The sequence below is a fragment of the Shimia abyssi genome (genome assembly GCF_003014475.1).
In the GTDB taxonomy this organism is placed as follows: domain Bacteria; phylum Pseudomonadota; class Alphaproteobacteria; order Rhodobacterales; family Rhodobacteraceae; genus Shimia; species Shimia abyssi.
In genome coordinates this window covers 57672-112420 of sequence record NZ_PYGJ01000011.1, presented here as the reverse complement: position 1 = coordinate 112420, position 54749 = coordinate 57672, and the positions used below count along the sequence as shown (strand labels likewise).

Genomic DNA, 54749 nt, shown 5'->3' with positions numbered 1-54749 from the left:
GGTCAATGACGGCCATATGAACCGCGTGGTGCGCCACGCCATTGCCTGTGGCTGTGATCCGGTGATTGCCCTGCAAATGGCAACCATCAACACGGCCACGCATTTTGGTTTGGAACGGGATCTTGGTTCTATCACGCCCGGTCGTCGCGCCGACGTGATACTGACAAGCGACCTTTCTACGTTACCGATCGAACATGTCATCGCTCGTGGCAAAACCGTTGCCCTGAATGGCGCCATCACCGTCGAATGCCCACATTACTATTGGCCCGATCAATCGCGCCAAACTGTCAATCTGGGTCGCGCGCGCACTGCGAACGATTTTGCGATCCAGGCCCCCACAGGCGCGCAATCTGTCTCTGCCAGCGTCATCGGTGTAGTCGAAAATCAGGCCCCAACCAAGGCACTGACCTGTCAGTTGCCGGTGCGAGAAGGGCTCGTAGAGACCGACGAGCTGCCCTCCGAAACCGATGTCTGCCAAATCGCGTTGGTGGAACGACACCGCGCCACAGGCGCGACAACCAACGGGTTTGTCTCGGGCTTTGGCTACTCCGGCAAAATGGCCATGGCCTCCACCGTAGCCCATGACAGCCACCACATGATCGTGGTCGGCACCTGTCGCGAAAACATGGCACTGGCCGCAAACCGCCTCGGCGAGGTTGGAGGTGGCGTCACCGTATTTCAGGACAGTCAGGAAATCGCCCTTGTCGAGCTGCCCATTGCCGGCCTCATGTCCGACAGTCCCGCCACCGAGGTCGCTGCCAAGGCCCAAGCCATGGTTGACGCCATGGAACGCTGTGGATGCACACTCAACAATGCTTATATGCAGCATTCCCTTCTGGCGCTTGTCGTCATCCCGGAACTGCGCATCTCAGACCTCGGCCTTGTCGATGTCACCACATTCGAACTCACTGACGTGATCAAAGGACAGTCATGACTCCCGCTCAAATCGCAGTCCAGACCCCAGACATCCCCGCCGCAGAATTCTTTACCGACGCCACCGCCGCCGTGGATCGGCTCGAAGATCTCTATCGGATCGCAACCAACTACCTGTGCCACCACTTCTCTGAAGCACTTGGCAAAGGCCCGTCTGACCACCGTATCCGCGCCTTTTACCCGGAAATCCGACTGACAACGACCAGCTTTGCCAAGGTAGACTCGCGCCTTTCTTTTGGTCATATCGCAGAGCCGGGCGCGCATACCGCGACCATCACCCGGCCCGATTTGTTCCGCAACTACCTGATCCAGCAAATCGACCTGTTGCTGACCAATCATGGTGTGCCTGTTCAGATCGGCGCATCGCGCACGCCGATTCCGGTGCATTTTGCGGTCGCCAATGATTCCAGCATCACCGTGCCTCAGGACGGCGCCGCAGACTTTACCCTTCGCGACATCTTTGATGTGCCGGACCTGTCGACCACCAATGACGACATCGTCAACGGAACAGCCACCGAAGACGACACCGGCACCGGCCCGCTTGCACCCTTTACGGCCCAGCGCGTCGACTACTCCCTCGCGCGGCTCAGCCATTACACCGCCACCGATGCCGAGCACTTCCAGAACCATGTGCTGTTTACCAACTACCAGTTCTACGTCACCGAATTCGAAGCATATGCCCGCAAGATGTTGGCCGACCCGACATCGGGGTATATCTCGTTTGTCAGCACCGGCAATGTCGAGATCTCGGACGCCAATGCAGAGATTCCACCCGTCGACAAACAACCTCAAATGCCAACCTATCACCTCAAGCGCGCCGACGGTTCCGGCATCACGCTGGTCAATATTGGCGTGGGCCCCTCAAATGCCAAGACAGCAACCGATCACATCGCCGTCCTGCGCCCTCACGCCTGGGTCATGGTCGGTCACTGTGCGGGGCTGCGCAACTCACAGTCCTTAGGAGACTTTGTCCTTGCCCATGCTTACCTGCGAGAAGACCACGTGCTCGATGACGACTTGCCGGTCTGGGTGCCTATTCCCGCGCTGGCCGAAGTTCAGATCGCATTGGAAAACGCCGTTGCCGACGTGACCGACCTCACAGGGTATGACCTTAAACGTGTGATGCGAACCGGCACCGTGGCCACCATTGATAACCGCAACTGGGAGTTGCGCGAGCACACCGGACCGGTTCAGCGACTTAGCCAATCCCGCGCCATCGCCCTTGATATGGAAAGCGCAACAATCGCGGCCAACGGTTATCGTTTCCGCGTCCCCTATGGCACCCTGCTTTGTGTCTCCGACAAACCACTTCACGGCGAACTCAAACTTCCCGGCATGGCGTCGGATTTCTACAAAACACAGGTTGCACGCCATCTGATGATCGGGATACGAGCCATGGAAGCACTGCGTGAAATGCCTCTTGAGCGCCTGCATTCCCGTAAATTGCGCTCATTTGACGAGACCGCGTTCTTGTGACGCTGGGTAAACAGCTCGCGTTCTCAGCGAAAACCAGCCAAAAACCGCTAAAAAACGTAGTTTTTTGCAACACAACAGATTGTGTTGACATACTATATCCCGTTAAATGCCGGGCACGAGGCCCAATAAATTCGGGCAGACCCAAGGAGACCTGAAAATGGCGAAACCGATGACCAAGACCCAACTCGTTGCCGCGCTGGCCGAGGAAATGGGCTCTGACAAAAAATCTGCAGGCGCAGCTCTGGAAGCAGTTTGTGCACTGATCACCCGCGAAGTATCGGGCGGCGGCGCTGTAACTCTGCCAGGCGTCGGCAAAATCTATTGCCGCGAACGCCCCGAGCGCATGGTGCGTAACCCTGCCACTGGCGAGCAGATCAAGAAAGAAGCCGACAAGGTAGTCAAGATGACTATCGCCAAAGCGTTGAAAGACAGCGTTAACGGCTAAGCTTTCGCTTAACGAGTTTTCCAAAGGGTCGCCCACCGGGCGGCCCTTTTTCGTTTGTCACGAGGTCGACAAGCACGGTCAGGTTATGACGAAACAAGTGCGGCAAGGCGTATTAGTGCAACAGCACCATTCGCGGCATCCTCGTGGGCTTAAGCATGCATTCCTCTTGGCAACACTTTGCGGACCATTTCGATCCTGACAACCATCGCCAAGACTGTAACACCGCACACAAAACTTGATTTGTCTAAACTCTGGCTCCGCCACATAGGATAGACGATGACCCAGCGCCAAAGTTCCAAATTAGCATTACTCTTCACAATGGAGATCTTTTCGGGACTTTCTCGAGGCAGCTTTCTTGTCTGTATAGGCTGGACCACTCTAATAGTGACCAACGATGTAGGCCGTGTTGGTCAGGCTTTTATTGTCTCAATGTTAACCATGTTCTTGCTTGGTCCCTTCATCGGTACAATTGTCGACCGCCATTCCCATAAATGGCTGGTGATCCTCGCTCACCTCTCCATCGCAATGATGCTCGGTTGGCTGGGTTTCGCATGGGTTGCAACTGCCATGCCTGCCATCTGGCCATTGTTTTTAATCATCGCCGCCACCAGTGCCTTACGGCTGATGCACAACTCCGCCCATGATGGCTTGATTCAGGCCGCCACGTCACCGTCCCGCGTCATGACCACAGTTGCCCGGTTCCGTGCGGTGCATCTGATCGCCACCGCCATTGGCACTGTCCTTTCTGGGCTTGTGATCGAACATATTTCCCCCGCCTCTGGCTTTCTCTTTTCTGCGGCCTGCTCGCTGGTGCTCTGCCTGCCGATGTTGTTCATCCACGCGCCCAAAACCGCGCCCGCCACCAAAACCAAGCCCACCTTTTTTGCCGACATGCGGGCCAGCTTTGCCATCTTCACCGAAAATCGGGCCCTCCGCCTTCTCGCCCTCCTTGCCGCCGTCAGCCTCCCTGTCGGCCAACTCTCTAACGCAGCACTGTCTTCACTCGTGCGCAACGACCTTGGTAAAGGCAGCGACGCCTTTGGCTTTGTCGAAGGGGCGTGGCCTGTCGGCGGAATGCTCGCGGCCGCCCTGCTCAGCCTCGGTCTTGCCGGGATGACCAAACGCAATATGGAATACATCTTTGCGACACTCGCCGGGCTGGCCACCCTTGGCCTCTCGCTCGCCCCGTCGATACCCACACTTGCCCTACTGCACGCCGCGATGGGCATGTTCGTTTGGCTTTGCCGAATTGTGATCGACGGGCGAATTCTCCAGCTCACCACTTCAGAAAATGTTGGGCGCACAAAGGTCGGCGTTGAAATGGCCTTTAGCCTCGCCGCACTGATCATGTGCCTCTCGCCCACTTTGGCGCCCCTGCCCAGCGCTGCGCCCTATTTCATGTTTTGGGGCGGCCTTGTGACCCTTGTCGCACTGCTCATCTGGGCCTTTGACCGCAAGAACCCGTAGCTGACCAAACAGGTCAACCTCAGTCCAGAAACGTCTGCACCTCGATGACATAGCCGTTTGGATCTTCGCAAAAAAAGCTGTAAATCCCGAAACGCTCCAGCACTTCAGGCGCCCCCCTGACCTTAGCACCGGTGGCATGTACGCGCTCAAACCACACATCCACCGCGTCCCGATCCTCTACCAACAATGTGATCATGCCGCCTTTGGGTTCTACGACACGACCTGCAAACGCCTCGCACACTCCGATTTGCGCAGCCTTACCAGACTCGAAAATCATCGCACAGCCAGCATCCCGGACGACCGACAGGCCCAGCACATCGCGGTAAAACGGAACCACTTCCGCCAACCGCTCGCAATAAACCCACGTTATCTGTCCCGTGATGCTCACTTCAACCGACCAACACTGCGCCCAATAAAGATCGCAACAAACATCGTGCCCGCGACAGCCTGCAAACCTGTCAATGTACGTGGCAAATCGGCCGCTGGCGTGATCTCGCCGTAGCCCACGGTCGTCATGGTGATCATGCTGAAATACATGAACGCACCGCGTGGTGACTCGCTGACATCATCTGGCAGGTTGAAACTACCGGGATGCATCGCCTCGATTCGCCAATAGATCAGCCCCCAGATCACGGCCATCAACAGATAACTGAACACCCCGCTCGCCAGCCGTTCGTATTCGCTCTCGACCGGGGCAAACAACTGCCGAAACCCGATAATCATGCAGCCAAACAGCAAAATGCCTGAATCGAGAAACAGACAAATATCCAGCAACGGGCTGGGCGACATTTCGTTCAGCAAGACCAGCACAAACCAAATCGCCACCGGAACAACCATCACGGCCCTTAGCCACGTGCGCCGCTCGGTCGCCCCCACAACCCCCAGAAACAAGATGCTCATCGCGATCAGCGTTATCTGATCCAACCCGCTCACCTGGCGCTGGAATCCGTCCATCAAAATCAGAAATGTCACCACACACAGCAGCACTGTCCACCGCTGATGCGCGATCAAAGACCTCAATCCATTGCTTTTTTGCGTTTCGGCCAATTTTTCTATCCTCGAAAACTCTTGCATATGCCACACTGGCCGCAAGGGCCGGAAAATTCAACAACCAGCCTACTCAAAGCGGATATTCCGAGGGAAGCCATAGAAATGAACGAATTTGATGAACGACGTGTAATTGACCTTGGGATCAGGCTCTTGTTCTTGGCCTTATTCCTGTATGCCGCCCTTCTGATCGTCGCGCCTCTGGCCGGGATCGTGCTCTGGGCGGTGATTCTGGCTGTGGCCATTTATCCGCTGTTTGACTGGCTTGCGCAAAAACTCGGCGGGCGGCGCGGTTGGGCGTCTACAATCATCGTCCTGATCGGCCTCGCTGTGACGATCGGGCCCATCGCGGCCTCTGTTGCAACTCTTGCCGAATATGGCGCTGGATTGACGGATCGTCTCTCAAGCGGCGATCTCAAACTGCCACCCCCTCCTGAGCGCATCAACGAATGGGAGGTACTTGGCCCAAAGATCCAAGAGGTATGGTCCCTGTTTGACAACAACCTCGCCACCGCAATCGACCAGTACGGAGAGGTTATTCTCCACTTTGGTACCACCGTGTTGGGCAAGCTGGCCGGTGTCGGCGTTGGCCTTCTGGCCATGGCCCTCTCGATCATCGTGATGGGGATGATGCTGTCACCCGGACCGAAGCTAGGTGAAATGCTGCAAAATTTCGGCAACCGCGTTTTCGCGCCAAAGGGCGGCGAATTTGTCGACCTCGCCGCCGCCACCGTACGCAATGTCTCGCGTGGCGTGCTGGGTGTCGCGGCCATTCAGGCTTTTCTCGCAGGCGTCGTTATGCTCGTCTTCGGGATCGATGCCGCGGGACCGCTCGCAATTCTATGCTTGATCCTTGGCATTATTCAGGTTGGCCCTGCGCCCGTGATCATTCCGGTAATCATCTGGGCATGGTCCGCCATGACACCGGGCATTGCGCTTGTTTTCACCATCATCATGGTACCTGTCATGATCATGGACAACTTCCTGCGCCCGATCTTCATCGCACGTGGCCTTGAAACCCCGATCCTCGTCATACTCGTTGGCGTAATCGGCGGTGTCCTTTCGGGCGGCATTGTTGGTATTTTCATCGGCCCTGTCATCCTCTCGGTGTTCTACGAACTTGTCATGGCTTGGATGAACGCAGACGCCCCCTCCGAAGAAGACGCCGAAAGCGAGGAGGCCCCTTCATGAAGCGCGCATTCTGGATAACCCTTGCCTGTCTGGTCGTGATCCTCGGCTGGTACCTTGCCGCCGACCGGATCACACCGTTCACCAGCAACGCGCGCGTCAAGGCGATCATCACTCCGATCACGCCACAAGTGTCCGGTACAATTGTCGAGGTGCGCGCCAGCAATGGCTCCATCGTTGAAGCGGGCGATGTTCTCGCCATCATCGACCCACGCAGTTATGAAATTCAGCGTGATCGCGCCAAGGCAGATCTCGCCCGCGCCACACAAGACGTCGGCGCGGATTCTGCAGATGTCGAAAGCGCGCAAGCCACCTTGTCTCGTGCAGAAGCTGACCTTGAAACCGAAAAGCTGCAATCCAGCCGCGTCTTCGAGCTCGAAGCCAAGGGCCTAGTCGCTGTCGCCAAGGCGGACGAAGCCCGCCGCCGCATGTCTGAGGCTGAGGCGGATGTCGAACGCGCCCGCGCTGATCTTGAGAGTGAAAAGACTGCGCTTGGTTCCACCGGAGAGGATAACCCACGCATTCAAAAGGCTCTTGCCGAATTGGCTGATGCAGAACTCAAGCTCAGCTGGACCACCTTGTCCGCCCCTGCGCGCGGCGTGGTCTCAGACCTTGATCTCGCCTCAGGCAGCTATGCCCGCTCTGGCCAGGACATCATGACATTTTTGGATGCCACCAATGTCTGGGTCGAAGCTTATCTGACCGAGAACAATATGGGGCGCATCAGGATTGGCGCACCTGTCGACGTTGTGTTGGACATGCACCCCGGCCGCGTCATCAAAGGCGAAATCGCCAGTTTTAGCGGCGCCAGCTCAGATGGCACAAACTCCAAACCCGGTGAACTTGCCTCAATCCCACGCGCTGCCGGATGGCTGCGTGATCCTCAACGTTTCCCGGTCCGCATTATTCTGCCGGGTTACACTGCCGGCGATGAAACTGACGATGTGCGCTACAATGTGAATGGTCAGGCCGACGTGATCGTTTACACCAGCGAAAGCACTTTGCTGAACTTGATTGGGCGCGCTTATATACGTGTCGTATCATGGTTCTCCTATGCCTACTGACGCGGCCAGCCCCCCAGAGGCACGCACCGCCACCACCGGCGATGCCCCGGACCTAATCAAAGAAATGGCGCCGCCTAAACTTTCGCGGGCGGCGCAGAAACGTGGCCTGCGCCTTGCTCTTGGCGCCAGCGCCAGCTTTTCCGTGGCTATTCTTGCTGGATGGCCACTCGCTACGTTTTCGACGGTCTTTGTTGTTCTGTTCCTGCAAGGCCCCGCACCGATGCCGGGCCGCGCGATGTGGAAACTGTTTCAAACGGCCTTCGTGTTCCTTGCCTTCTCTTGGATGCTGTCTTCGGCCCTGCTCGCCTATCCGGTGCCATATCTGATGGCCATCGCCACCGCTGTGGCCTTGTCTTTCTATTGGTCCACCACCGGCGCGGGCACGCTCGGTGTTGTATTGGCGCTGATGTCTGCCCTCATGATCCCCAATCTGGTGATCACTTCACGGGAACTGTCACTGATCCTTGTTGCTTGGATTCCTTTAAACTTGTTCGTGGCTTGGCTGTGGACGGTTCTGATGTTCACCCTCATCCCCCCTATTCCCTTACCCAGTGCATCGGCCAAATCCGCTGGTCCGCCCCCCGACCCCGCCCGACTGGTTCTGCGCATGTCGCTGGTGACAATTCCCTTTGCCATGCTGTTCTTCCTGTCAGGCAGTGGCATGATCGTGACTCTCCTGTTCGTCGCCCTCCTCTCTATGCAACTCGCCGCTGCCACTGGGGCAGGACCTAAAGTTGCCAAGGGGATGCTTATGGCAAATGTCATTGGTGGTATTGCCGCCATCATCGCCTACGAGCTCACCGTCATCGCACCCTTGATGCTCACCGCAATGCTCGCCTTTACGGTCGCGTCTATCGCACTTGCCCGCTGGTTTGTCTCGGAACGCGCGGACGCCTCTCTTGCGGGAACATCCATGAGCACCCTGGTCATTCTGTTTGGCGGCTCCATTGCCCCGTTTGGCGATGATGCCGATGTCAAAATGTTCGACCGCCTTTACCAGATCGGATTTGCGCTTGCCTTTGTTCTACTCGCATACCTCGTTGTGAACGCATTCCTGCCGACCATCCGCGCGGCGCGGCAAGACGCCCAAAAGAGCAACCTCAAAGAGTTAACGCGCAAGAAAGCCTCGACGCAACGCGCGGGCTCTTAACCGCCGGATTTATCCAAAACCGCACCGACGCAATACCGACGTTATACCGACGCATTGCCGACGTGCCATATCCCCGCTTTTCGACCCATTAACCACGTGTCGCACCTTACGACTTTCGGCGACGTTGTTGACGCTATGCAAAGCTGATAAAGCGACACTTGTTAACAAATGAGGCAACCTACAATGGACTTCCGCGCAATTGCCATGGGGTTGCTGTTCGCCTTCCTCTGGTCCTCTGCTTTCACCTCTGCGCGCATCATTGTCGCTGACGCACCGCCTTTTGCCATTTCCGCCATCCGCTTCACCATTGCCGGCGCCATCGGAGTCATAATCGCCCGCGCCATGGGGCAATCCTGGCATCTGACGCCCGCCCAATGGCGTGCCACACTGATCTTTGGTCTCTGTCAAAACGCCTTGTATTTAGGGCTAAATTTCCTCGCCATGACCACGGTCGAGGCATCTCTGGCCTCAATCATCGCCTCAGCCATGCCGCTCATCGTTGCACTGCTCGGCTGGGTCGTACTACGCGAGAAACTCCCGAGATTGGCCGCCTTCGGCCTTGTGGTCGGTTTTGCCGGCGTGATCCTGATCATGGGTGGTCGCATCAACGAAGGCGTTGATATGTTTGGTGTTTCTCTCTGCCTCATTGCCGCATTGGCGCTCGCCGTGGCCACGCTCATGATGCGTGGCGCCTCCTCGGGCGGAAACCTTATGATGATCGTCGGCCTTCAGATGTTTGTGGGCGCAGGCGTGCTCTTCATCGCCTCCCTGATCTTTGAAACATGGGAGTTCAACTGGAACTGGCGCATGGGCGCCGCCTTCACATACACCATCCTTGGGCCTGGGCTCTTGGCAACATTCCTCTGGTTCTCGCTGGTCGCCCGCATCGGCGCGGTTAAGGCGGCGACGTTTCACTTCCTCAACCCGTTCTTCGGCGTCGCTGTCGCAGCGGTGATCCTTGGGGAAAGTCTTGAAATCACAGATATTATTGGCGTATTCATCATCGCCGCTGGCATCCTCGCCGTACAGCTTTCGAAACATTCGACCACGCGCATGTGATCAAACGTCAGTGCAATTTGGGCTGACTCAGCGCACCCAAATTGGCACAAGGGTCCCATGGAATTCCTGTTTGCATATGGCGCGGGCCTGCTGACTTTGATCAACCCTTGCGTGGTTCCCGTCTTGCCCATCGTGCTGGCCACTGCATTGCAGGCCAGCCGCTATGGCCCCGTCGCTTTGGCCGCAGGCATGAGTCTGTCTTTTGTTGTGTTGGGCGTCGCAATCACCGCCTTTGGCTATGCGCTTGGACTGACCTCAGACACAATTGCCAAAGCTGGCGCCGTTCTGATGGTCTTCTTTGGTGTGGTCCTACTCATCCCTCGGTTTTCCTTGGCTTTTTCCACTGCGACCGCTGGCGTTGCCGCCCGTGCAGACACCGGCATGGACCACCTCGACCGCGCGTCCCTGAATGGCCAGTTTCTTGGCGGCCTGCTCCTCGGCGCAGTATGGAGCCCCTGTGTTGGCCCGACTCTGGGTGGGGCAATTTCACTTGCCAGCCAAGGCGAAAGCCTCGGCAAAGCGGCGTTCATCATGATCTTTTTCGCCCTCGGTGTTTCCACTTTGATCCTCGGACTGGGCTATGGCGCTCGATCCGCCCTGCAATCGCGTCAGGCCCTGATGCGTAGTCTCGCCGCCAAGTCCCGCCCGGTCATGGGGGCGATCTTCCTCGTCACCGGCCTCGCCCTGTTTTTTAACATTCACCACTATGTCGAAGGCTGGTTGCTCTCTGTTATGCCCGCATGGCTGGTCGACCTGTCCGTCACTCTCTGACCTCAAAGGAGTAATTGCTATGAATCGTCGCGACTTCCTGATCACTACCGCCGTCTTTGCCGCATTGCCGATCGCCGCATATGCGGTGGGAACCGACTATGCACCTGGCCTTGTAAAAAAGCATCTTGAGGCAGGCGACACCGTATTCCTTGATTTCAGTGCCACATGGTGCGGTACTTGCGCGTCGCAGGCACGCACAATCAATGCCTTGAACGCCGCTAACCCCGCGTATAGGGAAAACATCGTTTTCATTCGCGTCGACTGGGATCAATACGGCCGCTCTGACCTCGCCAAATCCCTACGCATCCCCCGCCGCTCTACACTGGTGGTTCTTAAGGGCGACCAAGAACTTGGTCGCATTGTCGCCGGTACCAGCAAAAAGCAAATTCAAGGGCTCATGGACACGGCGCTGGACGCAGCCACAGCCTGATCGCAAAAAGGGCGGCCCAAAACCGCCCCCTTCACTTAACTGACAAATGCACGCCTAGTTAGCTGCGCACCAGCTTTTCATAGTCTTCCGCGATCTCGCGGGTGATGTCACCCACCTCGAACGTATAGTCGCCAATCTGACCCACTGGCGTGACCTCGGCAGCTGTCCCCGTCAGCCAGCACTGTTCAAAATCGGTCATTTCTTCTGGCAGGATATGACGTTCGTGTACCGTGATCCCCTTGTCTTTCAGCATCTGCACCACCGTTTGCCGCGTGATCCCGTTCAAAAAACAATCGGGCAGCGGCGTGTGCACTTCACCGTCTTTAACAAAGAAGATATTCGCCCCGGTCGCCTCGGCCACATAGCCGCGATAATCCATGAACAAGGCATCAGAACAGCCCTTGGCCTCGGCCTTGTGCTTGGAAATCGTGCAGATCATGTAAAGACCCGCCGCCTTGGCATGTACCGGAATGGTTTCAGGGGATGGGCGTTTGTATTCCGCAATATCGAGCTTTGCGCCCTGCATCTTTGCTTCACCATAATAAGCGCCCCAGCCCCAGACGGCCACCGCCATACGCACCGGGTTCTTAGCTGACGCCACCCCCATATCCTCGCCTGATCCACGCCAGACAACCGCTCGCACGTAAGCATCCTGCAACCCGCTGGCCCTTAGCGCTTCGTCCTTGGCCGCTTCGATCTGATCAATCGAATAGGGCAATGGCATGTCCAATGCGTCAGCCGAAGCAATCAGGCGTTCCGAATGTTCACGACTTTTGAAAATATTGCCGTTATAAGCTCTTTCACCTTCGAAAACCGAACTTGCATAATGCATGGCGTGGGTCAGGATGTGAACTTTGGCATCCCGCCAGTTAACCATTTCGCCGTCCATCCAGATTACGCCGTCGCGATCATCATAAGCTGCGCCCGCCATGGTCGCTCCTCTCCCAAAGGTCAGTTTACATAAGTTGCGCAAAATATGGCCGAAACGGACATAAAGTTGCGCAAAATCTGAGCGTCGCTAACAGTTCCCACTTGGAGTGTCAATAAAGCTGACGTATTGTTGGTAGCAGCAATAGCCATTTAGCCCCGGAGACACTATGGGAGAGGCAATCAGCAGCGAGAGCCTGTTGTATCTGACAGATGAACAGTTGCGCCAAGGCATTGAGGCCATGTATTTTGCGTATCGCGGTTTTACTGCTGATCCCGACCGCATTCTGGCAACCATGGCATACGGTCGCGCGCATCACCGCGCCGTTCACTTTATCAACCGAGCACCAGGAACAACCGTGACTAACCTCTTGGTGATCCTTGGAGTCACTAAGCAATCTCTGAACCGTGTCCTGCGCACACTGATAGAAGACGGGTTGGTCGAAAGCCGCGTCGGCAATGCGGATCGGCGCGAACGCAACCTGTATCTTACTGAGGCTGGCAAGGCATTGGAAAACCGCCTGTCAGACGCCCAGCGCGCCCGAATGCGGGCTGCCTTTCGTGATACCGGCCCAGAGGACGTTGCCGGTTTCCGCCGGGTGCTCGAAGCCATGATGGACACAGAGCTCAAGCGCCAGTATCTCAGCTTACGTGAAACGGGCCACTAGGGAATAAATTGAATGAATGACATGGCCCCGCATCTGCTGATCGTTGACGATGATGAACGCATCCGCTCTCTCTTGCACAAGTTCCTGATGCGAAATGGGTTTCTCGTCACAGCGGCCCGCGATGCTGCCCATGCGCGTCGTATCCTGTCGGGTCTGTCCTTTGATCTGCTAGTCCTCGACGTGATGATGCCGGGCGAAGATGGCATGTCCTTGACCCGCGCCATTCGCGAAACATCGATGACACCTATCTTGCTTCTGACCGCCAAAGGCGAAACAGAAGATCGCATAGCTGGGTTAGAGGCGGGCGCGGATGATTATCTGGCCAAACCGTTTGAGCCCAAAGAACTGCTGCTGCGCATCAACGCGATCCTGCGTCGTATGCCTGAAACGGACGAGGGGGAAACCGTACCAAAGGTGCTGCACCTTGGTCATGTCCGTTACGATATCGACCGGGGTGAAATGTGGCAGGGCGAAACACCCGTGCGCCTGACCGCGACCGAGGCTCAGCTCATGCGGATCTTTTCAGCCAACCCGTCCGAACCAATCACCCGTGCAAAGCTGGTCGAAGAATTGGGCCGCGACAAGGGACAAGCCCAGGAACGCGCTGTCGATGTTCAGATTACGCGCCTTCGCCGCAAACTCGAAGAAGATCCGAAACAGCCGCGTTATCTTCAAACCGTACGCGGTGCCGGATACATGCTCGCGCCAGATTGATCGCTTCAGATTAAAAAATCGCAGATCTCTGTGCATGGAGGCTACAAATGATCCGTGCTTGAGTAAGCTGAAACTAAGACGTTTCTCAGGGAGTCTAAACTAGCATGGCCACCGCGCTTTATACGCATCCTGATTGCCAAAAACACGTGACGCCCCCCGGCCATCCGGAACAGGTGGCGCGCCTTGACTACATCGAACATGCCCTCTCGCGGCCAGCGTTTGCACCGCTAGATCGACGCGAAGCACCAGTTTGCTCTGACGCTGATATCCTGCTGTGTCACCCACAATCTCACCTAGACCGGATCACTTCGGCTGAGCCCGCCTCTGGCTCAATTGCGCTTGATGGCGACACCCATATGTCCCCTGGTTCTACTCTTGCAGCGCGCCGCGCCGTCGGAGCCTGCGTTGCCGCTGTGGACGCTGTCATGGCAGAGGACGTGCAAAACGCCTTTGTCGCCTGCCGCCCGCCCGGCCACCATGCGGAACAAGAAACACCTATGGGGTTTTGCCTCTTTGGCACTGCCGCCATCGCCGCCCGCCATGCCATGGAACGCCACGGGCTTAAACGGGTGGCCATTATTGACTTTGATGTGCACCACGGAAACGGCTCTCAAGCATTGCTCTGGGACGAAGCGCGCGCCCTTTTCATCTCGTCCCATCAAAACCCTCTCTGGCCCGGCACCGGCATGGCCCAAGATACCGGTGCCCATAACAACATCCAGAATCACCCCCTGCCGCCCCACAGCGACGGTCGCATCATGCGCGCCACTTACGAAGCCGAAGTGTTTCCCGCCGTCGCTCGCTTTAACCCAGAGCTGATCATCGTATCGGCCGGGTTCGATGCCCACGCCGCCGATCCACTGGCACAGCTCAACTGGAGCACCGATGATTTTGCTTGGCTCACCCGCCAAATATGTGACCTTGCAGATGCGCATTCCAATGGCCGAGTCGTCTCGACTTTGGAAGGCGGATATGATCTGAACGCCTTGGCAGAGTCTGTCTCTGCTCACGTAACCGTGCTGATGGAGAGAACCGAATGACCGACACACCCGTAAGCGAAATGAGCTTTGAACAAGCCATGGCCGAACTCGAACGGGTGGTTGGCCAACTGGAACGTGGCGATGTTGCGCTTGAGGCGTCCATCACCCTCTACGAACGCGGCGCAGAGCTGAAAAAACGCTGCGAAGACAAACTCAAGGAAGCCGAAGAAAAGGTTGCCGCGATCAAGCTGGATGGCGACGGCAACCCGACTGGCCTCACGCCAGTCGAAGGTCTCTGATCACCAAGGCAGGCAACCCGTGTTCCAAACCCGTCTCAACGAAGCCGCCCAAAGGGTTGAGGCCCACCTGAGCCACGTTATGGCCCCAATGGGTGATTTGCCCGTGGTGCAAGCCATGCGTTACGCCAGCGCTGGGGGTAAACGTTTACGCGCCTTTTTGGTGCTGGAAAGCGCGCGCCTGCACCACATTCCCGAGGCTCAGGCGATCTGGCCTGCCACTGCGATCGAGGCGATCCACGCCTACAGCCTCGTGCACGATGACCTGCCCTGTATGGACGATGATGACCTGCGCCGAGGCTTGCCAACCGTGCATGTAAAGTGGGACGAATGCACTGCTGTTCTGGCTGGTGATGCGCTGCACACACTTGGCTTTGAATGCGCCGCGCATCCGGAATGCCACCCAGACCCGAGCGTTCGCGCAGAACTAACTCTGACACTGGCGCGTGCCGCCGGGGGCCAAGGCATGGTGCTCGGCCAGGCACTCGACATCGCTGCCGAAACCGCCGCCAACCCGCTCACGCTTGACGAAATCACCCGGCTCCAAGCGGGCAAGACCGGCGCACTATTTGCATGGTCCGCCACCGCAGGCGCCGTAATGGCAATGGCGGATACGGCACCGCTCAAACGCTACGCCGCTGATCTCGGGCTTGCCTTTCAAATTGCCGACGACATCCTAGATATCGAAGGCGACGCCGCCAAAGTTGGTAAGGCCGTAGGCAAGGATGCAGACGCAGGCAAAGCGACTTTTGTCTCGCTCCTTGGACTTGAGGGCGCAAAAAACCGCGCAAGGGTGCTGATTGAAGATGCCTGCGACGCGCTGGCACCCTATGGTGGTGACGCCGAAACCTTGCGTGATGCCGCGCGGTTCGTTATCTCGCGAGACAGCTAACAAAAAGGCTCTGCCGATGTCCGCGAGACCAGACACTCCATTGCTCGACCAGGTTGCCCTTCCCGCTGACCTGAAACAGTTTTCCGACACGGAACTGGCACAGGTAGCGCAAGAATTACGTGCCGAGACAATTTCTGCTGTCAGCGAAACCGGCGGTCATCTGGGCGCGGGATTGGGTGTCGTGGAACTGACCGTGGCGCTGCACGCGATCTTTGATACACCGCGCGACAAGGTGATCTGGGACGTTGGCCACCAATGTTATCCCCACAAAATTCTGACAGGTCGGCGCGATCGCATCCGCACACTGCGTCAACAGGACGGTCTTTCCGGCTTCACCAAGCGCTCTGAAAGCGTGTTTGACCCGTTTGGCGCAGCGCACTCATCAACGTCTATCTCTGCCGCGCTCGGCTTTGCCGTGGCACGCGATTTGGGCGGTCAATGTGATGGTGGGCTTGGCGATGCGATTGCCGTCATCGGCGATGGCTCGATCAGCGCGGGTATGGCTTACGAGGCCATGAATAACGCAGGCCACCTAAATAAACGCCTTTTCGTAGTCCTGAACGACAACGATATGTCCATCGCGCCACCTGTCGGCGCAATGTCCTCCTACCTCTCTCGCCTCTATGCAGGCGAACCATTTCAGGAATTCAAGGCGGCCGCCAAGGGCGCTGTATCGCTTCTCCCTGAACCATTCCGCGAGGGCGCCAAGCGCGCCAAGGAAATGATAAAAGGTATGGCCGTAGGGGGCACCCTGTTCGAAGAGCTCGGCTTTTCATATGTTGGACCTATCGATGGCCATGATATGGAACAGCTCCTTCTTGTTCTGCGTACAATGCGCCAGCGCGCAACGGGGCCGGTGCTGCTTCATATCAACACCAAAAAGGGCAAGGGCTACGCCCCCGCCGAAAATGCGCGCGATCGGGGCCATGCCACGGCAAAATTCGACGTCGTCACCGGCAAACAGCAAAAGACGCCCTCGAACGCCCCCAGCTATACGTCTGTCTTTGGTAAGGCGCTGGTGGACGAGGCCGCGCGCGATGACAAAATCTGCGCCGTGACTGCCGCCATGCCTGATGGAACTGGACTAAACCTCTTTGCCGAACGTTACCCCAGCCGTTGCTTTGACGTGGCCATCGCCGAACAACACGGCGTCACCTTTTCCGCAGCTCTCGCCGCAGGTGGCATGAAACCATTCTGCGCGATGTATTCGACTTTCCTTCAGCGTGGCTACGATCAGGTGGTGCACGACGTCGCGATCCAGCGCCTTCCAGTGCGCTTCGCCATTGACCGGGCGGGCCTTGTGGGCGCCGACGGCGCAACACACGCTGGCAGCTTTGATATCGCCTATATGGCCAATTTACCGGGCATGGTCGTGATGGCCGCCGCAGACGAGGCCGAATTGATGCACATGGTTGCCACCGCCGCCGCACATAACGATGGACCAATCGCCTTTCGCTATCCGCGTGGCGAGGGTGTGGGTGTCGATCTGCCCGAGCAGGCCGAAATACTCGAAATCGGCAAGGGGCGTGTGATCCAGCACGGCAAACGCGTCGCATTACTGTCATTCGGCACACGTCTGGAAGAGGTCCGCAAGGCCGCCGAAACACTGGCACAAAAGGGCATTACGCCCACCATCGCCGATGCCCGCTTTGCCAAACCACTGGACGAAGCGCTGATCCTCGATCTGGCTGCCAATCACGAGGCCCTGATCACAATCGAAGAAGGCGCAATTGGCGGCTTTGGCAGCCATGTCGCTCAACTACTCGCAGAGAATGCCGTGTTTGACAGCGGCCTTAAGTATCGCTCGATGGTCTTGCCCGATACGTTCATCGACCATGCCAGCCCAAAGGCGATGTACGATAGCGCAGCCATGAACGCGGAACATATCGAGGCCAAGGTGCTGGACGTTCTGGGCATCACCCAGCTGAACAGCAAACGCGCTTAACGATCGGAAAGATAGTCGCTCAGGCGCGTTTGAAATATCGGTATCGCCTTTGGGTGCGCCAGATAATCGTCAGGCCAAAGCAATTGCCATGCCTGCCCCTCATCCCCCAGCGCAATCTGTCGTTCTGCTGATGCCGCCATCTTTGCCACAAAAAACCAGCGTGTCGTACCATGCAAAAAATATTGCCGGCTCCAGACAACAGCCCGCTCGGGAACGTCAAGGCTCAGCTCTTCGCGTGTTTCCCGCCAAACACAGTCCCACGGCGACTCGCCCAGTTCACGCCCGCCACCCGGGAAATCCCAAAACCCCGGAAAGGGAATCGTTTCGATATCATCGCGCAGCAACGTCACAATACGATCCCCGATAAAAACGACCATCTTGGCACCGTCAAAATCATCTGCATTCACGGTGTCTGCCGGATCGCGACGTGATACACTCATTCCCAAACTCCGAACCTAACCACCGAACCCACCATGCCCGCACTATGCCGCGATTGCCTGACCGCACTGACGACCGAACGCCGCTGTTCCAGCTGCGCCAGTTTCCGAATCGTGCGGCACGAAGAGCTCTTTGACCTCTCTATCGCACATATGGATTGCGACGCATTCTACGCCAGTGTTGAGAAACGCGACAACCCGGAGCTGGCGGACAAGCCAGTCGTCATTGGCGGCGGGCGCCGTGGAGTGGTCTCAACAGCCTGCTATGTTGCCCGCATTCGGGGCGTTCGTTCCGCCATGCCAATGTTTCAGGCGCTCAAACTGTGTCCTGATGCGGTGGTGATCAAACCTCGCATGTCCGTCTATGTCGAAGTCAGCCGCGAGATCCGCAAGATGATGAACGACATGACACCAGACATTGAACCATTGTCGCTGGACGAGGCTTTCATGGATCTTTCGGGAACCGCCAAACTACATGGCGCGCCGCCTGCGGTGATGCTGGCCCGGTTGACCAAACGCATGAAGGACGAACTGGGCGTCACTGGCTCCATCGGCCTCAGCCACAACAAATTCCTCGCCAAGGTCGCGTCCGACCTCGACAAGCCGCGTGGGTTTTCGGTGATCGGCGAGGCGGAAACGGATGACTTTCTGCGCGACAAATCGGTGCGCCTGATTTGGGGCATTGGACCCGCGGCACAAGAAAGCCTTGATCGCGCAGGCATCCGCACTTTCAAAGACTTGTTGCGTTGGGAGCAACAAGACCTAACCGCCCGGTTCGGCTCGATGGGGTACCGCCTATGGAGCCTTGCACGCGGACAGGACCGTCGCCGTGTGTCCGCCCACACGCCGATCAAAAGCATCAGCAACGAGACCACCTTTTTTGAAGACACCGGCAGCACCAACATTCTGGATGGTCACATCTGGCGCATGGCTGAAAAGGTCTCGGACCGTGCCAAAGCCAAAGATATGGCGGGCCGTGTTGTGACGCTGAAGCTCAAACGCGCCAATCACAGCTTGATTTCCCGCCGCATAAGCCTGCGCGACCCGACCCAAATGGCCGACACGTTGTATCGCACGGCGCGTAACTTGTTCGATCAGGTTGGGGATCAGGGCCCGTATAGGCTGATTGGCGTTGGCCTTGCCGACCTTATCTCAGCCGAGCAGGGGGATTTGTCTGGAGATTTGCTGGACCCACAGGCTGTTCAACGCACCAAGGCAGAACGCGCAACCGACGCAATCCGCAAACGGTTCGGCTCAGACGCAATTCTCAAGGGGCGTGCAATGCGCTGACGGATCACTCGGCAGCCAGCGAACGATCTTCCGGGCGTCCAATCTCGACGATCCGAGCAATCACGCTTCCCAGTCGTTCACGGAACGCGGCAAAGTCTGAATGCGGTTTTATCCGACGCTCATCCATATAAAGCGAGCGGTCGATCTCAATCTGAATCGCATGTTGGCGGCGCGAGGGTCGTCCATAATGCTGTGTCACGTAGGCTCCCGCAAATGGAGTGTTCCGTGAAACCTCGAACCCCGCCTCGGCGAACGCCGCCTCGATCTGGTCCATCACTTCACTATGCGCAGCAGCACCAAATCGATCACCTAACACGATTTCCGGCCGCGGCCTGCCGTTGCGTGAAACGTTTTCAACGGCCTCACGCGGCATCGAGTGACAATCGACCAGTATCGCCTTGCCGAATGTCTCGTGAGCCTGCGCGAGCAGTTCGGCCAATGCCTGATGGTACGGGCGCCAGTAGGTTTCGATTCGACGATTTGCCTCGTCCAACGCCATCTTGCCGCTATAGATGGACCTTCCGTTCGCCACCACTCGTGGAATCACTCCAAGTCCGGATGCAATGCGTGGGTTATGCCCGATCTTGCGAACACCATGAATCAGGGCCGGGTCTAACTCGTCAGCCGCGCGATTAAGATCCAGAAAGGCACGTGGAGCTCCTGCAACGAGGAACGGAGCGCCAAATTCTGGCGCCACCTCGAACAACTTATCTACAAACGCGTCTTCAGAAGTTCTAATTGTGTGTGCATTCAAAAGCGACCGCCTGATAAACCATTCAGGGTAATCGCATCCGCTATGCGGCGACGCAAAAACCAGCGCAGACGTCAATGTGCGCGGCCGATGGATGAGATAAGATTCTCTAGGCATTGGGTCTCCTGTTCACCAGAAATATAGCCTCAAAAACTATTATTTCAAAAGCCCTTGATCCCCCTCACGACTCCTTTTATAGAAGCCGCCACTGGCGCGGTTTTCCGCGCCCCCTTTATTAGGGGGCAAAGTAATCAAGCCGGTTCGTGGGTGATTAGCTCAGCGGTAGAGCACTTCGTTGACATCGAAGGGGTCACTGGTTCGATCCCAGTATCGCCCACCATGAATTCACCGCCCCAAGCCATCGGGGTGCCCGCAACCAAATGGCGCATGCCGCGCCGCGAAATGAGGAGAATGACATGAAGGTCAAGAACTCGCTCCGCTCGCTCAAGAACCGGCACCGCGACTGCCGTGTTGTGCGCCGCAAGGGCCGCGTTTACGTGATCAATAAGACACAGCGTCGCTTCAAAGCACGTCAGGGTTAACTCCCGGTCTTTTTGATATGAGCCACTGTAAGAACCGCCCTTCGGGGCGGTTTTTTGCTTTTGGGGCATCCTAAACATTGCATTTTGCCCCTAACGAACGTGCCTATTCCTTTCCAATTCTGCGCCAAAAATTGAAAAAGCCCGGCGAATTGTTTGGCCAAAACCCACTAATGTTACTCAATTAAAGCACTACGTTCGGCGTTGAGGGCGGTAAATTGCCGCCCACCACACTTTGCGGCAAAGACGGCTATGGGCAGAAAGTGCGCTCAAAAAGTTGAACGAACCACCCAAAGCAGAAATTCAAGAACATGCAAAAAGTTGCAGCCTAAGATCGTGTTGCTTCGCCACTTACATACTTTACCGCGTCAAAAAACGCCAACGCCTCCTTTACATCTCCCGAAGTACGATAAGAAATATAGAGATCAATTTCCCGAGCGTTCTCGTAATAGGGGACAAATTTCAGACTTTTGGATGATAACGACTTTACCCAAGCAGGGCTCAGGGCGATGCCAATTCCATGCCCCACCAATCGGAGCATCGTTGATTTGCCTATGACTTCGCAGACAATATCAGGTTGCCATCCAAGTGATCGAAAACTACCCCACAACATCTCGTGCAGTATGGGGCTGGAGCGCTTTGGAAATCCCATTAGCGGAAGGTCCTTGATTTCCTCGAAAGAAATTTCTTTCTTCTCTGACAAAGGATTGTCATCCGCCACGACGACAACCACAGACTGGTTATACAAAAATTCCGATGACAGATATTTATCTGTCAGGCGGACCCCGCACAAATGCGACGTCAGTCTTATGACCCACAAGTTCCCGAGTGTGATGGTCCGATGATGAGATCTCAAGCAATTCTATATGTACCGTAGGGTAGAGCTTTCAAAACTCGACCAAGGCAGGTGGAAACAACAATGAAAGCGCTTCGTCGACACCGCTTATCCGAAGTGATAACAGGCCGCTGTCTGCGACATGGCGCACATTCGAAACCGACTTTGCGATATCCGCGAGAATACGTTACGCATCCTTCAATAATTCTGATCCAGCCTGTGTCAAACTCACTTGGCGGATGGTTCGAAAAGCCAGAGGAAACCCAAGCTCGTGTTCAAGCGCGGAAATCCGTTTGGAAAGTGAAGGCTAACTCAGGCCAAAACGCTCTCCGGCTTTCCGAAAGTGGAGTTCTTCGACAACCGCCACAAAACACTGAAGTTGTCATAGCTCCGCACTGGCTCCTATTGGATGACACTTAATTGCATCTTTTTTGTCAGGCCATTTTCAAACGCACGAATGGATTCCGCGAGGTTAAGGGAACCCAGCATATCGTCTCGCCCATCCAACAAGGCACTCCGGGTAGCTTCGTCCATCTAGAATCGAAGATGTCACAGCCCGACCGAAGTCTGACGACGGGAACCTAAGGTAGACATTCAAATCGTGAGTTACAGGGCAGAAACAAACCTTATACGAAATATAGTGGATGAGGACTCTGTTTGGCGCGGCTCTTGGAAATCATCATTTCTACAAACAGCATTGTCCGAGTATTTTCGTTGAATGTTTCTGGCAGGAAACGTTGAAATGACGCACTTTTAGCGGGGCAATACCCTACCTAAGAGGGTCGCATTGGACACATTGGGGTAGCAAAATATGGTACACAAAAAGATTTGGGAATCGAAAATGGTCGTGGAGAGCCGTCTTGTGAAGCCGGTGGACTACCTGATGCCCAACAACAGCCTTCGTGAACGTATCGACTTTCAGGATAGATATCATTTTCGCGATGGTCGCGATATTGATCCGTCAGAATATCCGACTGCAATTTTTTTGATCTTCGCAACCTGTCGGCACGTCAGCGCGCGCTTCCAGATGTCTTCTTGAGCAAAAATGCCAATCTCATTATTTCCGGCGCCATGCATGATCTGTTACAGCAGTTCGAGCTGGGCGAGACGCGGTTTTCTCAGGTGCAACTGTTTGAATATGATCAGAAAACACCCATCGAGGGGCGCTGGTATTTCATACATATTCGCGAAGAGCGGTCGTCATTTCTCGCGGATCAATCGGTTGATCTGAGACGACCAATTGTTGAGCGGGGGCGTTGGGAGCCGGGGTTCTCCGAGGATCGTTTGTTTGTATTGGATCCGGAAAAGGTGGGCGATGTTGATCTTTGGTTTGAAGAGCGTGTGAAGAGAGTCGTGTTTTTCTCGGATCGGTTGCGTCAGGCGATTAAGGCAGCAAAACTCAAGACACGGTGGATGGGATTTCGGGAATGTGGGTTGCCACAGTAATTTTCAGTTTAAATTGAGATTTTTGCCATTATTCCTCTCAAAGAAACAATTTTTGAGGGATCTTTGTCAGATTATACTTTGGCGATTCTTCATCTTATTGCTTCTAAAGCTATCGAAGGTTTTGGAGACGAGTGCCTGACGTCAGCGCCTATGGGTGCAATTAGGACAATTTGAAAAGAGAGAGTTTCTGGCCCAACGTCACCACCAAGGAGTGGACGATGAGAAAGACAACAAAGAGTCCTAGCGAGAAGGTCGCCATGGACATCAAAGGGGCCACTTGCAAGCAATACTCCATTGAAGAGAAGATTGGTATCGTGCCGGACGGGCTGCGTGGCGAGGACAGCATCGGAGAGATGTGCCGTCGTGAGGCATATCCCAGAGCCTTTATTGCAAGTGGTCCAAAGACTTTATGGAAGCTAGGAAGAAGTGTCTGACCGACGACACGGCACGCGCACACAGCTCAACGGCCATGTTGCAGATGGTCATCCGCCCAGACATGTTTTGATCGCGAATGGCCGGCGCCGAAAAGTCTACAGCATAGCCATTTACGCCACCGGCACCGACGACCTGCACCACCTTCATGTTGATATTCTACGCGGTCGCACCTGGCGCCAAATCGCAGTCGATACTCAACAGCGTGGTTTTCAATCGCTTAGAGCGCAGAGTCTGCGTCGCAAGAATGTGCTAAACTTCAGACGTTCTAATTCCAGCGCCCCAAAGGCACCATAAGCTCTGACGTCAGGCAGTTCTGGAGACGTCGCTGAATGACAACAACATGATGCGGATGTTTCAGCCGGGGCTACTGAATTTTCATGCGAATGAAGAAGCACTAAAGTTCCGCGTGCTGTCATTTGATATTCAATGGCCTCAGTTGGCTTGGTCGTAAACCCGCCGATCCTCGATCACGATACCATCGTTGGGCAAGCTTCCCGGTGCGACAATTTCTACAGCACCGCGTAGCTTCAGAGTTTCGGCTATAGATGCGCCATACGCATCCTGATCCCCCCCCGTGCTTTCGATTTGCACGGTCATCACATCCATCTCTCCATTGCGTGTCGCAACGACTCGCGCTTTGCCGACCTCGTCATGACGCGCCACCAATGCGGCCACTTGTTCTGGGCGCACAAACATACCCTTGATCTTGGCCGTTTGATCCGCGCGTCCCATCCACCCCTTGATCCGCATGTTCGTGCGGCCACATGGGCTTTGCCCAGGGAGGACGGCGGAGAGGTCGCCGGTGGCAAAGCGGATCAAGGGATAGTCAGGATTGAGTGTTGTCACGACAACTTCACCGACCTCACCCTGCGCAACGGGTGTACCAGTACCCGGCGTGACGATTTCAACGATCACGCCCTCATCTATGATCATACCCTCCATGGCCTCCGATTCATATGCGATCGAGCCCAGATCCGCTGTGCCATACCCTTGCAGACAGGTAATTCCCCGATCCGCATATTCCTGCCGCAGCGACGGGAAGAGCGCGCCACCCCCAACTGTGGCTTTGAATATCTTTAGCCGCTCGCCCATCTCGTCAGCCTTGTCGAGGATCACCTTGAGGTAATCCGGAGTGCCAGCATATGCCGTCGTCCCGACATCAGCGGCAGCACGCACTTGCATCTCCGTCTGGCCCACTCCCGCTGGCAGGACCTTGGCTCCGACGGCCCGCGCACCGCTTTCAAACATGATCCCTGCTGGGGTCAGGTGATACGAAAAACAGTTCTGCACAATGTCACCCGCTCCAATGCCAACCGCGTTAAGGACACGACCAAAGCGAAACCAGTCCGCACCATTGCTGCCGGGTTCATAAATCGGACCAGGTGATTGGAACACATGAGTAATGCCAGGCCTGTTCAAATCGGCATAGCCACCCATAAGTCCGGCCAGTGACTGAGCTTTACTCAGTTCAGATTTGCGAAGAACCGGCAAGGGCGCAAGTGCTTCGACACTTGTCACCAACTCCGGATCCACATTGGAAAGCGTACGTGCATACCCGGGCAGCATTTTGGCTCGTGCAAATTGTGCTGGCAGGGCCAAGGCCAAATCCTCAGCACGCTGATCCTCAGAGCGGGTTTCCAGAGTGTCAAAATACTGGCTCATCGCGCCATCCTCATCTCTCTTTGCACCAATCTACTGGGCGCAAATTACCAACGGGTGGGGCATTTACCATCTCACCCAGAAAAAACGGGACCACTTTGAAACGTACCGCCCCATATCTGCTCATCAGTTAACTTAGCCAGCGTTTGCGGCGACGATAGGACCGTACATCTCGGAACGACTTGCGGCCTTCATCGGACATTCCAAGGTAGAATTCCTTAACATCCGGGTTTTCACGCAATTCTTTGGCAGGGCCGTCCATCACAACGCGGCCTGATTCCAAAATATAGCCGTAATGGGCAAATCGCAGCGCGACATTGGTGTTCTGTTCCGCCAAAAGGAATGTCGCGCCTTCCTTTTCGTTTAGGTCTTTGACGATGGTAAAGATCTCTTCCACCAATTGCGGTGCTAGCCCCATGCTCGGCTCATCCAACAAAATCGTTTCCGGGCGGCTCATCAAAGCACGCCCAATCGCGACCATCTGTTGCTCACCGCCCGAGGTATAGCCGGCCTGGCTTTTGCGGCGCTCGTTCAGCCTTGGGAAATAAGTGTACACCATTTCCAAATCACGTGCGATGTCAGCAGAATTAGACCGTGTATAAGCTCCGGTCAGAAGGTTTTCCTCAACCGTAAGGTGCTCAAAGCAATGGCGGCCCTCCATTACCTGAATGACACCGGTTTTCACCATTGCCGCTGGGTCCAACCCTTGGGTATTAGCGCCGCGATACATGATCGAGCCCTTGGTCACTTCGCCGCGTTCGGAATGCAGAAGGTTCGATATTGCCTTAAGCGTTGTGGTTTTGCCTGCGCCGTTGCCACCTAGCAACGCAGTGATACCACCTTTGGGTACACTCAGGCTCACGCCCTTGAGAACGAGGATCACGTGATTATAGATCACCTCGATGTTGTTGACCTCCAAGAGGGTCTCTTCGGTGCGACCAGAATCCAACATCAGCGATTTCTTTCCTGTCCGGTTGGGCAACGTCCCGGCCGGTCACTCGGCCGGGACAAGGTTTGTGAAGTGCTTAGTTGCAGCGCTCTGCGATGTTGTTTTCCGCCGCAAATGCCATGCTGTCCTCAAGGATCAGTGGGTCAATGATGGACTTGTCTGACACTTTGAAGTCTGTGATCTGGTTCCAGACCCCAGCAGACGCATCCCATTGCGTCACTGCGCCAAGACCTGGACCGCCGTGGTTTTCACAGCTCACCGAGAATTCAGGACCCATGCCAGCAACGCCATATTTCTCCATCATCGCATCGGTGATCTCCAGGTTTTCCATCCCGTCAACCATCATCGCTTGGGTGATGTCGGCCACGCCGTGCATTTCCTGCGCCTTGAGGATCGCCATATGCGCAAGGAAACCGGCATAGATCGTCCGGCTGTACAGAACGGTTCCGGTCTGGTTTCCGGCACCTGCCGCCAAACCGGCGTCATAGACGTATTTCTGCAAATCGTCATAGATCGGGAAATCTTTGCCGACACCATTCATGGTCAGGGCTTTGTACCCGTTGGCCGCGTCACCTGCGGGCAATACGTCTGCTTCTGCACCGGACCACCATGCACCGATAAAGTTCTCCATCGGATAGCGAATATTGGCGGCTTCCTGAACGGCAACCTGGTTCATCACGCCCCAGCCCCACATCAGAACATTGTCAGGCTTCTCGCGGCGAATTTGCAACCACTGCGACTTTTGCTCTTGTCCAGGGTGATCCACCGCCAGCAGCAAAAGCTCAAACCCGTGCTTTTCCGACAACTTTTCAAGCGTCCGGATCGGTTCCTTACCATAGGCCGAGTTGTGATAAACCAGTGCAATTTTCTTGCCGGAAATGTCGCCACCGTTTTCATCTAGCAGGTAGTTGATCGCGACAGATGCCGCATCCCAATAGTTGGCGGGAAAGTTAAAAACGTTCGAAAACACTTTGCCGTTCGCAGCCGATGTGCGCCCATAGCCCATTGTGTGCAGCGCAATGCCATCCGCAGAGACTTTGGGGATCAGCTGATAGGTGATCCCTGTCGAAAAGGGCTGGTACAGCAACGAGCCTTCGCCCTTTGTGCTTTCATAGCATTCAACACCTTTTTCGGTGTTATAGCCGGTCTCGCACTCCAAAACACGCACCGGCACACCACCGATGCCGCCGTCGCGCTCGTTTACCATGGTAAAGTAGTCTGCATACCCATCAGCGAGGGGGATGCCGCCAACCGCGTAGGGTCCGGTTCGAAAGCTCAGGCTGGGCATCACAAGATCTGCCAGCACCGGGCTTGCGGTCATAAGGGCCGCTGTGGCCCATGTTGCGAGTTTCAATTTCATTTGATCTTTCCTCCCTTAGTTTTTGTTCGATATTTTCGTCAGGAGCCTCCCCGCTCCTTATTCTTCTTGCTGCGGCCCTAATGTGGGAAGGGCCACAACCTCAGTTTCTCTTTGGCCACGCGCCAAAGTTGGGCCAGCCCATGCGGTTCCGCGATCAAGAATATGATGATCAACGCACCGACAATCAGGAATTCCAGATGTGCGGCGAGATCAGTGGGCCATCCCAGCATACCGACCAGAACGTTCTTGAGAAGAACGGGCATCAACACAAGGAACGCCGCCCCGGCAAAGCTGCCAAAGATCGAGCCCAAACCGCCGATAATGATCATGAACAGCACCAGAAAGGATTTCTGAATGCCAAAGGCTTCGCCGACTTCAACCGCGCCAAGGTACACCGAAAAGAACAAGGCCCCCGAGATACCAACAAAGAAAGAGCTCACCGCAAAAGCCGTCAGCTTGGCGCGCAGCGGATTCACCCCGATAATCTCAGCAGCGATATCCATATCACGAATGGCCATCCATTGGCGCCCTTGCATCCCACGGGTCAGATTGCGTGCGACAAGCGCTGATAGTGTCACCAATACAAGGCAGAACAGATAAGGTGCCCACGCGCTTGTGTTCGGCCCAGTAACTTCAAATCCGAACAGCGTGCGTTCAGGCGCGGAGATCTGACCAGAGGCCGAGTAGTTGTAGAACCACGGCACTCGGTTAAACAGCCAAACAAGGAAGAACTGCGCCGCCAATGTCGCCACGGCCAGATAGAAGCCCTTGATCCTCAGCGACGGCAGGCCAAACAGAACGCCAACACCGGCGGTCACACCCCCGGCCAACAGCACATGGAAAAAGATGTTCACCTCGGGAAAGGCCGTCATCAACTTGTAACAGGCATATGCGCCTACCGCCATAAACCCGCCCGTACCCAGAGAAACCTGACCACAATACCCAACAAGGATATTCAGCCCAATTGCCGCAATCGAATAGATCAGAAACGGCAGGAAAATCGCATTGACCCAATAGTCATTAATGACGAACGGCACCACAGCGAATGCAAAGACCAACACGAAATAGTATCGATAGCGATCAAACTTGATCGGAAACGTCTGGTTGTCGTCGGCGTATGTCGTTTTGAAATCGCCTGCTTCACGGTAGAACATCAGACGTTCTCCCCTTGGAATTCATCTTCAAGATGTGACCGGTCTGCCCGGTTCGGTTTCTTTGCGTACCCTGTCGTTTCGGCATGACGCACCAGCTGGAAGTAGGCCCAGATCCCAATCGCGCCGCCCAAAGCAGCAAGAATGGCGGCGGTTGTCATCTGCCCAGATGACCCATCCGCGCTTAGCGCGAGGTAGCCAAAGGCCCAGAACCCCGACCATGCAATGACATTCAGTATGGCAATCAACTTGGTCATCTGGTCATACCCTCTCGATAATCTTTTCGCCAAACAGGCCCTGTGGCCGGAAGACGAGGAAGATCAGCGCCAGCACATAAGCAAACCAGTTCTCGGTCGCGCCGCCAATATAGGGACCAATCGCAAACTCAAAGAGTTTCTCGCCTACACCAATGATCAAGCCACCAACAATGGCACCGGGGATCGACGTGAACCCGCCCAGCATCAACACTGGCAGCGCCTTGAGCGCAATTAGCGAAAGCGAAAACTGCACGCCAGATTTTGCGCCCCACATAATGCCCGCGACCAAGGCCACAAACCCGGCCACCGACCACACCATGATCCAGATAAAGTTCAGCGAAATCCCCACCGACAGCGCCGCTTGGTGGTCATCCGCCACAGCTCGCATTGCGCGACCTTGTTTGGTGTACTGAGCAAAGATTACCAGTGCAGCCACCAGAATGGCCGCGATTACCGTGGCAACCAGATCAAGCTTATCGAGGAAAAATCCATAGAAGTTCTCATTGCCAAAGCCTAACCACTGTGTGTTTTCTTCGATCCAGAAACTACCACCCTGAGGCAACCCAACGTCCAGCTTCTTGATATCGCTACCCCACATCAGATCGCCAAACCCCTCGAGGAAATAGGCCAGACCGATGGTCGCCATGAACAAAATGATAGGCTCTTGGTTCACCAGATGGCGCATCACAAAATGGTTCACCGCCCAAGCGAGGAACACCATGACTACCATCGTTATAATAATCGCCACTAGCGCAGGCACATGCCATCCGAAATGGTGAATATCCGTGCCAAAGGCAGCATTGATCAGATGTGAAAAGGGAACTTGCCCCTCCATTATTCCAACCAGCGTTAATGCCGCGAATAGCGCCATGACACCTTGGGCATAGTTAAAAATTCCCGAGGCTTTGAAAATCAGAACAAACCCCAACGCGACCAGCGCATAAAGCACGCCGGCCATGAGGCCGTTCAAAAGCACCTCTGTGCCAAAGAGCAAACTGTCAGGCATCGGCTACGCCTCCGATTTTATTATTAATATCAGGCCATTGATCAGTCATGAGCCACCCCCAGATAGGCGTCGATCACCGCCTGATTGCTGCGCACTTCGTCTGGTGTCCCATCGCCGATCTTTTTGCCGTAATCCATCACGACCACCCGGTCGCTCAGGTCCATCACCACGCCCATATCGTGCTCGATCAGCGCAATCGTGGTGCCAAACTCGTCATTCACATCAAGGATAAAGCGGCTCATGTCCTCTTTTTCCTCAACGTTCATGCCCGCCATCGGTTCGTCCAACAACAAAATCGAAGGCTCCGCCGCCAATGCCCGCGCCAGCTCGACCCGTTTCTTCAAACCATAAGGCAGGCGTGCCACTGGCGTTTTGCGGATCGCTTGAATCTCCAGAAAATCGATGATTTTCTCCACCGCTTCGCGGTTCTCGACCTCTTCTTTCTCGGCTTTTCCACGCCATAAAGCTTGCGCCAGCATGCCCGACTGCATTTGACGCATACGCCCGGTCATTACATTGTCCAGAACGGACATGCCTTCAAACAATGCGATATTTTGGAACGTGCGAGCAATGCCTTGCTGCGCCACCTCATAGGGTTTCATCGGAGGTCGCTTCTCGCCCTTGTACCAGACCTCGCCATCTTGCGGGATGTAAAAGCCCGAGATCACATTCAGCATCGACGATTTCCCGGCACCGTTTGGGCCGATGATCGCGCGGATTTCACCTTCGCGAATGTCGAACGAAATATCTGTGATCGCCTTCACCCCGCCAAATCGCAGCGTGATATTCTTCATTTCCATCACCGTCGGGCCAATCGTCCGGCCATCTTCCGTGACATAACTTTCCTGAGCACTCATTCTGCGGCCACCTGTTGCGCGGTTGAGACCACCTTGGCGTCACGCAAATCCAATGTTGCGCTGATGCTGCCCTTGCGGCCATCTTCATAGGTCACTTCGGTCACGGTCGAGACTGTGGGCGAACCGGCGTACAGCGCTTCAACCAGATCATTGAACTTATCCGCAACGATCACCCTGCGCACCTTGCGTGTGCGGGTCATCTCACCATCATCTGCGTCCAGTTCCTTGTGCAAAACAAGGAAACGATGGATCTGGCAACCGGCAAGCATCGGATCGACAGCAACCGATTTGTTAACCGCTTCTACATGCGTCTGAATTGTATCAAGCACGCGCGGATGCCCGGCTAGTTCCTGATATGATGCATAGGCGATGTTGTTACGTTCTGCCCAATTACCCACTGCAGTCAGGTCAATATTGATAAACGCCACGCAGTGATCTTTTCCATTCCCAAATAGCACCGCCTCCAGAATATCTGGATAGAACTTCAACTTGTTTTCCACATATTTCGGCGCAAACATACTGCCATCGGCCATTTTGCCAACGTCCTTGGCACGGTCGATAATACGCAGATGCCCTGTGTTCTCCTCAAAGAACCCTGCGTCGCCGGTCGCCACCCATCCTTCGGCATCCTTGGTCGAAGCGGTGGACTCCGGGTTTTTGTAGTATTCAACAAACGTTCCTGGCGAGCGATAGAAAATTTCGCCATTGTCCGCGATTTTGATTTCCACGTCCGGGCTTGGAACACCAACCGTATCGGCGCGCACTTCGCCATCAGGCTGCGCCGTGATAAACACCGTCGCTTCTGTCTGGCCATAAAGCTGTTTCAGGTTGATCCCTAGCGAGCGATAAAATTCGAAAATCTCCGGGCCAATCGCCTCGCCCGCGGTATAGCCAACCCGCACCCGACCAAAGCCCAGCGTATCCTTGAGCGGACCATAGACCAGAACATTGCCAATCGCGTATTTCAGGCGGTCGCCAAACGCCACTGGCTTGCCATCCAGGATATCGCCGCCAACTTTCTTGGCGTGCTCCATGTATTTGTGGAACATCTTGCGCTTGAACTTGCCCGCATCTTCCATACGGATCATCACGTTAGTCAGCTGGGTCTCAAACACGCGCGGTGGCGCAAAGTAATACGTTGGTCCAATCTCGCGAAGATCGGTCATCATCGTCTCGGCACTTTCGGGGCAGTTCACACAGAACCCGCACCAATAGGCTTGCCCAACAGAAAAGATAAAATCGCCGACCCACGCCATCGGCAGATAGGCCAAAATTTCGTCGCCAGCATTCAGATTATCAAACTCTGAGCTGTTTTTGGCGCTTTCGATCACGTTGCGGTTGGACAAAACAACACCCTTCGGCTTGCCCGTCGTGCCCGAGGTATACAACATCACGCAAGTGCTGTCGTAATCCAGCTTATCCTGACGCTTTTTCAGATCTCCGCTCAACTCATGAAATGCAGCACGGCCTTGTTCCTGAATGTCGACAAAACGATGCAGCTGATGATGATCGTACTTCCGCATCCCGCGCTGGTCGATATAGATCATGTGCTCAAACTGATGCAGGTTGTCCTGAATGTCGATGATCTTATCGACCTGCTCTTGGTCCTGAACAATCGCATAGCGCGCCCCGCAATGGCTCAGGATATACTCCATCTCCTCGGCGGCGCTGTCCTGATAGACGGGCACGGGGACCGCCCCAACACATTGCGCGGCTACCATGGACCAGTAAAAGTGCGGCCTGTTACGACCGATTATCGCGATAAAGTCGCCTTCGTTAACGCCAAGATTGATCAATCCCAGCGCCAACGCTTCGATTTCTTTATGGGTGTCAGCCCAAGTCCAGCTTTGCCAGATGCCGAATTCTTTTTCCCGGTAAGCGTCCTTGTCCGCGAACAAGGTGGCGTTCCGCTGCAACAGTGCAGGGACGGACGCTAGTCCGCCGGTCGCCTGTGACGACTGTGCCAAATGTCTCTCCTCCCTAACGGTCCGCCTCCACGGACCAAAACCGCCGAAACGATTCCTCACCTCTTAAGGTGCGCGTTTCACTCTGTGCGTCAACTTTTTCCTGAACATTTCCCAAACCTTACGAATTGTAACAGCCCGCATTTGGGGCTTTGCGGCCCAAGCACGCGATGCTAGCGATAGGGAAAGGGAGATAGGTATGGCGCGGGTTTCCGGCACCACGCAGGCAATGACAATCGCGGGTTTGAACCTGATTAAACAGGCTTTGTCGATCTATGACAGCAATCTCAACCTTGTGGTTTCTAACGCCCGTTTTCGCGAAATGTTTTCGATCCCTGATCACCTCACCCGCCCCGGTGCGTCATTCAGCAACACGATCCGCTTTCTCGTGGACAATGGCGAATACGGTGACGTTCCTCACGAAGAAATCGAGACATTTGTCGCCGAACGCGTTGAGCGGGCTCTTGATTTCGAACCGCACTACTTTGAACGTCAACGGGCGGACGGGCGCTGGATCAGCGTAGAGGGCTCGCCGCTGCCGGAAGGTGGGTGGGTTGCCGTTTATACAGATATCACGTCAACCAAACGTCAAGAGGCACTCTTGCGGGGACGTTCAGAGGAACTCTCTGATCAGCTGCTTCAACACGCTGAGGAGCTCTCGGCCACCAACCGCAAGCTTGAAGCAACGGTCAATACGCTGGGCGAAGTCAAACGCCAACTTACCGAGTCCGAAGCGCGGATGCGTCTCACCGCAGAAATGATGCCCGCCCACATCGCGCATGTCGGTCCTGACCGGCTCTATACCTACTCGAACCGGCGCCTGTCGTCGGTCATACCGGGTCGACCTAGCAATATTATTGGCAGCCACATCAGCGATGCACTTGGCGACAGCGCCTTTCAGTCGATCCGCCCGTACCTTGACGCTGCATTCAACGGCGAACCATCCGTGTTCGAGTTCAATGACCATCCCAGCGCACGGCGCATCCGTGTTGCCTTCACACCAGACGGAAACACGGGTGACGAACGTGGAGTCTATATTCTCTCCATGGACATCACCGAAGAGACGCAAACGCGGGTCGCCCTACAACAGACACGGCGCCGAGAGATTGCCGCCCAGATGACCAGCGGACTGGCGCATGATTTTTCCAACCTTTTGACAATCATTCTGGGAACGCAAAGCAAGCTGCAAAAGATGGCGTTGCCTTCGGAAGCTAGCACATTGATCGAGGCCACTCTGGGAGCGGCGCGGCGCGGCGGAACATTGCTCAATCGTCTTGCCGACATTACAGCCCACCGCGCGCCAAATCTTGTACCTGTCGACATGCAGGCGCTCTTGACGGAACTGGAAACGCTGGCCACCCCGACACTTGAGGGAAAGGCATCTCTGATCATCGAAAATGGCATTCCCGATACGCCTATCCTTCTTGATCCTGCCATGTTGCAGGACTCGGTGGTCAATCTGCTGCTCAACGCGCGGGACGCCTGCGGCGAAAATGGCTCAATACTATTGATTGCTGAACTCATCCAAGACACTTGGGTGCAGCTCACCATTCGTGACTCTGGCCCGGGCTTCTCACCTACAGCTCTGCAACGCGCCCTTGAACCGTTTTTCACAACTAAAGGTGCGGAGGGCTCCGGCCTTGGACTGGCGATGGTTTACGACATGACCAAACTTGCTGGTGGTGATGTGAAAATTGCCAACACAGACACAGGTGGTCAAGTTTCTTTGCGCTTGCCACTGCGCAAGCCTGTCTGCAGGTCCAAGCCTGGTCTGGTGTTACTGGTTGAGGACAATGCGGATCTGCGCGGGCTTATTCGGGCTATGTTGACTGACATGAACCACTCAGTGATTGAAGCCGCAAGCGTCGCCGAGGCGCGAGCGCTGCTCGACCAATTGCCGGAAATAAACCTGATCCTCTCAGACATCATGCTTGAAGGCGACGCCACCGGGGTAGATCTCATCCGCGAATTGCCCAACGATGCTGTTCCTGCCTATCTCATGACATCTCTTCCCCAAACCAATCCGCTGTATGTCAAAGGGGCGGCTCGCGCACCCATGTTGCCCAAACCCTTTACCGCCGAACAATTGGTTAAATTCTTGCACCCAGAGGCACAGTCATGACCGCACCTCTCGTCACGATCCTCGATGATGAACCCGCAATCCGCTCAATCCTTGCCGATGCGCTTGAGGAAGCCGGGTTTCGTACCATGGGCTTTTCCCGCGCCACCGAATTCGAAGCCGCGCTGAAATCGACAACACCAGATGTCTGCCTTGTTGATCTCGGTCTGCCCGACAAGGACGGTCTTACGCTGGTTCACAGACTTGCGCTCGAACTTGGTGCAGCAGTTATCATCATCTCAGGACGTGCGCAGGTACAGGATCGTGTGACCGGTCTTGATCTTGGCGCAGACGACTACATCATCAAACCCTTCGACCCCGCCGAGGTGGTAGCCCGTGTCCGCGCCCGCCTGCGCAAGGACAAAGCCCCAACGACCACTGCCGCCAACACAGCAATTTTCAACGGTTGGACGGCCTATTTCGACCGCTACGTTCTCAAAGATGAGAATGGCACTGAAACCACTTTCAGCCATGCCGAAAGTGAAGTGCTGCGCCTCTTCCTTGAAAGCCCCAAACGCCTGATCAGCCGCACGCAGATGCAAGAAATGCTAGGTGGTGCAGCAGGAGAAAGCTTTGATCGCGCCATGGATGTGCGGATCTCGCGTCTGCGTACGAAACTACGCGAAGACCCAAAAAACCCTCAGCTTATCAAAACCATATACGGCGCCGGATACATTTTCCTTGGAAATGTGGAGTGGGTTTAGCGCCAATCCGAACCACGCCACCGCCCACGACATCCGGTACACATAGCGTAGAAACCGACAATATGTAGATATTCCCTGCCAGATGTGGTATGTTGAGACCAATCCCAACGAACCTTTTTGACTTGCTAGCGCGATTTGGGGAAAAATCAAAAACACGGGACACTCCCAACTCCCCGCAGATCAGAACATCGGCTGCGGGGAATTTTTCGGAGCGGTTTAGTTCAGAAAATCCGCTCTGCGCGACCTGAAAAACGGGACCAGCATTTCACGAAAGGCTGCGACGCGTGCAGATGGCCACACGTCCGGATGCGATAGCACCCAAACATCGGCGTATGGTTGAGAATCCAAGAATGGTAGTTGCACCAAGCCAGGTGTCGCACGCCCTAAAAAGAACGGCATCCGAACAACGCCTAATCCAGCAACGGCAGCTCCGACCATCGCCGCCATGTCATCGCAGACCAAGACGACACGCGATTTTGGGAAGTGCCTTTTCGCGGCTACTGGCACTTCTGGTTGCTGTTCGTAGACCACCCAATCGATCACATCATTTTTTGTCCGGTCCAACCACTTACGCGCACCAAAACATGCCGTTTGTTGTCCCGCAACACGCACCCCTTTGAGCGTATCGCCTGGACTGCGTGAGATACGCACTGCCAAATCAGCTTCTCGGCGCGTTAAGTCAACAATGTCATTAGACGCCTTAAGGCGCAGCTCAACATTGGGATGCGCCTTGAAAAATTGTGCAGCTACGGGAGAAATATAAGGACCAATCATTAGCTGCGGCGCGGTCACGACCAATGTGCCAGACAAAAGCTGATCCCGTCCCTGAAGGGTTCGCATCAAGGTCAACTCTTGCGCCTCCATTTCAGCTGCGCGCAAAGCAACGGATTTCCCCACTTCGGTCGCCTGATACCCGTCAGCCAGCCGATCAAACAGCCGAACATCCATATCCTTTTCAATACGTGAAATTCGGCGCGCGACCGTGGTGTAATTTACACCCAGCGCTGCCCCAGCCCCAGCCAGGGATCCTGCGCGCACCAAGTGCAGAACTGTCTTTAAATCTTCCCAATCCGCCATGGCATGCATTTTCGCACATGAAGCGTGAAAATACACGCGTTTTCGCAAGACTCGCATTGCGCTATGTTTGAATAAACCCAAAAAGGAGCTAGCAATGATCTACGCTTACGCCAAACTCACCGTGTCCAACCCAGACTCTCTTGCGCAGTATCGCGACAAAGCAGGCGCAGCTCTGCAACGGCATGGCGGCCAAGTTGTACAGGCCTCCGCCGAAGCAACAGCTTTGGACGGCGCGCCGGATCTGCCCGATGTGGCCGCCATCCTGTCTTTCCCTGACCGCGACAGCGCTTTGGCATGGATCAACGATCCCGCAATTGCCGATGTCCACGCACTAAGACGCGGTGCAGGTGCTTCTGATATCGTTCTCTTGGGCTAAAACAGAGACTATATCACCCCTATTGCGCGGCGAATCACCGTGCAATAGGATACAAGTATGGCGATTTGCATCCTCTACAAACCCTCCACCAAATCTGGCCCTCGGTTTTATAGGGTTGAGATCGCCATGAACCTATTCGAAGAGGTTTCCGTGTTTCGCGAATGGGGTGTCGCAGGTGGAAAAGGGCAGACCTTGGTCAGCATTTTTGGAAACCTTCGTGAAGCGTCCAACGCAGCCGACACATTCCGAAAGCGCGCTCAAAAACGCGGGTATGAACGCAGCTAGTTTGTCAGGCGGCGCACGGCCCCATCCAGCACATTCAATCCAGCGACCAAATCCTCTTCGCTTGTGTCTTCCTCAAACGCATGGCTAACCCCGTTAATCGACGGGACGAACAGCATCGCCACCGGCACGTGGCGTGCCACGTTTGTTGCATCATGCAAGGCACCTGACGGCATCGTACGCCACTTGCCGCTCACATAGGCCTCTGCCGCATCGCTCAACGCATCGCGCAAGCGGCCATCCATCTTGACCGGCTCCAATCCCAGCATTTCCCCAAATGTAACCGAGAGGCCGCGGTTCGCCGATATCCCGACCGCGGTGTCGCGAATAATGGTTTCCATCTGCCCAAGGCGCGCTGCCTCACTATCGCGCCATTGCAACGAAAACGTTACCTTTCCCGGTACTATCGAACTGGCGTTTGGATGAACCGCCACATGGCCAATAGTCCACACCGTCGACGGTGTGACAACAGGCGCAAGCATTTCGTTCAGCGCAGTGCCAAAAGCAATCAGCCCCTGAACTGCATCCTTTCGCAGATGCATCGGCGTTGTTCCCGCGTGGTTCTGCTCACCCTCAAAAGTGATCCGCATGTCACGAATGCCAACAATATCCGTAACCACGCCCACAGCTTCCCCGGCTTTATCAAGCCACGGGCCCTGCTCGATATGCATCTCGATAAATCCGGTGAACTGGGCCGGATCAACCCAATCCCCCACTAAATGGCTCATCCGTCTGCGCGCCGTCTCAAACCGCACACCATCGCGATCCGTATAATTGTCTGCGGTTTCCAGTGGCACCGCACCTGACCAGATTGTACTCCCTGTAGTGATCCCAAATCGGCCTTCTTCGTCTTGAAAAGACACAACCGACACCGCCGGACCGCCAGACTCTTTGGCCGCCCGCGCCACTTCCAGCGCTGCAATCACGCCAAGCGCGCCATCCAGCCAACCACCTTCTGGTTGGCTGTCGGAATGCGATCCTAGCAGCAAAGACGGCCCATCCGCCAAGCCCCAAACCGACCCAACTGGATCGACTTGAACCCGCAAGCCCGCCGCTTCAAAGCGCTCCATTAGCCACTCTCTTGCAGCAACATCTGCATCCGAAAACGCAGGCCGTACAACACCCTTTCCGATGCCCGACGCACCAAACTGGCGCAACTCATGCAAATCCGTCAAAAACCGCTCTGGATTGACCATCCGTCCCACTCCGCTGTTTGTCTAACAGTAATCAATCGCATTTATTTAACAAAGCACCTCTTCACCTCTCCGCTTGACTGAAATACTCACAAAGTATTCGTTCCAGAGGTTTATCCAATGCCACATATAACCCTCGTCCGTCACGGTCAGGCCAACACCACCGCACGCGACGAAGAAAGCTACGACCGCCTGTCTCCGCTCGGGCATCAACAGGCCGCTTGGCTTGGTGGCTATATGCGAGACATCGGCGACCGCTTTCAGCGCGTGTATACTGGCACCATGCGCCGCCACATCGAAACGGCATCCGCCATGGGCGCAGAGGAACACGCCGACATCGCGCACGACGCCCGACTAAACGAGTTCGCCTACTTCACCCTGTCACAACTGATGCAAGAGCAATACGGTCTAGAGGTGCCAACCGAGCGCGAAGGCTTTGTCAGCCACTTGCCTGCCGTGCTTGGCGCATGGGAGCGCGGCGAGATCGAAGGTGCACCAGAAAGCCACGAACATTTTGCTAACCGCATACAGGACGTGATGCAGGAAATCGCCGCCGGTCAGGGTCGGGCCTTGGTCATCACATCCGGTGGCCTGATCGGGTCAGTTCTGCGCCAAACCCTGTCACTGGACGTGGGCGGCTGGGCACAGATGTGCCTCGCAATCATGAATACGTCGGTGCATCGCTGGCAAATGGTGCTAGGGCAGCCACTATTGACCCAGTTCAACGGCATTGCGCATCTGGAAACGCCAGATCGCCACCACGCACAAACCCACCTCTAAACTCTGTGCTTCAGTTGTTCGCCGTCTCGTAGTCCTTATGAATGAATTTGCAATCGCAATACGAACACTCGACCCACCCTGTTTCCAGAGGGATCTGTAGCCAGACACGCGGATGGCCCAGCGCACCTTCGCCGCCGTCACAGGCCACACGATATGTCTCTACGATCTTGGTTTCCGGCGCTTGGATGGTCATATTTGCTCGTCCTCTGGTCGAAATTGCACGCGCTTAGCTTGTTGTCCTGTGCTCAGCGGTTTAAGTGCAAATATGAGGGATCGCGCAGCCGGGAGCAAGTGCAGCCATGACGCAGAATGCCATTGAGATTCAAGGCTTGCAAAAGACCTACCAAAGTGGCCGCAATGCACCAGAAAAGAACGCGCTCAAAGGTATCGACCTCGACGTCCTGGCAGGTTCAATTTTTGGCTTGCTTGGACCCAATGGTGCGGGAAAATCCACCATGATCAACATCATGGCCGGTTTGGTCCGCAAATCGCGCGGGTCGGTCCGTATTTGGGGATTTGATCAGGATGAAAACCCGCGTCAATCCCGCGCTGCCATCGGAGTCATGCCTCAGGAACTCAACCTCGACCCGTTTTTCACGCCACGCGGCGCATTAGAGGTTCAGGCAGGTCTGTATGGCGTGCCAAAATCCCAGCGCAACAGCGACGAGATTCTGGATATGGTCGGCCTGACAGACAAGGCAGAGGCCTACGCCCGCACATTGTCCGGCGGCATGCGTCGGCGGCTTCTCTTGGGCAAAGCGCTGGTTCACGCTCCGCAAATCCTCGTCCTTGACGAACCCACTGCGGGTGTCGACATCGAGCTGCGCCAAATGCTGTGGGCTAACATCCGCAAGCTAAACGCCGAACGCGGCATGACCATCATTCTGACCACGCACTACCTCGAAGAGGCCGAAGAAATGTGCGACGAAATCGCGATCATCAACCAGGGCTCACTGGTCGCGCGCGACAGCACCGCCAACCTCTTAAGACAGATGGACGCAAAATGCCTGGTGATTTACCCGATGGAACCGCCCAAAACGCTCCCTTCGGCGAAAAACATCCACGTCACGCGACGCAACGATGGTGCTTTGGCGATTGCCTACCACGCAAACGAAACAACGGCCGAAAACGCGCTCAGCGCCGTGCGCGACGCTGGCATCGCAATCCGAGACGTTAAGACCGAACAAGCCGATCTTGAAGATGTGTTCCTGAAACTGACACGCTCAGCCTGACTCTTGGGTCGCGAATTTAGTCGTCAAACAGGTGCTCGACGCCTGCAACATCCTTTGCAGTTTCCTCGGGCACCCGCAAAAACTCCATCAACGCGGCAATACTGTGGCTTTCTTCTTCGCCTTCACGAAGGTGCACCACATTCGTAAACCCAGCATCCAAAATGCGGTCGCTTTCATTCAAAATGTCGCGCCGAATGGTCGGCAACAGCCGCTCCAGTGTTTCTTGCGTTGTCTGCTCTCCGGCCAGCCCGATTCGGGTGGCATGCCCAGTCAGATACTCGTCGGTAAATTTGCACTGCAATTCAAGCATCCGTGTGGTGGACCTGTCGCTGAAAAAATCTTGCATCAGATCCATCGCAGACGGATCAAGACAAACGATCAGGCGATTTGTGTCGTAATAGTCAAACAACATCCTCATCAGCGCCCGCCGGTGCCGTGTCCGTTTCTCAAGCGTCGACTGAATACCGCCCAGATCCGGCAGCGGCGTACTTTCTTCGTTGAAGAGATAGGCAATTGCCGGAATGTCGGTTTTCTGTTGAATCCGATACAGCAGCCGCTTGGCCACATGCCATTTTTTACAGACCAGAATCATCAATTCGCGGTCGCGACCAAGCGATGATTCCGTCTCCCAGAATCGGCTCGCAAATCTCTTCCCTTCTCGCCCACGCCCGGTCAAAAATTTAAAAAGGCTAGGCCCTTCGGCGGAGATCTGAAACTTCACCCCTTCTTCTGCGTAAAGCCGCCCCAACCGTTCCTTTAGCTCAATGGCCTCGGGGCTGATCTTTCGCGCAAACAGGTAATCTTGGCTCAGCAACAATTCATAGTGGTCATTATAGAACGTCAACGGCATCCCATAGTCCGTAAACATCAGAAACGTCAGTGAACGTGACCGGATTTCTGCTGAAGGAACAAGGTGGCGCACAATCGTCTGAAAAAAAGTCTCATCCGGAATCCATGTGGTTCGGAAAAACCTCATTACATCTCGGCGTTGCTTCGTGAAATGCAAAACCGCCTCGATCGTTTCGCGACGCAAGCACCACCATTGGCTGCCAATCATAACCTGTAAATCAGACGGTATCTTACGCTCCAATCCCAGCTTGCGCTGAAAATTAAAAGCCAAATAGAACCTGCGCTTTTGCGTACGCTCATTGAACCAATGACGATAAATCAACCGCTCGCCTTGCATACCCGTCTTGATCCAGTTGCTTTCAAAAAAATCAAAGCTCTCGATGAAATCGACGTCATTTTCATCAAGAAAATCATGGATATACTCAGATGATTTGATCACCATGCAATCGCCCGACACCATGTAAAAATGCGTGGCACGTGGGAATTTCTCCACGGCGGTCTCAACCGCATACAAAGTGGCCTCGACAAGTGACCACTCGCCCCAACCGCACTGGATGCGCTTGTGTGCAAATGCTACGTTTGTATTGTCCGACAAGGCGTCCTTGATGGTTTGAAAATCCTCGGCCTTGGCCCGTGCGTCAAAATGGATCGAGATGTAATCGCCCGTCGCAGTCAGCCGCTCTGCCTGTTTGACAATCGCCTCTGGATCCTTGTGGCACAGCAAAATATACGCAATTTTCGCCATTCCAGAAACACTTGCCCCGCTTGCATGTTCGTTGATTACCCATTTAATCGTGAACACGCGTTGAATAAACAGACTTTATTTGCTTTTTTTAGGGTATTGGCGAAACAGGCCCATAAGGGCGGTGCCATTGACGGAGGCGGAATCTATGGGTTTTCCCGGAACTTGGATGACCGAGAGCGAAAGCGTGCTCTATCGTGTGGTCCCAAAATGCGCATGTTCGTCCATCGGACAAATCATGTATTACTCGGATCACGGCGTGTTTTTTGACGGTGATATTCACGACGCGAAATCTGGCATGCACAAATGGGCACTGGACGAAAGTCACCAGCCCATAATCGACAATGTACGTGAACATAAATCTTATGCGTTCACATGCGTGCGTAACCCTTACACCCGTATTCTTTCGTCTTTCTTTGACAAAATTTGCGGCATCCAGCGCAATGGGAAACGATATCGCGGCAATCTTGTACCGATGTTGATCCAAAAATACGGCATCGATGTGGGGGGTGATTCCGGACAGGAAGAGTTTGACCAAATCAAAAGCTTTCGTCGTTTTCTCCTGTTTGCCCGCGATACCATTCGCTGGCGCAGACCAATGGACCCGGACATCCATTGGTCCGCAATGTCAGGTCACGTCTCCACATTCATTGTCAATGGTGGCGCCTACGACAAAATCATCTGGACCGAGAGCTTCAACGACGGAATGCAGCAGGTACTGGACAAAATCGAGACGCCCAAAGAGATCGACCTAACAAAGATCCCTCGCTTCAACGAATCCGAGGGGCACGGCCCCAAGCGTGCGCACCCGGTTGAAGACTACTTTGATGATCTGTCGATGCACCTCGTTTACGAAATTTACAAACGCGACTTTCAACTGTTCAAATACGATTTTGAAAATCCGGGCAACAAAATGCCCATCGGTGAGATTGATCTGGGCGAAGTGCACGCCAAACTTGGCAATTGATGGCGGGGTATTCTGGCAAATCGCTCTGGCAGAAGCGGGGCCTCAAACCCGGTCTGCGGGCGGTTTTGCTAAATGCGCCAACCAATTTTCACACGCTGCTACGAACTGACGTGCCAGAATTAACTTGGTGTGAGACACGATCAACGTCTGCCCAGACGTCGCGCCTGTCTGTGCCGACAAGCGCACCCCTCTCGAGGTAGTTTTGATCAACGCACACGGCGCAATCTCGCCCAATGGCATGGCCTGTGGCAGCTGGCCCAAAAAACCGCGGGCCAACCCAGTGAAATCACGGAAGACGCAATCCGAAAGATCGCGCTACCGATGGGCCTTGTCGACGTAGAAGTCCGCGCCGACGACAAAACCTGGTCCGGCCTAAAACTCGCAATTCGAAAAGAGCTGCGTTAACCGATCAGCCCTTCTTTGCGGAACAAATCCTTCACGTCTACTTCGGGGCGTGCGCCATAATGGCTGATCACTTCTGCGGCCGCGATGCACCCCATACGGCCAGACACCTCAAGACTCTGCCCTGTAGCAAACCCATAAAGGAACCCGGCGGCAAACTGATCACCGGCCCCAGTAGCATCAACCGGAACAATCTCGTTCACCGGAACCGAAACTTGTTGATCACCCTGAACCAGTACAACATCATGGCCCGACCGTGTACACACGATCAGCCCGCTATCGGCTGCTGCTTGCTCCAGCGCCGTCGACAGATCAGTTTGGTACAATGATTGCCATTCGTGCTCGTTGCCAATCACAAAATCCAGGTCCCGCACCAAGCGGCGGAAATCGTCGCGGTGACGATCGACGCAGAACGGGTCGCTCAGTGCAATACCGGCCTTACCGCCTCCCTCCCGGCACAGCTTCGCCGCCCGCTCAAATGCTTCTTTTCCTTGTGGCTTGTCGTAAAGATACCCTTCAAGGAACAACAGCGCCGCATTACCAGCCACATCATCCGATACATCATCCGGGCCCAACTCCGACGAAATCCCCAAATAGGTGTTCATCGACCGCTCACCGTCTGGTGACACAAAAATCATCGACCGCGATGACGGCAGCTCCCCTTCCGCAACCGGCGGGTTCACAAAATCGGTTCCTTCAGCCTGCATCGAGCTTGCATAGAACCGGCCCAGCGCATCGTCATGCACGCGCCCGATAAACCCGGTCGTCAACCCTAACGATCCCAGCCCAGCGACGGTATTGGCCACAGACCCACCCGGTGCCTGTGTGCGATTGGTCATCGCAGCATAGAGCATCTCGCCCCGCTCTCTCTCGACCAGCTGCATGATGCCTTTCTGGATACCCATCAGGTCCAGAAAACTGTCATCTGATTGCGAAATCACGTCCACGATAGCGTTGCCGATACCGACAACCTGATATTTTTTGTTCACAGGTTTTTTTCCTCAAACATACAAAGATCCCGGATCAGGCACGTGCCACACATAGGCTTTCGCGCCTTGCAGACATAACGCCCGTGCAGGATCATCCAATGATGCGCGTGTAGCTGAAAGTCCACCGGAATGTGGTCTTCTATGGCGCGCTCTACGGCGACAACGTCCTTGCCCGGACACACACCGGACCGGTTTCCGAACCGATAGATATGCGTATCCACCGCCTGCGCCGGATACCGCCACCACATGTTCAAAACCACATTCGCGGTCTTACGACCCACCCCCGGCAGACTCTCCAGCGCGGCACGTGAATTGGGCACTTCGCCGCCATAGTCCTCAACCAGAATTCGGCTCAGCTTGATAACGTTTTTGGCCTTGTTTCGGTAAAGCCCAATTGTCTTGATATGCTCAATCAACTGCTCTTCACCAAGATCGAGCATCTTCTGCGGCGTATCAGCCACCTTGAACAGCTCTTTTGTCGCACGGTTCACACCAACGTCCGTCGCCTGTGCAGACAGCGCCACCGCCACGACAAGCGTGTAGACATTCACATGATCCAGTTCGCCAACGGGTTCGGCTTCGGCGGCCTCGAATCGTGTGAAAATCTCGCGGATCGTATGATAATCCAGTTGCTTTGCCATTCATCCCCCACCCACGCAAACCACCATTTAGGTGCTCTTCACGCTAGTCTTTCTTGTCACGCTCTTTCAAGAGCATCTCAATATCGGTCAGCCGCGCCAAAACTTCATCCCGGTAATTGTCCGTGCGCTCATCCGCCTCAACGTGGTGCGCATCCTGCATCGAGTTCACCACCAAACCTACGACAAGGTTCAGCACAACAAATGTTGTCAGCAAAATGAACGGCACAAAGAACAGCCACGCATAGGCGTAGGTCTCCATGACCGGACGCACGATTCCCATCGACCAGCTTTCAAGCGTCATAATCTGGAACAGTGAATAGCCAGACTTGCCCAACGTGCCAAACCAATCCGGAAACGCAGCGCCAAACAGCTTGGTCGCCATCACAGCACCGATATAGAAAATCAGCGTCATCAACAGAAAAACCGACCCCATGCCGGGCAGCGCGTTGATCAACCCTTCGATCACTCGCCGTAACGATGGTGCCACCGACACGACCCGCAGCAATCGCAAAATCCGCAACGCCCTAAGTACAGATAGCCCTTGCGCAGCAGGAATGAGCGCGATCCCAACAATCACGAAATCAAACAGGTTCCACCCATCCTTAAAAAACGCCCAGCGCCGCACGAACATCTTTGCCAGAATTTCGACAACAAAAACGGCGAGACACAGCCCATCGAGCGTGATCAAAAGCCCGCCAACCGCATCCATCACCGTTTTTGACGTCTCAAGCCCAAGAATAATCGCGTTAAACAGGATCACGCCTAAAATGGCGTTGCGAAACAGTGGGCTGTCGATCACCGCGCCCACGCGGTCTCTTAAGGTCATTAATGTCAGGTCCATATCACTCAGGGTGGTTCGTGTGCCTTCATATGGTCAGCATTGCCGAACAGACAAGCAGATTGCTCAAGAAACGGGTCGCAGGGCGGCAGGTGGATCATTATTCTGTCATCAGACCACCCGGAGATTACCCATGTCCAACATGGAACACAGCTATCACTTCAATGTAATGCGCCGCGCCATCGATCTGATCGACGCAGGCGACGAACAGCTTTCGCTTGAAAACCTCGCAAGTGAAATGGGCATGAGTCCTGCGCATTTCCAGCGCCTGTTCACCAAATGGGCCGGTGTTTCGCCCAAAAAATTTCAGCAATACCTCGCTCTTGGTCACGCTAAAGCCCTCTTGCACGAACACTTCACGACCCTCGAAACCGCAGACGCCGTGGGGCTCTCGGGCTCTGGTCGCCTGCACGACCTCTTTCTTAAGTGGGAGGCGATGAGCCCCGGCGAATACGCCCGTCGCGGCGGCGGGCTGACAATCTTCTGGGGCTGGTTCGACAGCCCCTTTGGCCTCAGCCTCGTGATGGGCACGGAAAAGGGTATCTGCGGCATTGGTTTCGCCTCAGAAACCGGCACCGAGCCCACGATGGTGGATCTCACCTCGCGCTGGCCCAAAGCCACGTTTGTCGAGGACCCGATGTTCCTGCGCCCTTGGGTACAGGCCGCCTACAATGCCCAGAACAACGACCTGTCCGAAGTGCCCATCTACCTGATCGGCTCCGCGCTTCAAATCAAGGTTTGGGAAGCCCTTATGCGCATCCCTTCGGGCAACGTGTCTACCTATTCCGAAATCGCGCGTGTCATTGGCGCACCCAAAGCCGTGCGCGCCGTTGGCACCGCCGTAGGGCGTAACCCCATCAGCTGGTTAATCCCCTGCCACCGCGCCATGCGCAAGTCTGGTGGTCTAGGCGGTTATCACTGGGGCTTGCCGGTCAAACGTGCCCTCTTGGCCTATGAAACGGCCCGCGCTGCGTCCTGAACGGTCACAATCTCGGCACCGAACCGCCGATGACGCAGCTTCACCTCTTGGGACAGCGCGAAACATCGCTTATGCTTAGGAAAAGCCGCAAAAGCGGCGCAAAATCCGAGGCACCGAGATGACCAAATTCGCACTTTCCCTTTGCGTGGCCAGCGCACTTACCCTGACTGCGTGTACAGACCCAGGTTATGTCGCCGGAAGCGGCGAAGAACGCGATGCGTACCGCCAGACCAAAACGGGCGCAGTCATCGGCGGACTGTTTGGAGCGGGCGTCGCCGCAGCCACCGATAACAATGTTGCCATTGGTGCCGCAGTTGGCGCTGGGGTTGGTGCCATCATCGGAAGCGAGCTTGACAAACAGGCCGCCGAGTTGCGCGAGGACCTCGACGACGAGGTGCGCATCGAAAACACCGGCGACCGCCTGATCCTGACAATGCCTCAGGACATTCTGTTCGACATCGATAGCTATACCGTAAGTTCAGGCTTGCGCGATGATTTGGGCAAAGTCGCAACCAGCCTTAACAAATACCCAGACACAACCGTTCAGGTGCTCGGGCACACTGATAACACCGGTTCGGCCGAGCATAACCAAGCACTCTCCGAACGACGCGCCAACGCGGTGGCGGATGTGCTACTCGAAGGTGGCGTTCCGGTGCAGCGCATCGAAACCATTGGCCGCGGCGAAGATCAGCCGATTGCCTCAAACCTTGACGAAGCTGGGCGTAAACAGAACCGTCGTGTTGAGATTGTCATCTTGCCCAACGCAACCTGATCACTCGCAGAACACACCATTGGGCGGCGCATCACCATCGCGTCCAATGGTGTCATGCTCTGTCTCACAAAATAGACAACCGGACAAAATTACTGCTTTGCGGCAAACCTTGTACGCTCCCAGCGCGCACTTAGGTTTCTAGAACCAGCAACCATAGGTTCCCAATATGCCCCATACACTGCTCGGCCTTTCCGGCGCGCTCCGTTCGAGTTCCACCAACAGCAATCTCCTCCGCGAAGCCGCCCGTCTTTACGGCGCAGACACATATGTCGAGGCCGACTTGAACCTGCCGCTCTACAATGGCGACGAAGAAGACCGCAACGGACTGCCCGAAGGCGTTAACCAGCTCGTCGACCAGATTGCCAATGCAGACGCTGTGCTGATTTCCACCCCAGAATATAACGGTGGCATCACCGGTGTTCTCAAGAACGCACTCGACTGGATCAGCCGCCATACTGAGAAACCCCTTGTCGGCAAACCCACCGCTTTGATGAGTGCAGCTGCGGGGCGTGCCGGAGGTGTGCGTGCCCAAACCATGATGCGCTCCTGCCTCGTGGCATTCCGTCCGCGCATCACGCTCGCACCAGAACTCAGCCTCGCCAATAGCGGCAGCGCTTTTGACGCCAATGGCAGGCTAACAAACGAGCGCACCGAAGCATCGCTAAAAACCCTTATGGACGCATTGCGTGCCGACATTGGCTAAATGGTATTGCTGATCTCCAGCAAATTGCCATCAGGATCGCGAACATAAATCGACTGGATGGGCCCCGTCGCCCCGGTCCGCTCTACAGGCCCATCAACAACCGCGATATCAATTGTGGTGAAATGGGCCTGCCAGTCATCCAGCGCGACATCGCTTAAAAAACACAGATCCGCCGACCCTGCCGTTGCATTCGCCGCTTTCGGCTCAAACTCACGCCCTGCTTCGTGCAAATTAATCTTTTGCACCCCAAATTTCAGCGCCCAGCGCGTCTTTCCGTCAGCGGGCTGAAATCGCTCTGCCTGCATCCCCAAGACATCGCAATAAAACGCGATAGTCGCGTCAACATTTGCCACCGTCAAAACCAGATGATCCAACGCGCGTAGTTCCGGCATACCTTGTCCTTTCATCTGTTCAGCCCTAGCCTTCTGCCATGCAGGATGACGCCCAGAAACCGTTTCGTCAAAACGACATACTCGACCCGGCCCGCGCCAACGCTTGTCTGAGGGCTCTGGGTCGATTTGCCGATATCGAAACTGGTGTGTACCTGCCTCCATTCTTTCACCAGCTTTATTTCTGGGATGCGCAACCACCCACAAACCTCGGTCGGGACGGTCACCCAAAACTTGGCGGAATCATTCCCGACATGGGTTTGCCCCGCCGTATGTGGGCGGGCGGTCAGCTCGAGTTTCTCGCACCTCTGCGCGCCGGACTGCCCGCGACCAAGACTACCACGGTACACAAGGCCCTTCACAAAAAAGGCCGCACTGGCCCGCTCGGCTTTGTCACCCTCTGCCACGAAATTGCGCAAAATGGAATCATCGCCGTCCGAGAATACCAAGACCTCGTTTATCGAGAGGACCCAACACCTGATTCACCCAAACTCACATCCGCCGCGGCACGTACAGACGAGGTTTCCAGTGTCACGCACAGTTTCGACAGCACACTACTTTTCCGCTATTCAGCGCTCACCTTCAACGGCCATCGCATTCATTATGACCTCGACTACGCCCGCGATGTCGAAGGCTACACTGGCCTTGTCGTGCACGGCCCGCTACTTGCCCAGCTTCTAATGCTTTTTGCTCAGGAATACCTTGACCAACTTAGCCATTTCTCGTTCCGCGCCACCGCTCCGCTGATGCACTTTGAACCGGCGACCTTCTGTTGGGGCGGTGATGGCACCCTTTGGGTGCGCGGCCCGGATGGTCGCCGATGTATGACAGCAACCGCGTCCTAAAGCGATGCTTCAGGCCGAAATCCCTCTGGAATGGCGTTGCGCCCCTCCAGCACCATATCAGCCATCACCTGTCCCACTTTGGGCGCCATACCAAACCCGATTTTGAATCCACCATTGGCGATGTAGTCACCTTTTCTCAACGGGTGTACCCCCAGCATCGGCGCCCGGCTTTTGGCTCTTGGCCGCACCCCGGCCCACCGCTCGATCACCTCAGCCCCCGCCAAATCCGGAACCGCCGTAATAGCCCGCGCCAATACATCCTCTAACTGCGCATCTGTCCGATCCGGTGCTTCAAACTCTCGCTCACTGGTCGAACCTATGGCAACCGTCCCGTCCGAATGCGGCACCACATGCACTGCATCCGCAAACAACTGCGGCAGTCCACGCCGATCTAATCTCAACAGCGCCGCCTGACCTTTTACGCCATTGCCGACCATACGACCCATCTCGCCGGACAACTCGACCAAGCCCTGCCATCCAGTCGCCCAAACAACCTTGCCTTCGGGCGCGCCTGTCGCAACGATCTCGCCACCTCGCGCGCGCAAAGCTGCCGCTAGCGCCGCACAGGCGCGGCGAGGGTGCATACGCGCGCTCAGCGTATCCTTGATCCACCAACCAGTTGGTGACACCGGCGCCCATGCGCTCAACGCTTCTCCTGGGACCACTTGCAATGTCGCCCGTCCCTGCCATAACTCCGCGGCACTCACCTCACGCGCTCGCGCTAGATCAAGCCCGCGTTCGTTCATCACCGGTTGCACGCGCCCCGTGCGCCCATACCCTGACGACACGCCACCAACAGTCTCTATTTCAGCCCAAAATTCCTCTGCCATAATCAAGCTCTCAAATTGAAACGCCTTCTTGTCGTTCCAATTCTCTGGCGTATGCGGGGCCAAGGCACCAACAATGCCCCCACTCGCGCCCGCACCAACGCCGCCCGGATCAATCACCCGCACCTTGGCGCCGCGCTGTGCACATGCCCACGCGACGCTCAACCCAAACGCCCCGGCGCCCATCACGGTTATATCCACCATTGCCAAATCACCCCGGCTCGTCCAATCCTGCACTCCTCACCTTCCATAAGGTATCCACCGATGAGCGACCAGCACGCAGATCTTGAGTGGCGCGATGGGGCCATTCCCGTCTCAACCCGATTCAACGACCCTTATTTCAGCTTGGAAAACGGTCTTGCGGAAACGCGCCATGTGTTTCTGGCCGGCAATGATCTCCCGGCGCGCTTTGCCCCTGGTTTTCACATTGCCGAACTCGGCTTTGGCACCGGCCTCAATCTTCTCACCGCTTGGATGGAATGGGACGCCTCGGGACAAACCACGCCACTCACCTTCACCAGCTTCGAGGCGTTCCCCATGAGCGCCACAGAGATGGCCCGCGCCCTCGAGGCCTTCCCGGAGCTCGGCGAATATGCCAAACGCCTCGTTGCCGCGTGGCAAAGGGATCCATCTCTGACCACTTTAGAGGGCATCAACGCTCAAGTCCTAATTGGCCACGCGCACGAATGCCTTGCAGCACAAAATTTTGCAGCCAATGCATGGTTCCTAGATGGATTCTCGCCCGCAAAGAACCCCGAACTCTGGGGTAAGGCCCTTATGAAACAGGTGGGCGCGCATACCGCCCCCACCGGCACTGTCGCCACCTATACTGCCGCCGGGTTCGTGCGCCGCAATCTCGCGGACGCTGGTTTTGAGGTCACTCGTACCCCCGGCTTTGGGCGCAAACGGCACATGACCATCGGCAGCAAGCCCGCGATATGAGTGCAGACAACCCTCGCTTCGGCATTCTCCTGATGTCGCTTACCACCTTTGTCTTCGCGGCACAGGATGGTATTTCGCGCCACCTTGCAGGCGAATACAATATCTACCTTGTGGTGATGGTGCGCTACTGGTTCTTCGCCGCTTTCGTCATCGCTCTCTCGGCCCGGCATAGCGGTGGCCTACGCGCCGCGACCACCACCGGTTTCCCCCTGCTCCAAGTCCTGCGCGGCGCCATCCTCGCGGTCGAGATTTGCGTGACTGTACTTGCCTTCACCCTGCTTGGTCTGACCGAGACCCACGCCATTTTCATCTGCTACCCCCTTATGGTTGCCGCCCTCTCTGGACCAGTGCTTGGCGAACGGGTCGGCTGGCGGCGCTGGCTCGCAATCGGGGTTGGTGCAATTGGGGTCATGGTCATCCTGCAACCGGGATCGGGCGTCTTTACGGTCTGGGCCATTGTCCCGCTCCTCGGAGCTTTACTCTTTGCTCTCTATGGCCTGCTTACACGCTATGTGGCCCGCCGCGACACCGCACAGGTCAGCTTTTTCTACACCGGCACAGTCGGCTGTGTGGTCATGACCGCAATTGGTGCCTTTCATTGGGAACCCATGTCTGGCCCCGATTGGCTCTGGATGGCCGCGCTTTGCTGCACCGGCGCATTCGGCCATTGGCTCTTGATCAAAGCCTATGAAGCAACCGAGGCCAGCACCGTTCAGCCTTTTGCCTACTTGCAGCTGCCATTCGCGGCGATGTTTGGTATGATGTTCTTTGGCGAAACGCTGCGCACCAATGTCGCCATTGGCGCTGTCATTGTCGTGGCAGCGGGGCTTTTCACCTTCTGGCGCGAACGCAAACGGGCAAGCGCCTAACCTTCAACCGAATCATAGTGTCTGATACTGCGAAACTCGACCAAATCCGCTTCCGCGGGATCGATATGTGGATCACGATAATCTTCACCCACAAATGCCTTCAGCGCCTCCAAGTCACGCCAGACCATGACTATGCTGAACTCTCTTGGCGTCTCCGGTCTTGGCGCACCCGGCAAGACCGAAATCACACCCTCTGTGTTGCGCATCATCGGTATCGCGGTTTCATGAAAAAACTGGCCAAAGGCCTCTTCCATGCCCGGATGTGTGACCACTTGGAAAATACGAATAATCATGCGCCCTCCTCCCTTGATTGGGGCGCCTGCACCTGACCGCCTCATCGTGCCCGGTCGTCTTTGATGGATAGTCTAGCACTATTTGGTACTTCTGTATGCGCCTCACTCCACGGGCAGCATCGTGTCCCCGACAATCTCACGTCCGAACGACACCGGATGAGGGTTCTTTCCCAAACGCGCACGATATACTGGCAGGCTCTCGGAAACACGCATCACATAGTTGCGCGTCTCGTTGAACGGGATCATTTCGATCCAATCCACCATGTCCTCGACACTGCCCCCGCGCGGATCGCCGTTGCGCTCCATCCACCGGATCGGCCGCCCCGGTCCGGCATTGTATCCGGCGGAAATCATGATGATGTTCCCATCAAACTGTCGCCCCAACCCGGCCAGATAAGCACTGCCAAGCCGCGCGTTATAATCCGGCTTCGATGTCAGCCACGCGTTGGAATAAATTTCCCCGGTGGCCGCTGCCACTTGCCGCGCCGTACCCGGCATCAACTGCATCAAGCCACGCGCGCCTGCGCCGCTCACCACGACAGGGTCAAATTCGCTCTCGCGACGCGCGATTGCCAGCGACAACTCTGCGGGCACTGGCAGGTTCTGATCCTTGAGCGGATGCAGCGCATAATACGGCCCCGGCAATGTAATCCCACGACGCACGATCTTTTTGCCCAGCATCACCGCTATATGCGGCGCACCCAGCTCTTGTGCCATTGTACCCATCTGGCCTAACCCGGCACGATCCTGCCCTTCGCTCAAATGCACCCAAAACTGTTCGGCTCGGGTCAATTCACCGGCTTCCAGAAACTTCACCGCCGCCGTGTGCACGCTCGAATGCGCCCAGTCAGTTTGCCGCCAATCCGCAAAAACTTCATCACCACGCAGGCTTTCATCCCATGGCACTCCGGCCTTCTCTGCGGCCAGCAAACCATAAAAACTCGTTTGATGCGCGCCCCCAGCGGCATAGGCCAGCTGAGCGGTTTCAGCATCCCCCATAGCCTCATAGGCGCGCCCCATCCAGTATCCCGCCCGACCCAGCGAAATTGGCGTTTCAACTGTCTGGGCAAAGCGTACAAAATGCACCGCCGCCTGCTCAGGCTTGCCCAAGAATCGCAGCGCAAGATACCCGGAAAGCCATTCGCAGTCAGAGTAGCTGTATCCCGAATCCGGCGCTAATCCGTGGGATGAAGCGATATCATATGCCAGCTGATAGTTTCCCGCACGCATCTGACTTCGCATCAAAGAGCGCCGTCTCGGAGCCCATTCTGCCGCTTCACCCAATGACCCCGCTTTGCTGCGCGCCAATAACAGCTCAATGGCCGCATCGTCGCGACCCTTGCGGTGGCGCCACACAAACCGCTCGTGTGCCAATCCCGGATCGCTCTGCATCCCCGCCGGGACAGCGGCAATCAGCGTATCTACTCCATTGACCTGTTCGCGTAGTCCAAGCCGCGCCTGTGCCAGCTTGACCCAGCCGTCCGGCACCAAGTCATACATGCGTTCAGAATTGTCACGCCAACCCTTCCATAACATCGCGTCCAACCGGGCTATGTGATGCGGCTTCAATATATCGCCGTGGCGCTCCAGAAAAACCGCCTGCGTCGGAGCATTCAACCCCATCGTGCGCCACGCCAGCACAATTTCCGCTTCCGCCGCGCCGGCCTCTCCGATGCGTTGCAATACATCTGCATGGGCCAAAACACCTTCGGCGGTCTGCGCCGACTCATTCAAAAAGAACGACAGCCGCGCCTCGTAGGGTGCATCGACAAACGCCTCTTCGGCTTGCTTGCGCAAAAACGCCAACCCCGGCCAATCAGCACGACGCTCCAAAAATGCTAGCACCTCCTGCGGTGTGCCCTCGCCTGCACGCAGTCGGTGCCACTCGATCATATCCCGGGCCACGGCATCGCTCTGGGCCACAGCTTCGACCGCACCGCTCCATTCCTTGGCCCAAACCGAGGCCATTGCGGCCTTCATGTCGGCCGTCCCTTGGGCAAAAATGGCTCCAACACTAAAAACCCACAGCAACAGGGGCAGACAAAGACGCAACATGACTTGCAATTTCCAATGCAAAAAAGGATAGAGCCTAAACAATAAATCGTGCACCAACCTGCCTACAATTCACATTCTTGGCAAGGCGGCGACTTCTCGCTAGTGTCCGCGCGATTTCTATACGGGCAATCCTGCCCAGCTACGCAGAAAAAGGAGCGTGCCATGTTCAAAGGGTCTTACCCCGCACTCGTCACGCCGTTCACGAACGGCGAGCTGGATTTGGAAACGCTCAAGAAGCTGGTCGAATGGCATATTGGTGAAGGTACAAACGGTTTTGTCCCAGTTGGCACTACCGGTGAAAGCCCGACTCTGACCCATGAAGAACACGAAGCCGTGGTAGAAGAAGTCGTGCGCGCCTCTGCTGGCCGTGCGCCGGTCATTGCCGGGGCAGGGTCAAACAACACGCTCGAATCCATCCGCCTGGCGCAACACGCCGAAAAAGTGGGCGCTGATGCGATTCTCGTGGTGACGCCATACTATAACAAGCCCACCCAAC

62 protein-coding genes, 1 tRNA gene and 1 pseudogene (2 of these 64 cut by a window edge) are annotated in these 54749 nt (G+C 55.7%); 37 read left to right on the top strand and 27 right to left on the bottom strand.

The annotated features are described in order from the left end of the window. From ade to CLV88_RS15820, 4 genes are all read left to right on the top strand, one after another. Positions 1-934, top strand: partial view of an adenine deaminase gene (ade, locus tag CLV88_RS15835; protein ID WP_106609382.1) — the 3' portion only. The gene continues 884 nt to the left of window position 1, outside the view; the window shows 934 of its 1818 coding nt (coding positions 885-1818); the start codon falls outside the window, past its left edge; the stop codon is at positions 932-934. Next, positions 931-2409, top strand: coding sequence for an AMP nucleosidase (locus CLV88_RS15830; RefSeq protein WP_106609381.1), 1479 nt, complete (start codon positions 931-933; stop codon positions 2407-2409). Before ade ends, CLV88_RS15830 begins: the two co-directional genes overlap by 4 nt. Positions 2410-2566: 157 nt before the next feature. Next, on the top strand, positions 2567-2854 hold the full coding sequence (locus tag CLV88_RS15825; protein WP_106609380.1) for an HU family DNA-binding protein: 288 nt from the start codon (positions 2567-2569) through the stop codon (positions 2852-2854). Between the two features lie 276 nt (positions 2855-3130). Further along, positions 3131-4321, top strand: coding sequence for an MFS transporter (locus tag CLV88_RS15820; RefSeq protein ID WP_106609379.1), 1191 nt, complete (start codon positions 3131-3133; stop codon positions 4319-4321). A gap of 19 nt (positions 4322-4340) precedes the next feature. On the opposite strand, the gene CLV88_RS15815 is transcribed toward CLV88_RS15820, so the two are convergent. Both CLV88_RS15815 and CLV88_RS15810 read right to left on the bottom strand, forming a co-directional pair. Next, positions 4341-4709 carry a VOC family protein gene (locus CLV88_RS15815; RefSeq protein WP_165798915.1) on the bottom strand — a complete coding sequence of 123 codons (369 nt, stop codon included), beginning with the start codon at positions 4707-4709 and terminating at the stop codon, positions 4341-4343. Next, entirely contained in the window at positions 4706-5368 is a 663-nt protein-coding gene (locus CLV88_RS15810; RefSeq protein ID WP_165798914.1) for a potassium channel family protein, read from the bottom strand. Before CLV88_RS15810 ends, CLV88_RS15815 begins: the two co-directional genes overlap by 4 nt. A 105-nt stretch (positions 5369-5473) precedes the next feature. Here CLV88_RS15810 and CLV88_RS15805 point away from each other — a divergent pair, with 105 nt between their 5' ends. The 6 genes from CLV88_RS15805 (at position 5474) to CLV88_RS15780 (ending at position 11030) form a co-directional block, all read left to right on the top strand. Continuing rightward, the gene (locus CLV88_RS15805) at positions 5474-6559 is read left to right on the top strand and encodes an AI-2E family transporter (protein WP_165798913.1); all 1086 of its coding nucleotides are present in this window, start codon (positions 5474-5476) and stop codon (positions 6557-6559) included. Continuing rightward, positions 6556-7620: an HlyD family secretion protein gene (locus CLV88_RS15800; protein ID WP_106609376.1), complete on the top strand. Its 1065-nt coding sequence runs from the start codon at positions 6556-6558 to the stop codon at positions 7618-7620. Before CLV88_RS15805 ends, CLV88_RS15800 begins: the two co-directional genes overlap by 4 nt. Beyond that, entirely contained in the window at positions 7610-8770 is a 1161-nt protein-coding gene (locus CLV88_RS15795; protein WP_106609375.1) for a DUF2955 domain-containing protein, read from the top strand. The genes CLV88_RS15800 and CLV88_RS15795 overlap by 11 nt, the downstream gene beginning before the upstream one ends. A gap of 183 nt (positions 8771-8953) precedes the next feature. Further along, a complete protein-coding gene (locus tag CLV88_RS15790; RefSeq protein WP_106609374.1) occupies positions 8954-9829 on the top strand; it encodes a DMT family transporter in 876 nt (291 codons plus the stop codon). A 57-nt stretch (positions 9830-9886) separates the two neighbouring features. Further along, positions 9887-10600 (top strand): cytochrome c biogenesis CcdA family protein, encoded by a 714-nt coding sequence (locus CLV88_RS15785; RefSeq protein WP_106609373.1) that lies wholly within the window; start codon positions 9887-9889, stop codon positions 10598-10600. Positions 10601-10619: 19 nt separating this feature from the next. Continuing rightward, positions 10620-11030 (top strand): thioredoxin family protein, encoded by a 411-nt coding sequence (locus CLV88_RS15780; protein ID WP_106609372.1) that lies wholly within the window; start codon positions 10620-10622, stop codon positions 11028-11030. A 58-nt stretch (positions 11031-11088) separates the two neighbouring features. Here CLV88_RS15780 and CLV88_RS15775 read toward each other — a convergent pair whose 3' ends face one another. Beyond that, a complete protein-coding gene (locus CLV88_RS15775) occupies positions 11089-11961 on the bottom strand; it encodes a branched-chain amino acid aminotransferase (protein ID WP_106609371.1) in 873 nt (290 codons plus the stop codon). 166 nt (positions 11962-12127) lie between these two features. On the opposite strand from CLV88_RS15775, the gene CLV88_RS15770 reads away from it, so the two are divergent. The 6 genes from CLV88_RS15770 to dxs all read left to right on the top strand — a co-directional run bounded on the left by CLV88_RS15770 (position 12128) and on the right by dxs (position 17452). Then, positions 12128-12625: a MarR family winged helix-turn-helix transcriptional regulator gene (locus CLV88_RS15770; protein WP_106609370.1), complete on the top strand. Its 498-nt coding sequence runs from the start codon at positions 12128-12130 to the stop codon at positions 12623-12625. Between the two features lie 12 nt (positions 12626-12637). Further along, the gene (locus CLV88_RS15765) at positions 12638-13339 is read left to right on the top strand and encodes a response regulator (protein WP_106609369.1); all 702 of its coding nucleotides are present in this window, start codon (positions 12638-12640) and stop codon (positions 13337-13339) included. A gap of 104 nt (positions 13340-13443) precedes the next feature. Then, complete coding sequence (locus CLV88_RS15760) at positions 13444-14379, top strand: histone deacetylase family protein (protein ID WP_106609368.1); 936 nt, start codon at positions 13444-13446, stop codon at positions 14377-14379. Next, positions 14376-14618, top strand: coding sequence for an exodeoxyribonuclease VII small subunit (locus CLV88_RS15755; RefSeq protein WP_106609367.1), 243 nt, complete (start codon positions 14376-14378; stop codon positions 14616-14618). Before CLV88_RS15760 ends, CLV88_RS15755 begins: the two co-directional genes overlap by 4 nt. A gap of 79 nt (positions 14619-14697) precedes the next feature. Further along, entirely contained in the window at positions 14698-15507 is an 810-nt protein-coding gene (locus tag CLV88_RS15750) for a polyprenyl synthetase family protein (protein WP_243403690.1), read from the top strand. A 16-nt stretch (positions 15508-15523) separates the two neighbouring features. After that, positions 15524-17452, top strand: a complete 1929-nt coding sequence (gene dxs, locus CLV88_RS15745) for a 1-deoxy-D-xylulose-5-phosphate synthase (protein WP_106609413.1) — start codon at positions 15524-15526, stop codon at positions 17450-17452. Here the strand turns inward: dxs and CLV88_RS15740 are convergent. Beyond that, entirely contained in the window at positions 17449-17892 is a 444-nt protein-coding gene (locus CLV88_RS15740; RefSeq protein ID WP_106609365.1) for an NUDIX hydrolase, read from the bottom strand. The genes dxs and CLV88_RS15740 overlap by 4 nt on opposite strands. Positions 17893-17925: 33 nt before the next feature. Here CLV88_RS15740 and CLV88_RS15735 point away from each other — a divergent pair, with 33 nt between their 5' ends. After that, positions 17926-19179 (top strand): DNA polymerase IV, encoded by a 1254-nt coding sequence (locus tag CLV88_RS15735; protein WP_106609364.1) that lies wholly within the window; start codon positions 17926-17928, stop codon positions 19177-19179. 4 nt (positions 19180-19183) lie between these two features. Here CLV88_RS15735 and CLV88_RS15730 read toward each other — a convergent pair whose 3' ends face one another. Next, entirely contained in the window at positions 19184-20047 is an 864-nt protein-coding gene (locus CLV88_RS15730; protein WP_106609363.1) for an N-formylglutamate amidohydrolase, read from the bottom strand. A 148-nt stretch (positions 20048-20195) separates the two neighbouring features. Here CLV88_RS15730 and CLV88_RS15725 point away from each other — a divergent pair. Both CLV88_RS15725 and ykgO read left to right on the top strand, forming a co-directional pair. Continuing rightward, a tRNA-Val gene (locus CLV88_RS15725) sits at positions 20196-20270 on the top strand. Between the two features lie 76 nt (positions 20271-20346). Then, positions 20347-20472: a type B 50S ribosomal protein L36 gene (gene ykgO / locus CLV88_RS15720; RefSeq protein ID WP_008562923.1), complete on the top strand. Its 126-nt coding sequence runs from the start codon at positions 20347-20349 to the stop codon at positions 20470-20472. 325 nt (positions 20473-20797) lie between these two features. Here ykgO and CLV88_RS23395 read toward each other — a convergent pair whose 3' ends face one another. Beyond that, entirely contained in the window at positions 20798-21190 is a 393-nt protein-coding gene (locus CLV88_RS23395) for a LysR substrate-binding domain-containing protein (protein WP_243403687.1), read from the bottom strand. A 301-nt stretch (positions 21191-21491) separates the two neighbouring features. After that, positions 21492-21593 carry a hypothetical protein gene (locus CLV88_RS23390; RefSeq protein ID WP_243403689.1) on the bottom strand — a complete coding sequence of 34 codons (102 nt, stop codon included), beginning with the start codon at positions 21591-21593 and terminating at the stop codon, positions 21492-21494. A gap of 522 nt (positions 21594-22115) precedes the next feature. Here CLV88_RS23390 and CLV88_RS15710 point away from each other — a divergent pair. The 3 genes and pseudogenes from CLV88_RS15710 to CLV88_RS15700 all read left to right on the top strand — a co-directional run. Continuing rightward, on the top strand, positions 22116-22343 hold the full coding sequence (locus CLV88_RS15710) for a hypothetical protein (RefSeq protein WP_106609362.1): 228 nt from the start codon (positions 22116-22118) through the stop codon (positions 22341-22343). Beyond that, positions 22340-22750: an imm11 family protein gene (locus CLV88_RS15705; RefSeq protein ID WP_106609361.1), complete on the top strand. Its 411-nt coding sequence runs from the start codon at positions 22340-22342 to the stop codon at positions 22748-22750. Before CLV88_RS15710 ends, CLV88_RS15705 begins: the two co-directional genes overlap by 4 nt. A 218-nt stretch (positions 22751-22968) precedes the next feature. Then, positions 22969-23204 (top strand): annotated as a pseudogene (locus tag CLV88_RS15700) (transposase); the annotation flags it as partial. Here the strand turns inward: CLV88_RS15700 and CLV88_RS23385 are convergent. The 9 genes from CLV88_RS23385 to CLV88_RS15655 form a co-directional block, all read right to left on the bottom strand. After that, complete coding sequence (locus tag CLV88_RS23385; protein WP_243403686.1) at positions 23135-23332, bottom strand: aconitase family protein; 198 nt, start codon at positions 23330-23332, stop codon at positions 23135-23137. The pseudogene CLV88_RS15700 and the gene CLV88_RS23385 overlap by 70 nt on opposite strands. A gap of 285 nt (positions 23333-23617) precedes the next feature. Further along, positions 23618-24847 carry a phenylacetate--CoA ligase family protein gene (locus CLV88_RS15690; RefSeq protein ID WP_106609359.1) on the bottom strand — a complete coding sequence of 410 codons (1230 nt, stop codon included), beginning with the start codon at positions 24845-24847 and terminating at the stop codon, positions 23618-23620. Positions 24848-24974: 127 nt separating this feature from the next. Beyond that, entirely contained in the window at positions 24975-25796 is an 822-nt protein-coding gene (locus CLV88_RS15685) for an ABC transporter ATP-binding protein (RefSeq protein ID WP_106609358.1), read from the bottom strand. 73 nt (positions 25797-25869) lie between these two features. Beyond that, complete coding sequence (locus CLV88_RS15680; RefSeq protein WP_106609357.1) at positions 25870-27153, bottom strand: ABC transporter substrate-binding protein; 1284 nt, start codon at positions 27151-27153, stop codon at positions 25870-25872. Positions 27154-27230: 77 nt separating this feature from the next. Continuing rightward, a complete protein-coding gene (locus tag CLV88_RS15675; RefSeq protein ID WP_106609356.1) occupies positions 27231-28307 on the bottom strand; it encodes a branched-chain amino acid ABC transporter permease in 1077 nt (358 codons plus the stop codon). Continuing rightward, complete coding sequence (locus CLV88_RS15670; RefSeq protein ID WP_106609355.1) at positions 28307-28561, bottom strand: hypothetical protein; 255 nt, start codon at positions 28559-28561, stop codon at positions 28307-28309. Before CLV88_RS15670 ends, CLV88_RS15675 begins: the two co-directional genes overlap by 1 nt. 4 nt (positions 28562-28565) lie before the next feature. Beyond that, positions 28566-29567: a branched-chain amino acid ABC transporter permease gene (locus CLV88_RS15665; protein WP_106609354.1), complete on the bottom strand. Its 1002-nt coding sequence runs from the start codon at positions 29565-29567 to the stop codon at positions 28566-28568. 41 nt (positions 29568-29608) lie between these two features. Then, positions 29609-30424: an ABC transporter ATP-binding protein gene (locus tag CLV88_RS15660; RefSeq protein WP_106609353.1), complete on the bottom strand. Its 816-nt coding sequence runs from the start codon at positions 30422-30424 to the stop codon at positions 29609-29611. Further along, complete coding sequence (locus CLV88_RS15655; RefSeq protein WP_106609352.1) at positions 30421-32391, bottom strand: AMP-binding protein; 1971 nt, start codon at positions 32389-32391, stop codon at positions 30421-30423. The genes CLV88_RS15660 and CLV88_RS15655 overlap by 4 nt, the downstream gene beginning before the upstream one ends. A gap of 196 nt (positions 32392-32587) precedes the next feature. On the opposite strand from CLV88_RS15655, the gene CLV88_RS15650 reads away from it, so the two are divergent. Further along, positions 32588-34510 carry a hybrid sensor histidine kinase/response regulator gene (locus CLV88_RS15650; protein WP_243403685.1) on the top strand — a complete coding sequence of 641 codons (1923 nt, stop codon included), beginning with the start codon at positions 32588-32590 and terminating at the stop codon, positions 34508-34510. Continuing rightward, positions 34507-35211, top strand: a complete 705-nt coding sequence (locus CLV88_RS15645; protein WP_106609351.1) for a response regulator transcription factor — start codon at positions 34507-34509, stop codon at positions 35209-35211. Before CLV88_RS15650 ends, CLV88_RS15645 begins: the two co-directional genes overlap by 4 nt. Positions 35212-35427: 216 nt before the next feature. On the opposite strand, the gene CLV88_RS15640 is transcribed toward CLV88_RS15645, so the two are convergent. After that, the gene (locus CLV88_RS15640; RefSeq protein WP_106609411.1) at positions 35428-36288 is read right to left on the bottom strand and encodes a LysR family transcriptional regulator; all 861 of its coding nucleotides are present in this window, start codon (positions 36286-36288) and stop codon (positions 35428-35430) included. A gap of 94 nt (positions 36289-36382) precedes the next feature. On the opposite strand from CLV88_RS15640, the gene CLV88_RS15635 reads away from it, so the two are divergent. Continuing rightward, on the top strand, positions 36383-36664 hold the full coding sequence (locus CLV88_RS15635) for a DUF1330 domain-containing protein (protein ID WP_106609350.1): 282 nt from the start codon (positions 36383-36385) through the stop codon (positions 36662-36664). Between the two features lie 57 nt (positions 36665-36721). After that, positions 36722-36949, top strand: a complete 228-nt coding sequence (locus tag CLV88_RS15630; protein ID WP_106609349.1) for a WGR domain-containing protein — start codon at positions 36722-36724, stop codon at positions 36947-36949. Here CLV88_RS15630 and CLV88_RS15625 read toward each other — a convergent pair. Further along, positions 36946-38142, bottom strand: coding sequence for a hydantoinase/carbamoylase family amidase (locus CLV88_RS15625; protein WP_106609348.1), 1197 nt, complete (start codon positions 38140-38142; stop codon positions 36946-36948). The two genes, CLV88_RS15630 and CLV88_RS15625, sit on opposite strands and share 4 nt — an antisense overlap. Positions 38143-38259: 117 nt before the next feature. Here CLV88_RS15625 and CLV88_RS15620 point away from each other — a divergent pair, with 117 nt between their 5' ends. Continuing rightward, entirely contained in the window at positions 38260-38919 is a 660-nt protein-coding gene (locus CLV88_RS15620) for a histidine phosphatase family protein (protein WP_106609347.1), read from the top strand. 10 nt (positions 38920-38929) lie between these two features. Here CLV88_RS15620 and CLV88_RS15615 read toward each other — a convergent pair whose 3' ends face one another. Beyond that, positions 38930-39112, bottom strand: coding sequence for a zinc-finger domain-containing protein (locus CLV88_RS15615; protein ID WP_106609346.1), 183 nt, complete (start codon positions 39110-39112; stop codon positions 38930-38932). A gap of 106 nt (positions 39113-39218) precedes the next feature. On the opposite strand from CLV88_RS15615, the gene CLV88_RS15610 reads away from it, so the two are divergent. After that, positions 39219-40151, top strand: coding sequence for an ABC transporter ATP-binding protein (locus tag CLV88_RS15610; RefSeq protein ID WP_106609345.1), 933 nt, complete (start codon positions 39219-39221; stop codon positions 40149-40151). A 16-nt stretch (positions 40152-40167) separates the two neighbouring features. On the opposite strand, the gene CLV88_RS15605 is transcribed toward CLV88_RS15610, so the two are convergent. Next, positions 40168-41745, bottom strand: coding sequence for a DUF5928 domain-containing protein (locus tag CLV88_RS15605; protein WP_106609344.1), 1578 nt, complete (start codon positions 41743-41745; stop codon positions 40168-40170). A gap of 145 nt (positions 41746-41890) precedes the next feature. Here CLV88_RS15605 and CLV88_RS15600 point away from each other — a divergent pair, with 145 nt between their 5' ends. Both CLV88_RS15600 and CLV88_RS22850 read left to right on the top strand, forming a co-directional pair. Continuing rightward, positions 41891-42709, top strand: coding sequence for a sulfotransferase family protein (locus CLV88_RS15600; protein ID WP_106609343.1), 819 nt, complete (start codon positions 41891-41893; stop codon positions 42707-42709). A 129-nt stretch (positions 42710-42838) separates the two neighbouring features. After that, positions 42839-43114, top strand: a complete 276-nt coding sequence (locus CLV88_RS22850) for a hypothetical protein (protein ID WP_133169976.1) — start codon at positions 42839-42841, stop codon at positions 43112-43114. Here CLV88_RS22850 and CLV88_RS15595 read toward each other — a convergent pair. From CLV88_RS15595 to CLV88_RS15585, 3 genes are read right to left on the bottom strand one after another with little or no spacing between them, the layout of a single operon-like run. Then, complete coding sequence (locus CLV88_RS15595; RefSeq protein ID WP_243403684.1) at positions 43111-44100, bottom strand: adenosine kinase; 990 nt, start codon at positions 44098-44100, stop codon at positions 43111-43113. The two genes, CLV88_RS22850 and CLV88_RS15595, sit on opposite strands and share 4 nt — an antisense overlap. Continuing rightward, positions 44097-44741, bottom strand: a complete 645-nt coding sequence (gene nth, locus CLV88_RS15590) for an endonuclease III (RefSeq protein ID WP_106609342.1) — start codon at positions 44739-44741, stop codon at positions 44097-44099. The genes CLV88_RS15595 and nth overlap by 4 nt, the downstream gene beginning before the upstream one ends. Before the next feature lie 43 nt (positions 44742-44784). Further along, positions 44785-45567 carry an ion transporter gene (locus tag CLV88_RS15585; protein ID WP_106609409.1) on the bottom strand — a complete coding sequence of 261 codons (783 nt, stop codon included), beginning with the start codon at positions 45565-45567 and terminating at the stop codon, positions 44785-44787. 145 nt (positions 45568-45712) lie between these two features. Between CLV88_RS15585 and CLV88_RS15580 the strand changes: the two genes are divergently transcribed. The 3 genes from CLV88_RS15580 (at position 45713) to CLV88_RS15570 (ending at position 48033) form a co-directional block, all read left to right on the top strand. Beyond that, positions 45713-46558 (top strand): bifunctional helix-turn-helix domain-containing protein/methylated-DNA--[protein]-cysteine S-methyltransferase, encoded by an 846-nt coding sequence (locus CLV88_RS15580; protein WP_106609341.1) that lies wholly within the window; start codon positions 45713-45715, stop codon positions 46556-46558. A 118-nt stretch (positions 46559-46676) separates the two neighbouring features. Further along, positions 46677-47330, top strand: a complete 654-nt coding sequence (locus CLV88_RS15575; protein ID WP_106609340.1) for a YiaD family glycine zipper/OmpA-like lipoprotein — start codon at positions 46677-46679, stop codon at positions 47328-47330. Positions 47331-47496: 166 nt separating this feature from the next. Then, a complete protein-coding gene (locus CLV88_RS15570; RefSeq protein ID WP_106609339.1) occupies positions 47497-48033 on the top strand; it encodes an NADPH-dependent FMN reductase in 537 nt (178 codons plus the stop codon). Here CLV88_RS15570 and CLV88_RS15565 read toward each other — a convergent pair. Continuing rightward, positions 48030-48425: a VOC family protein gene (locus tag CLV88_RS15565; protein WP_106609408.1), complete on the bottom strand. Its 396-nt coding sequence runs from the start codon at positions 48423-48425 to the stop codon at positions 48030-48032. The two genes, CLV88_RS15570 and CLV88_RS15565, sit on opposite strands and share 4 nt — an antisense overlap. A 38-nt stretch (positions 48426-48463) precedes the next feature. Between CLV88_RS15565 and CLV88_RS15560 the strand changes: the two genes are divergently transcribed. Continuing rightward, positions 48464-49267, top strand: a complete 804-nt coding sequence (locus tag CLV88_RS15560; RefSeq protein ID WP_106609338.1) for an HTD2 family dehydratase — start codon at positions 48464-48466, stop codon at positions 49265-49267. Here the strand turns inward: CLV88_RS15560 and CLV88_RS15555 are convergent. Further along, positions 49264-50298 (bottom strand): NAD(P)/FAD-dependent oxidoreductase, encoded by a 1035-nt coding sequence (locus tag CLV88_RS15555; protein WP_106609337.1) that lies wholly within the window; start codon positions 50296-50298, stop codon positions 49264-49266. The genes CLV88_RS15560 and CLV88_RS15555 overlap by 4 nt on opposite strands. Positions 50299-50358: 60 nt before the next feature. Between CLV88_RS15555 and mnmC2 the strand changes: the two genes are divergently transcribed. Both mnmC2 and CLV88_RS15545 read left to right on the top strand, forming a co-directional pair. After that, complete coding sequence (gene mnmC2, locus CLV88_RS15550; RefSeq protein WP_106609336.1) at positions 50359-51036, top strand: tRNA (5-methylaminomethyl-2-thiouridine)(34)-methyltransferase MnmC2; 678 nt, start codon at positions 50359-50361, stop codon at positions 51034-51036. After that, positions 51033-51905, top strand: coding sequence for a DMT family transporter (locus tag CLV88_RS15545; protein ID WP_106609335.1), 873 nt, complete (start codon positions 51033-51035; stop codon positions 51903-51905). Before mnmC2 ends, CLV88_RS15545 begins: the two co-directional genes overlap by 4 nt. On the opposite strand, the gene CLV88_RS15540 is transcribed toward CLV88_RS15545, so the two are convergent. Further along, complete coding sequence (locus tag CLV88_RS15540) at positions 51902-52198, bottom strand: antibiotic biosynthesis monooxygenase family protein (protein WP_106609334.1); 297 nt, start codon at positions 52196-52198, stop codon at positions 51902-51904. The genes CLV88_RS15545 and CLV88_RS15540 overlap by 4 nt on opposite strands. Positions 52199-52300: 102 nt before the next feature. Then, positions 52301-54253 (bottom strand): lytic transglycosylase domain-containing protein, encoded by a 1953-nt coding sequence (locus tag CLV88_RS15535; protein WP_106609333.1) that lies wholly within the window; start codon positions 54251-54253, stop codon positions 52301-52303. Positions 54254-54415: 162 nt separating this feature from the next. Between CLV88_RS15535 and dapA the strand changes: the two genes are divergently transcribed. Next, positions 54416-54749, top strand: the 5' portion of a protein-coding gene (gene dapA / locus CLV88_RS15530; RefSeq protein WP_106609332.1) for a 4-hydroxy-tetrahydrodipicolinate synthase. 542 nt of this gene lie beyond the right edge of the window; only the first 334 of its 876 coding nucleotides appear in the window; its start codon is at positions 54416-54418; its stop codon lies beyond the right edge, outside the window.

Bases quoted from the DNA above. Each gene is read 5' to 3' on its own strand.
- CLV88_RS15830 (WP_106609381.1), top strand. From the start codon at position 931: ATGACTCCCGCTCAAATCGCAGTCCAGACCCCAGACATCCCCGCCGCA.
- CLV88_RS15825 (WP_106609380.1), top strand. From the start codon at position 2,567: ATGGCGAAACCGATGACCAAGACCCAACTCGTTGCCGCGCTGGCCGAG.
- CLV88_RS15820 (WP_106609379.1), top strand. From the start codon at position 3,131: ATGACCCAGCGCCAAAGTTCCAAATTAGCATTACTCTTCACAATGGAG.
- CLV88_RS15805 (WP_165798913.1), top strand. From the start codon at position 5,474: ATGAACGAATTTGATGAACGACGTGTAATTGACCTTGGGATCAGGCTC.
- CLV88_RS15800 (WP_106609376.1), top strand. From the start codon at position 6,556: ATGAAGCGCGCATTCTGGATAACCCTTGCCTGTCTGGTCGTGATCCTC.
- CLV88_RS15795 (WP_106609375.1), top strand. From the start codon at position 7,610: ATGCCTACTGACGCGGCCAGCCCCCCAGAGGCACGCACCGCCACCACC.
- CLV88_RS15790 (WP_106609374.1), top strand. From the start codon at position 8,954: ATGGACTTCCGCGCAATTGCCATGGGGTTGCTGTTCGCCTTCCTCTGG.
- CLV88_RS15785 (WP_106609373.1), top strand. From the start codon at position 9,887: ATGGAATTCCTGTTTGCATATGGCGCGGGCCTGCTGACTTTGATCAAC.
- CLV88_RS15780 (WP_106609372.1), top strand. From the start codon at position 10,620: ATGAATCGTCGCGACTTCCTGATCACTACCGCCGTCTTTGCCGCATTG.
- CLV88_RS15775 (WP_106609371.1), bottom strand. From the start codon at position 11,961: ATGGCGGGCGCAGCTTATGATGATCGCGACGGCGTAATCTGGATGGAC.
- CLV88_RS15770 (WP_106609370.1), top strand. From the start codon at position 12,128: ATGGGAGAGGCAATCAGCAGCGAGAGCCTGTTGTATCTGACAGATGAA.
- CLV88_RS15765 (WP_106609369.1), top strand. From the start codon at position 12,638: ATGAATGACATGGCCCCGCATCTGCTGATCGTTGACGATGATGAACGC.
- CLV88_RS15760 (WP_106609368.1), top strand. From the start codon at position 13,444: ATGGCCACCGCGCTTTATACGCATCCTGATTGCCAAAAACACGTGACG.
- CLV88_RS15755 (WP_106609367.1), top strand. From the start codon at position 14,376: ATGACCGACACACCCGTAAGCGAAATGAGCTTTGAACAAGCCATGGCC.
- CLV88_RS15750 (WP_243403690.1), top strand. From the start codon at position 14,698: ATGGCCCCAATGGGTGATTTGCCCGTGGTGCAAGCCATGCGTTACGCC.
- dxs (WP_106609413.1), top strand. From the start codon at position 15,524: ATGTCCGCGAGACCAGACACTCCATTGCTCGACCAGGTTGCCCTTCCC.
- CLV88_RS15740 (WP_106609365.1), bottom strand. From the start codon at position 17,892: ATGAGTGTATCACGTCGCGATCCGGCAGACACCGTGAATGCAGATGAT.
- CLV88_RS15735 (WP_106609364.1), top strand. From the start codon at position 17,926: ATGCCCGCACTATGCCGCGATTGCCTGACCGCACTGACGACCGAACGC.
- CLV88_RS15730 (WP_106609363.1), bottom strand. From the start codon at position 20,047: ATGCCTAGAGAATCTTATCTCATCCATCGGCCGCGCACATTGACGTCT.
- ykgO (WP_008562923.1), top strand. From the start codon at position 20,347: ATGAAGGTCAAGAACTCGCTCCGCTCGCTCAAGAACCGGCACCGCGAC.
- CLV88_RS15710 (WP_106609362.1), top strand. From the start codon at position 22,116: ATGGTACACAAAAAGATTTGGGAATCGAAAATGGTCGTGGAGAGCCGT.
- CLV88_RS23385 (WP_243403686.1), bottom strand. From the start codon at position 23,332: ATGAAGGTGGTGCAGGTCGTCGGTGCCGGTGGCGTAAATGGCTATGCT.
- CLV88_RS15690 (WP_106609359.1), bottom strand. From the start codon at position 24,847: ATGAGCCAGTATTTTGACACTCTGGAAACCCGCTCTGAGGATCAGCGT.
- CLV88_RS15685 (WP_106609358.1), bottom strand. From the start codon at position 25,796: ATGTTGGATTCTGGTCGCACCGAAGAGACCCTCTTGGAGGTCAACAAC.
- CLV88_RS15680 (WP_106609357.1), bottom strand. From the start codon at position 27,153: ATGAAATTGAAACTCGCAACATGGGCCACAGCGGCCCTTATGACCGCA.
- CLV88_RS15675 (WP_106609356.1), bottom strand. From the start codon at position 28,307: ATGTTCTACCGTGAAGCAGGCGATTTCAAAACGACATACGCCGACGAC.
- CLV88_RS15670 (WP_106609355.1), bottom strand. From the start codon at position 28,561: ATGACCAAGTTGATTGCCATACTGAATGTCATTGCATGGTCGGGGTTC.
- CLV88_RS15665 (WP_106609354.1), bottom strand. From the start codon at position 29,567: ATGCCTGACAGTTTGCTCTTTGGCACAGAGGTGCTTTTGAACGGCCTC.
- CLV88_RS15660 (WP_106609353.1), bottom strand. From the start codon at position 30,424: ATGAGTGCTCAGGAAAGTTATGTCACGGAAGATGGCCGGACGATTGGC.
- CLV88_RS15650 (WP_243403685.1), top strand. From the start codon at position 32,588: ATGGCGCGGGTTTCCGGCACCACGCAGGCAATGACAATCGCGGGTTTG.
- CLV88_RS15645 (WP_106609351.1), top strand. From the start codon at position 34,507: ATGACCGCACCTCTCGTCACGATCCTCGATGATGAACCCGCAATCCGC.
- CLV88_RS15640 (WP_106609411.1), bottom strand. From the start codon at position 36,288: ATGGCGGATTGGGAAGATTTAAAGACAGTTCTGCACTTGGTGCGCGCA.
- CLV88_RS15635 (WP_106609350.1), top strand. From the start codon at position 36,383: ATGATCTACGCTTACGCCAAACTCACCGTGTCCAACCCAGACTCTCTT.
- CLV88_RS15630 (WP_106609349.1), top strand. From the start codon at position 36,722: ATGGCGATTTGCATCCTCTACAAACCCTCCACCAAATCTGGCCCTCGG.
- CLV88_RS15625 (WP_106609348.1), bottom strand. From the start codon at position 38,142: ATGGTCAATCCAGAGCGGTTTTTGACGGATTTGCATGAGTTGCGCCAG.
- CLV88_RS15620 (WP_106609347.1), top strand. From the start codon at position 38,260: ATGCCACATATAACCCTCGTCCGTCACGGTCAGGCCAACACCACCGCA.
- CLV88_RS15615 (WP_106609346.1), bottom strand. From the start codon at position 39,112: ATGACCATCCAAGCGCCGGAAACCAAGATCGTAGAGACATATCGTGTG.
- CLV88_RS15610 (WP_106609345.1), top strand. From the start codon at position 39,219: ATGACGCAGAATGCCATTGAGATTCAAGGCTTGCAAAAGACCTACCAA.
- CLV88_RS15605 (WP_106609344.1), bottom strand. From the start codon at position 41,745: ATGGCGAAAATTGCGTATATTTTGCTGTGCCACAAGGATCCAGAGGCG.
- CLV88_RS15600 (WP_106609343.1), top strand. From the start codon at position 41,891: ATGGGTTTTCCCGGAACTTGGATGACCGAGAGCGAAAGCGTGCTCTAT.
- nth (WP_106609342.1), bottom strand. From the start codon at position 44,741: ATGGCAAAGCAACTGGATTATCATACGATCCGCGAGATTTTCACACGA.
- CLV88_RS15585 (WP_106609409.1), bottom strand. From the start codon at position 45,567: ATGACCTTAAGAGACCGCGTGGGCGCGGTGATCGACAGCCCACTGTTT.
- CLV88_RS15580 (WP_106609341.1), top strand. From the start codon at position 45,713: ATGTCCAACATGGAACACAGCTATCACTTCAATGTAATGCGCCGCGCC.
- CLV88_RS15575 (WP_106609340.1), top strand. From the start codon at position 46,677: ATGACCAAATTCGCACTTTCCCTTTGCGTGGCCAGCGCACTTACCCTG.
- CLV88_RS15570 (WP_106609339.1), top strand. From the start codon at position 47,497: ATGCCCCATACACTGCTCGGCCTTTCCGGCGCGCTCCGTTCGAGTTCC.
- CLV88_RS15565 (WP_106609408.1), bottom strand. From the start codon at position 48,425: ATGCCGGAACTACGCGCGTTGGATCATCTGGTTTTGACGGTGGCAAAT.
- CLV88_RS15560 (WP_106609338.1), top strand. From the start codon at position 48,464: ATGCAGGATGACGCCCAGAAACCGTTTCGTCAAAACGACATACTCGAC.
- CLV88_RS15555 (WP_106609337.1), bottom strand. From the start codon at position 50,298: ATGGTGGATATAACCGTGATGGGCGCCGGGGCGTTTGGGTTGAGCGTC.
- mnmC2 (WP_106609336.1), top strand. From the start codon at position 50,359: ATGAGCGACCAGCACGCAGATCTTGAGTGGCGCGATGGGGCCATTCCC.
- CLV88_RS15545 (WP_106609335.1), top strand. From the start codon at position 51,033: ATGAGTGCAGACAACCCTCGCTTCGGCATTCTCCTGATGTCGCTTACC.
- CLV88_RS15540 (WP_106609334.1), bottom strand. From the start codon at position 52,198: ATGATTATTCGTATTTTCCAAGTGGTCACACATCCGGGCATGGAAGAG.
- CLV88_RS15535 (WP_106609333.1), bottom strand. From the start codon at position 54,253: ATGTTGCGTCTTTGTCTGCCCCTGTTGCTGTGGGTTTTTAGTGTTGGA.